Raw genomic sequence first — 57450 nt, forward strand, 5'->3', positions numbered from 1 at the left:
CGTCCGGCAGCGGCCCACTCTCCACGTAGACGACCCGGGCGATCCGGTCCGGGATGCGGTCCACCGCCTGGGCGACCGGCATCCCGCCGCCGGAGTGCCCGACCAGCAGTACGTCGCGCAGGTCCTCGACCTCGATCAGTCGGACGATGTCGGTGGTGTGCGTGTCCAGGCCGACCTCCGGCCCGGCGAGGTGGTCGCGTTCGGCCACCCCGGTGAGCGTCATCGGATAGACCTCGTGCCCCTGCGACCGCAGCGCGGCGGTCACGTCCCGCCACGCCCAGGCACCCAACCAGAATCCCGGCACCAGCACGAATGTCGCCATCTGTGGCTCCTTTCCTCGGTTACCGACAGACCGTACGATCTATTCCGGACAGGATCCGCCCGGTTTGAAGGAGTGGCCCGTGTCACATCCCGCAGCGCGGGTGCTGGCCCTGCTCGAACTGCTGCAGACCCGGCACCGGTCGACGGCCGCCGAACTCGCCGGCCACCTCGGGGTGGACGAGCGGACGGTGCGCCGGTACGCGACCACGCTCGTCGAGCTGGGCATTCCCGTCACCGCCGACCGGGGCCGCCACGGCGGCTACCGGCTGCACCCCGGTTACAAGCTGCCGCCGCTGATGCTCACCGACGACGAGGCGGTGGCCGTGCTGCTCGGCCTCGTCGTCGCCGAACGGGTCGGGCTCGCCACCGAGCAGCCGGCCACCGCCGCCGCGCTGGCGAAGATCCGCCGGGTGTTGCCGGCCGCGCTCGCCGACCGGCTCGCCGCCGTCCAGGAGCACCTGGGCTTCACCCTGCGCCGCCCGGAGGCGGAGCGCGGGCCGGCGTCCGGCACCCTGCTCGCGCTGGCCTCGGCCGCCCGGCACCGGCAGCGGGTGGCGCTGGACTACCGCTCCTGGCGGGGCGAGCGGTCGCAGCGCGAACTCGACCCGTACGGGCTCGTCTTCCACGCCGGCCGTTGGTATGTCACCGGCCACGACCATCGACGCGGGGAGATTCGGACCTTCCGACTGGACCGGATCGGCGCGGTGACGCCCGGCGTGGCGACGTTCACGGTGCCCGACGGCTTCGAGGCGGTGGCCTGGGTGACCCGGTCGCTGGCCGGCGTGCCGTACCGGCATGAGGTGGAGGTCGTGCTGGAGACCGACCTGGTCGCCGCCCGCCGCCGCATCCCGCCCAGCGTGGCCGAGTTGACCGCCACCACCGACGGGGTGCTGCTGCGGGCCCGAGCGCAGAGCCTGCCCGGGATGGCGGCGCTGCTCGCCGGGCTGGGCTGTCCGTTCACCGTGCGGCACCCGGACGCGCTACGCGCCGCGGTGGCCGAGCACGCCCGCCGGTTGGCGGACTGGGCCGCTCGGCCAGCAGGTGGACAGCCGCCCTCCCCGCGCCGCCCGCTGGACTAGGCTGCCGGCGATGGACGAGGTGACCCGAATTCCGGTCGGCGGCGAGCGGCCGTACGACGTCTTGGTGGGACGTGACCTGCTGGGTGCGCTGCCTGGCCTACTGCCCGGCGCGACCCGGGTGGCGGTGTTGCACGCGCCTCCGCTCAAGGCCCTCGCGGACGCGCTCGGCGAACGCCTGCGCGCCGCCGGCGTCGAGCCACTGCCGATCGAGGTGCCCGACGCCGAGTCGGGGAAGCACGTCGAGGTGGCCGCCGCCTGTTGGGACCGGCTCGGAGCGGCGGGCTTCACCCGTACCGACGCGGTGGTCGGGGTGGGCGGCGGCGCGGTGACCGACCTGGCCGGCTTCGTCGCGGCCTGCTGGTTGCGGGGTGTGCGCTGGGTGCCGGTGGCGACCTCGCTGCTGGGCATGGTGGATGCCGCGGTGGGCGGCAAGACGGGCATCAACACGGCCGCCGGCAAGAACCTGGTGGGCGCGTTCCACCCGCCGGTCGGGGTGTTGGCGGACCTGGCCACTCTGGACAGCCTGCCCGCTGTCGACCTGGCGGCCGGGTTGGCCGAGGTCGTCAAGTGCGGGTTCATCGCCGACCCGACGATCCTGGATCTCATCGAAAACGACCCGGAGGCCGCCACCGACCCCCGTGGGCCGGTGAGCCGGGAGCTGATCGAGCGGGCCATCCGGGTCAAGGCCGACGTGGTCGCCGGCGACCTGCGCGAGTCGGGCCTGCGGGAGGTGCTCAACTACGGTCACACCCTTGCCCACGCCATCGAGCAGAACGAGGGTTACCGCTGGCGGCACGGCCACGCCGTCGCTGTCGGTCTGGTGTACGCGGCCACCCTGGCCCGGCTCGCCGGGCGGTTGGACGCGCCGACCGCCGACCGACACCGGATCACGCTGAGCGCGCTGGGCCTGCCGGTGAGCTACCCGGCCGATGCCTGGCCGAAGCTGCTACCCACGATGCGGGTGGACAAGAAGGCCCGGGGCAGTCGACTGCGCTTCGTGGTGCTCGACGGGCTGGCCCGCCCGGCGATGTTGGAGGGCCCCGACGACGCGTTGCTGGAGGCTGCCTACCGGGAGGTGGCAACCCCGTGAGCGCGACTGAGCCGGGTCAGCGGGCCCCACAGACGCGAACGACAGAGAAGGTCTACGTTCTGAACGGGCCGAACCTGGGCCGGCTGGGCACCCGCGAGCCCGACGTGTACGGCGCGACCAGATATGCGGACCTGGTGGCGCTCTGCGAGAGCACGGGTCGGGAGCTGGGGCTGGCGGTGACGGTCCGGCAGACCGACGCGGAGCACGAGCTGCTCGGCTGGCTGCACGCGGCGGCCGACGAGGGCGCCGCTGTGGTGCTCAACCCGGCAGCCTGGTCGCACTACTCGTACGCGGTGCGGGACGCCTGCGCCATGCTGCGCGGGCCGCTGGTGGAGGTGCACATCTCCAACATCCACACCCGTGAGGAGTTCCGGCACCACTCGGTGGTCTCGGCGGTGGCGACCGGGGTGATCTGCGGTCTCGGTATCGACGGCTATCGTCTCGCTCTGCACCATCTGGCCACCCGCTGAGGGCCCTCCGACTGGGCGCTCCGAACGGGGGGCCGTCCGATTCGACGCAGCTTGTAGACTTGCCAGGTCTGTCCGCCAATTGATGATCAAGGCAGGAAATGGCCTCCACCAACGACCTCAAAAACGGCCTGGTACTCAACCTTGACGGCGAGCTCTGGGCCGTCGTCGAGTTCCAGCACGTCAAGCCCGGTAAGGGTGGTGCCTTCGTGCGCACCACGCTGAAGAACGTGCTGTCCGGGAAGGTGGTCGACAAGACCTTCAACGCGGGCACCAAGGTCGAAACCGCGACCGTTGACAAGCGCACGATGCAGTACCTCTACGCCGACGGTGAGGACTTCGTCTTCATGGATCTGGAGACCTTCGACCAGATCACCGTGCCCGGTGGCACCGTCGGTGAGGCAGCCAACTACCTGCTGCCCGAGGCGGAGGCGACCATCGCCCAGCACGAGGGTGTGCCGCTCTACATCGAGCTGCCCACCAGCGTCGTGCTGGAGGTCACCTACACCGAGCCGGGCCTGCAGGGCGACCGTTCGACCGGCGGCACCAAGCCGGCGACCGTGGAGACCGGCGCCACCGTGCCGGTTCCGCTGTTCATCACCACCGGCGAGAAGATCAAGGTCGACACCCGCGACGGCCGTTACCTCGGCCGCGCCTGATGGCTGAGGGTTCCAAGCAGCAGATGCCGGCGCGCCGCAAGGCGCGCAAGCGGGCGCTGGATGTCCTTTACGAGGCCGACCTGCGGGACAAGCCTCCGGTGGAGGTGCTCGCCGGCTACGTGCAGCGGATCGAGCAGCCCCGGCCGGAGCACCTCGGCTACGCGGTGGGTCTGGTCGAGGGGGTTGCCGAGCACCTCAACCGGATCGACGAGCTGATCGCCAGCTACGCCGAGGGTTGGACGCTGGAGCGGATGCCGGTCGTCGACCGTAATCTGGCCCGGATCGCCGTCTACGAGTTGCTCTACGTCGACGAGATCGACGACGCGGTGGCGATCAGCGAGGCCGTCGAGCTGGCTCGGCAGATGTCGACGGACGATTCGCCGCGCTTCCTCAACGGGGTGCTCGGCCGGATCGCCGAGTACGCCACCCGCTGAGCGTCCGCACCGGACACCGCTGATCCGAAAGGGCCCGTGCCAGCCGGCACGGGCCCTTTCGGTGGAGCGGCAGATCAGGTGGAGCGGCAGATCAGGAGGCGAAGAACGCCCGGGGGTCGGCCACCAGCACGCCGTGCTCGGTGAGCCGCTCGATCAGGCCCGACGGTGAGGCGTCATAGACGATCGCGAGGGCCCGCAGGTCGTCGGCGCGGATGGAGAGCACCCGGCCGTTGTAGTCGCCGCGCTGCTGCTGGATGGCGCGGGCGTAGCGGGCGACGTAGGCCAGGTCCTCGGAGGCCTCGTCGTAGAGCCGCTCCAGGTCCAGGACAATCTTGCTGGTGGGCTCGTGGCGGACGCCACTGCCGTCAGGCAGCAGCTCCGAGACGGGTACGCGGTAGAACTCGGCCAACTCGGCCAGACGGGACACCGTCACGGCCCGGTCGCCACGCTCGTAAGAGCCGACCACCACGGCCTTCCACCGCCCGTTCGACTTCTCCTCCACACCCTGCAGGGAGAGACCCTGCTGCTGGCGGATGGAGCGCAGGCGGGCGCCCAGAGACTTGGCGTATTCAGAGGGCATTCGGACACTCCCAGTGCTGCTCGGGGTTCTCCCGTCGATCGCTACGGAGCGTGACGGTACGGGGAATGCGACACGTGGTCAAGTGGTCGTGCCCCTACCGTTGCGGAGCGTCCGGGGAGTTTTCTCCTTTTCCGGTACCTGACCCGGTGGTCAGTGGCCGCCGGCCATCACCCCGGTGACCACTGGTAACGTGGCGGAAGCCCCGGTCCAGGTCCGCTGTGCGGTCCGGCCGGAGGTGCCCGACATCCTTTAACGACCCGTCCCGTGAGGCGGGGAAGGAGGTCCGCCGTGGCGTACCCACCGGCTGCCCGCTCGTCACCACCGCAACAACCCTCGGTGAAGGTGATCCTCGCCAGCGCCGACGTGCAACGCGTGGTCGACCGCATCGCCCACCAGATCCTGGAGAAGACCCAGGGCGCCGCCAACACGGTGCTGCTGGGGATTCCCACCCGGGGTACCCCCCTCGCCCGGCGGCTCGCCGACCGGATCAGCACCTTCGAGGACGTCGCCGTCGGAGTCGGTGTGCTCGACATCACTCTGTACCGCGACGACCTCCGTCGGCACGCCACCCGCGCGGTGGGTCCGACCGAGCTGCCCCCCGGCGGGATCGACGGCAAACGGGTCATCCTGGTCGACGACGTGCTCTTCTCCGGCCGCACCGTCCGGGCCGCGCTCGACGCGCTCAACGACGTGGGCCGCCCCGCCTCGGTCCAGCTCGCCGTCCTGGTCGACCGGGGCCACCGGGAGTTGCCGATCCGCGCCGACTACGTCGGCAAGAACATCCCGACCTCGCTCGCCGAGAGCGTCAAGGTGACGCTCGCCGAGATCGACGGGACGGACGAGGTCAAGCTGTACGGGGGAACTGCCTCATGATCAAGCACCTGCTCTCCGGCGGGGACCTGGACGCCGACACCGCCACCGAGATCCTGGACACCGCCGCCGAGATGGCCACCGTCGCCGGCCGGGAGATCAAGAAGCTTCCCGCGCTGCGCGGACGGACCGTGGTGAACCTCTTCTACGAGGACTCCACGCGTACCCGGATCTCCTTCGAGGCGGCGGCGAAGCGACTCAGCGCCGACGTGATCAACTTTTCCGCGAAGGGGTCCAGCGTCACCAAGGGTGAGAGCCTGAAGGACACCGCGTTGACCCTGCAGGCCATGGGCGCGGACGCCGTCGTCGTCCGACACCCCGCCTCCGGCGCGCCGCACCGCCTGGCCAACTGGGTGGACGGGTCGGTCGTCAACGCCGGCGACGGCACTCACGAGCACCCCACCCAGGCGCTGCTGGACGCGTACACCATGCGGGCCCGGCTGGGCCGGCTCGCCGGCCTGTCGGTCGCGGTGGTCGGGGACGTGCTGCACTCCCGGGTGGCCCGCTCCAACGTGCTGCTGCTCTCCACCCTCGGCGCCAAGGTCACCCTGGTCGGCCCGCCGACCCTCATCCCGGTCGACATCGCGGGCGCCCTCGCGCCCGGCACCAACGTCTCCTACGACCTCGACTCCGTCCTGCCGAACGTGGACGTGGTGATGATGCTGCGCGTGCAGCGGGAGCGGATGAACGACTCCTACTTCCCCTCCGCGCGCGAGTACGCCCGCCGCTACGGTCTGGACGGGCCCCGGATGCGCCGGCTGCCCGAGCACGCGATCGTCATGCACCCCGGCCCGATGAACCGGGGGATGGAGATCACCCCCGAGGTCGCCGACTCACCCCGCTCCACCATCGTCGAACAGGTCACCAACGGGGTCTCCGTGCGGATGGCTGTCCTTTACCTGCTGCTCGGAGGGAACAACCGGTGAGCGCGTACCTGATCACCAGCGTGAGTGTCGTCGGCGCCGCGCCGACCGACCTGCTGATCCGCGACGGCGTGATCGCCGAGGTCGGCCCCGGCCTGACCGCGCCGGACGCCACAGTCGTCGACGGCACCGGCCTGGTCGCCCTGCCCGGCCTCGTCGACCTGCACACCCACCTGCGCGAGCCCGGCCGGGAGGACGCCGAGACCGTCGAGTCCGGTTCCCGGGCGGCGGCGCTGGGCGGCTACACGGCGGTCTGCGCGATGGCCAACACCTCCCCGGTGGCGGACACCGCCGGCGTGGTCGAGCAGGTCTGGCGGCTCGGCCGCGAGGCCGGTCTGGTCGACGTGCAGCCGATCGGCGCGGTCACCGTCGGGCTGGCCGGCGAGCGACTGGCCGAGCTGGGCGCGATGGCGGACTCGGCGGCCCGGGTGCGGATCTTCTCCGACGACGGGCACTGCGTCGCCGACCCGAAGTTGATGCGCCGAGCACTGGAGTACGTCAAGGCGTTCGACGGGATCATCGCCCAGCACGCCGAGGAGCCCCGGCTCACCGAGGGCGCCCAGATGCACGAGGGTGAGGTCTCCACCCGGCTCGGCCTGATCGGTTGGCCGGCGGTCGCCGAGGAGGCGATCATCGCCCGGGACGTGCTGCTCGCCGAGCACGTGGGCAGCCGACTGCACGTCTGCCACGTCTCCACCGCCGGCAGCGTCGAGGTGCTGCGCCAGGCGAAGGCCCGCGGGGTACGCGTGACGGCCGAGGTGACCCCGCACCACCTGCTGCTCACCGACGAACGGGCGGAAAGCTACGACCCGGTCTACAAGGTGAACCCGCCGCTGCGCACCGCCGCTGACATCGCCGCGCTGCGCGCCGCCCTCGCCGACGGGGTTATCGACGTGATCGCCACCGACCACGCGCCGCACGCCGTGGAGGACAAGGAGTGCGAGTGGGCGTACGCCCGACCGGGGATGCTCGGTCTGGAGACGGCCCTCTCCATCGCGCTGGACGTGCTCGGCCCCGAGTGGGACCTGATCGCCGAGCGGATGTCGCGCACCCCCGCACGGATCGCCGGCCTCACCGGGCACGGCGTCGACCCCGCGCCGGGTGTGCCGGCCAACCTGACCCTGATCGACCCGGCCGCCCACCGCACCATCGATCCGGCGGAGCTGGCCAGTCGCAGTCGCAACACCCCGTACGCCCGCATGACGCTGCCAGGTCGCATCGTGGCGACCTTCCTGCGTGGCGAGCCGACGGTCCTGGACGGAAAGGCTGTCAAGTAATGGTCAAGCGCAGACCCGCAATCCTGGTGCTGGAGGACGGGCGTACGTTCCCCGGCGAGGCGTACGGCAGCGTCGGAGAGACCTTCGGCGAGGCGGTCTTCAACACCGGCATGACCGGTTACCAGGAGACCCTCACCGACCCGTCGTACCACCGTCAGGTGGTGGTGCAGACCGCGCCGCACATCGGCAACACCGGCGTCAACGGCGAGGACGACGAGTCCGGTCGGATCTGGGTGGCCGGCTACGTCGTGCGCGACCCGGCCCGGATCGGCTCGAACTGGCGGGCCACCGGTGGTCTCGAGGACCGTCTCGCCACCGAGGGTGTGGTGGGCATCAGTGGCGTGGACACCCGGGCGCTGACCCGGCACCTGCGCGAGCGGGGCGCCATGCGGGTGGGCATCTCCAGCATCGACAACGACCCGCAGAGCCTGCTGGCCCGGGTCCGTCAGGCGCCGGAGATGGTCGGCGCGGACCTGTCCGCCGAGGTGAGCACCGTCGAGCCGTACGTCGTCGAGGCCCTGGGCGAGCACCGGTTCACGGTGGCCGCGCTGGACCTGGGCATCAAGCGCAACGTGCCGCGTCGGCTGGCCACCCGGGGGGTGACCACCCACGTGCTGCCGGCGTCGTCGAGCATCGACCAGATGCTCGCCACCGGCGCCGACGCGATCTTCCTGTCGCCCGGTCCTGGCGACCCGGCCACCGCCGACGCCCCGGTGGAGCTGGCCCGGGAGGCGCTGCGGCGCGAGGTGCCGCTGTTCGGCATCTGCTTCGGCAGCCAGATCCTCGGTCGGGCGCTCGGCTTCGGCACCTACAAGCTGGGCTACGGCCACCGGGGGATCAACCAGCCGGTGCTCGACCGGGTCACCGGCAAGGTCGAGGTGACCAGCCACAATCACGGCTTCGCGGTCAAGGTGCCGGGCGCGGGTGCTGGCGCTGTCGTCCCCGACCAGGTGATCGACACCGACTTCGGCGGCGTACGGGTGTCGCACGTCTGCCTCAATGACAACGTGGTCGAGGGGCTGCGGGCAGTGGACCTGCCCGCGTTCACCGTCCAGTACCACCCGGAGGCGGCGGCCGGTCCGCACGACGCGGACTACCTCTTCGACCGATTCGCCGAACTGATCGAGGGCCGTGCCCTCGACCAGCGGCCCAGTGAAGGCCGGACCCACAGCAAGGGGCGCAGCAATGCCTAAGCGGACCGATCTCCAGCACATCCTCGTGATCGGCTCCGGGCCGATCGTCATCGGGCAGGCCTGCGAGTTCGACTACTCGGGCACCCAGGCGTGCCGGGTGCTGCGCAGCGAGGGGATCCGGGTCAGCCTGGTCAACTCCAACCCGGCCACGATCATGACGGACCCGGAATTCGCCGACGCCACGTACGTCGAGCCGATCACCCCGGAGTTCGTGGAGCTGGTCATCGCCAAGGAGCGCCCGGATGCGATCCTCGCGACCCTCGGCGGGCAGACCGCGCTGAACACGGCCGTCGCCCTGCACGAGGCCGGCGTCCTGGAGAAGTACGGCGTGGAGCTGATCGGCGCGAACATCGACGCCATCAACCGGGGCGAGGACCGGCAGCTGTTCAAGGAGATTGTGGCGAAGGCCGGCGTACGGCTGGGCGTCGACGACCCGACCGCCCTGGTGCCCCGCTCGCGGGTCTGCCACTCGATGGACGAGGTCGAGGCGACAGTCGCCGAGCTGGGCCTGCCGGTGGTGATCCGGCCGTCGTTCACCATGGGTGGCCTGGGTTCCGGCATGGCGCACACCCCGGAGGACCTGGCCCGCATCGCCGGCGACGGCCTGTCCGCCAGCCCGGTGCACGAGGTGCTCATCGAGGAGAGCGTGCTCGGTTGGAAGGAGTACGAGCTCGAGCTGATGCGCGACCGGCACGACAATGTGGTGGTGGTCTGCTCGATCGAGAACATCGACCCGATGGGCGTGCACACCGGCGACAGCGTCACAGTGGCCCCGGCCATGACGCTCACCGACCGGGAGTACCAGCACCTGCGTGACCTGGGCATCGCCGTGCTGCGCGAGGTCGGTGTGGACACCGGCGGCTGCAACATCCAGTTCGCGGTCAACCCGGTCGACGGCCGGATCGTCGTCATCGAGATGAACCCCCGGGTGTCGCGGTCCTCGGCGCTGGCCTCCAAGGCGACCGGTTTCCCGATCGCGAAGATCGCCGCGAAGCTGGCCATCGGCTACACCCTCGACGAGATCCCGAACGACATCACCCTGAAGACCCCGGCGGCGTTCGAGCCGACCCTGGACTACGTGGTGGTGAAGATCCCCCGGTTCGCGTTCGAGAAGTTCCCCGGCGCGGACCCGGAGCTGACCACCACGATGAAGTCGGTGGGCGAGGCGATGAGCCTCGGACGCAACTTCACCGAGGCGCTGAACAAGGCGATGCGCTCGATGGAAACCAAGTCGGCCGGTTTCTGGAGTGTGCCGGACCCTGCCGGCGTCACCCTGGCCGACACCCTCGCGGCGCTGCGGATCCCGCACGACGGCCGGCTGTACACGGTGGAGCGGGCACTGCGGCTCGGGGCGTCGATCGCCGAGGTGGCAGAGGCGTCCGGCGGGATCGACCCGTGGTTCCTGGACCAGATCGCCGCGCTGATCGAGCTGCGCGCCGAGATCGTCGACGCGCCGGTGCTCGACGCCGACCTGCTGCGTCGTGCCAAGCGGGCCGGTCTGTCCGACCGGCAGCTCGCCGCGCTGCGCCCGGAGCTGGCCGCCGAGGACGGCGTGCGGACCCTGCGCCACCGCCTGGACGTGCGCCCGGTCTACAAGACCGTGGACACCTGCGCGGCCGAGTTCGAGGCGACCACGCCGTACCACTACTCGACGTACGACCTGGAGACCGAGGTCGTGCCGTCGGACCGGCCGAAGGTGCTGATCCTGGGCTCCGGCCCGAACCGGATCGGGCAGGGCATCGAGTTCGACTACTCCTGCGTGCACGCCGTGCAGGCTCTGCGGTCGGCCGGTTACGAGACGGTCATGGTCAACTGCAACCCGGAGACGGTCTCCACCGACTACGACACCGCCGACCGGCTCTACTTCGAGCCGTTGACCTTCGAGGACGTCCTGGAGGTCTGGCACGCCGAGGACTCGTCCGGCCGGGCGGCCGGCGGGCCGGGCGTGGTCGGGGTGGTCGTCCAGCTCGGCGGGCAGACCCCGCTGGGGCTGGCGCAGCGGCTCAAGAACGCCGGTGTGCCGATCGTGGGCACCTCCCCGGAGTCGATCCACCTGGCCGAGGAGCGCGGCGCGTTCGGCGCGGTGCTGGCCCGCGCCGGCCTGCGCGCGCCGGCGCACGGCATGGCCACCTCGTACGACGAGGCCAAGACGATCGCCGACGAGATCGGCTACCCGGTGCTGGTCCGGCCGTCGTACGTGCTGGGCGGGCGGGGCATGGAGATCGTCTACGACGACCCGACGCTGCGCGACTACATCGGCCGGGCCACCGACATCTCCCCGGACCACCCGGTGCTGGTGGACAGGTTCCTCGACGACGCCATCGAGATCGACGTGGACGCGCTGTGCGACGCCGACGGCGAGGTCTACATCGGCGGCGTGATGGAGCACATCGAGGAGGCGGGCATCCACTCCGGCGACTCGTCGTGCGCGCTCCCGCCGATCACCCTCGCGGGCTCGCACCTGGCCGAGGTCCGCCGCTACACCGAGGCCATCGCGCGTGGCGTCGGGGTCCGCGGCCTGCTCAACGTGCAGTACGCCCTCAAGGACGACGTGCTGTACGTGCTGGAGGCCAACCCGCGCGCGTCGCGGACCGTCCCGTTCGTCTCCAAGGCAACGGCGGTGCCGCTGGCCAAGGCGGCGGCCCGGATCGCGCTCGGCGCGAGCGTCGCCGACCTGCGCGCCGAGGGCCTGCTGCCGGCGACGGGGGACGGGGGCACGATGCCGGCCGACGCGCCGGTGGCGGTCAAGGAGGCGGTGCTGCCGTTCAAGCGTTTCCGGACCCGCGCGGGCAAGGGGATCGACTCGCTGCTCGGGCCGGAGATGAAGTCGACCGGCGAGGTGATGGGCATCGACACCAACTTCGGGCACGCCTTCGCCAAGAGCCAGTCGGCCGCGTACGGGTCGCTGCCGACCGCTGGGAAGATCTTCGTCTCGGTGGCCAACCGGGACAAGCGCGGCATGATCTTCCCGATCAAGCGGCTGGCCGATCTGGGCTTCGAGATCGTCGCCACCGCCGGCACGGCCGAGGTGCTGCGCCGGCACGGCATCGCCTGTGAGCAGATCCGGAAGCACTACCAGGCCGGTGCGGGCGACGACGCGGTGTCGCTGATCGGCGGCGGCCACGTGGCGCTGGTGATCAACACGCCGCAGGGCTCGGGCGCCAGCGCCCGTTCCGACGGCTACGAGATCCGCAGCGCGGCCGTCACGGCGGACATCCCGTGCATCACCACGGTTCCCGGAGCCGCCGCGGCGGTGATGGGCATCGAGGCGCGGATCCGCGGCGACATGCAGGTCCGCCCCCTGCAGGACCTGCACGCCACTCTGCGGGCGGCCCAGTGACACTGTTCGAGCAGGTCGTACGACCTGGGTTGTTCCGGATCGGCGGCGGGGACGCCGAGGCGGCGCACGAGTGGACGCTGCGGCGGTTGGCGGCCCTGTCGCGGCGGCCGGCCGCGCTCGCCGTGCTGCGGGCCCGCTACGCGGTCGACGCGCCGCGCACCGTGTTCGGGGTGCGGTTCCCCAACCCGGTCGGGTTGGCCGCCGGGATGGACAAGGACGGCGCGGCGCTGCCGGCCTGGCCAGCGCTCGGCTTCGGTTTCGTGGAGGTCGGCACGGTCACCGCGCACGCCCAACCGGGCAACCCCCGGCCGCGGCTGTTCCGGCTGCCGGCCAGCGAGGCGGTGGTCAACCGGATGGGCTTCAACAACGCCGGGGCCGCCGCGCTGGCCGCCCGGTTGTCGGCGCTGCCGCGCCCGCTCGGGGTGCCGCTGGGCATCTCGCTGGGCAAGTCCAAGGTGACAGCGTTGGACGAGGCGGTCGAGGACTACCTCGCCTCGTACCGGGCGCTGCGCGGGCACGGCGACTACTTCGCGGTGAACGTGTCCTCACCGAACACCCCGGGTCTGCGGTCGTTGCAGGACCGTGCCCACCTGGACGCGCTGCTCGGCGCGTTGGTGGGGGAGAAGCCGGTGCTGGTCAAGATCGCGCCAGACCTGACCGAGGCGGCGGTCGCCGAGCTGTTGGAGGTCTGCCTGGCCCGGGGCGCCGCCGGGGTGATCGCCACCAACACCACGCTGTCCCGGGACGGGCTGGCCGACGTCGACGTCGAGCGTGGCGGGCAGGCCGGCGGCCTCTCGGGTCGGCCGCTCACCGGGCGGGCCCGCGACGTGGTCGCCTTCGTCCACTCCGAGACCGGCGGCCGGCTGCCGATCGTCGGCGTCGGGGGTGTGCTGGACCCGGACGACGCGGCGCGGATGTTCGATGCGGGCGCCGACCTGGTGCAGCTCTACACCGGTTTCATCTACCGCGGACCGGCCCTGGTCCGCGCCGCCGCCCGCGCGGCGGCCGCAACGGCGGCACCGGAAGCGGTCGCCGGCCGGTGACCGCCCCCGGTGCGGTGCGGGCCGGGGGCAACGGGGTGCCGGGTCCGCTCCGCGTCGACGACACCACGCCCGTTGTTGCCCCTTTGCTCTGCACCCGTGGGTGCACCACTCGGCGCGCGACACCCGGCCGCCACCGGATGTCGCGTCCGCGGGTGCAGAGCAAAGGCGGCGGAAATGGAAGCGGCGGCCATGGCGGGGGAGGCGGCGGAGAGGTTCGACCCGGCCGCAGGACGTCCGCCGTCCGGACCGCTTGAGGCGCAGAGGAGTACGCGTGACACCCGAGGAGATCCTGGCCGCTGACCGGGCGCACGTCTGGCACCCGTACGCCGCGCTGCCGCCGGCCAACCCGCCGTACGTGGTGCGCGGCGCCGAGGGGGTACGGCTCACCCTGGCCGACGGGCGGGAGCTGGTGGACGGGATGTCGTCCTGGTGGGCGGCGATCCACGGGTACCGGCACCCGGTGCTCGACGCGGCGGTGACCGACCAGCTCGGTCGAATGAGCCACGTGATGTTCGGCGGGCTCACCCACGAACCGGCGGTGCGGCTGGCCCGAACCCTGGTCGAGCTGACCCCGGACGGCCTGGAGCACGTGTTCCTGGCCGACTCCGGCTCGGTCAGCGTCGAGGTGGCGGTGAAGATGTGCCTGCAGTACCAGCGGGCCGTCGGGCGGCCCCAGCGGCGCCGGCTGGCGACCTGGCGGGGCGGCTACCACGGCGACACCTTCCATCCGATGAGCGTCTGTGACCCGGAGGGCGGGATGCACCACCTGTGGGGCGACGTGCTGCCCCGGCAGGTGTTCGCCCCGGTGCCGCCGGGCGGTTTCACCGATCCGCCCGACGACGGTTACGTGGCCGCGCTGGTGGAGACGGTCGAGCGGCATGCCGACGAGTTGGCCGCGGTGATCGTCGAGCCCGTCGTCCAGGGCGCCGGCGGGATGCGCTTCCACCACCCGGGTTACCTGCGGGTGCTGCGCGAGGTGACCCGCGCGCACGGAATTCTGCTGATCTTCGACGAGATCGCCACCGGGTTCGGCCGTACCGGCGAAATGTTCGCCGCCGGGCACGCCGGGGTGACGCCGGACGTGCTCTGTGTGGGCAAGGCGCTGACCGGCGGCTACCTCACGCTCGCGGCCACCCTGTGCACCGCGGAGGTCGCCCGGGGCATCTCGGCGACCGGTGTGCTGGCGCACGGGCCCACGTTCATGGGCAACCCGTTGGCCTGCGCGGTGGCGAACGCCTCCATCGGGCTGCTGCGGGCCGGAGACTGGGCCGGGCAGGTCGCCAGGGTCGGCGCCGGCCTGCGCGCCGGTCTGGAGCCTCTGCGCGGCATGCCGGGCGTGGCCGACGTACGGGTCCTCGGCGCGATCGGCGTGGTCCAGCTCGATCACGAGGTCGACCTCGGCGCGGCGACGGCTGCCGCGGTCGCCCAGGGGGTGTGGCTGCGCCCGTTCCGCGACCTGATCTACACGATGCCGCCGTACGTCACCGACGATGCCGACGTGGCCCGGATCGCGACCGGGGTGGCGGCGGCGGTGGCGGCTGGCTGAGTCGGCCCGGCCACCGGGTCGACGGGTTACCCGGGCGGGTCAGCCGCCCGGACGAGAAGAGGGGAACACTCCGATGGAGAGCTTCGGTACCCGGCTGCACCGGGCGATCACCGAGCGGGGCCCACTCTGTGTGGGCATCGACCCGCATCCGGGTCTGCTGGCTCAGTGGGGCCTCCCGGACGACGTTGAGGGGCTCGACCGGTTCAGCCGAACCGTGGTGGAAGCCCTCGGTGACCGTGTTGCGGTAGTCAAGCCTCAGTCGGCCTTTTTCGAGCGGTTCGGATCCCGAGGTGTGGCGATTCTTGAGTCAACTATCCGACAGTTACGGGATGCCGGCTCGCTCGTTCTGCTCGACGTCAAACGCGGCGACATCGGCTCGACGGTGAGCGCGTACGCCGCCGCGTACCTTGATCCATCCAGCCCCGTGTATGTCGACGCGGTCACCGCGAGCCCTTACCTCGGGGTCGGTTCGCTGGCGCCGATGTTCGAACTGGCTGCCGAGCACGGCGGCGGCGTGTTCGTGCTGGCCCTCACCTCCAACCCCGAGGGTGCCGCCGTGCAGCGGGCCGTCACGGCCGACGGCCGCACCGTGGCGCAAACCGTGATCGACAAGATTTCCCAGCTCAACAGGGGTGCGTCCCCACTCGGGAGCTTCGGTCTGGTGGTCGGCGCGACCATCGGTGACACCGGTCACGACCTCTCCGGTGTGGGCGGCCCACTGCTCGCTCCGGGGCTCGGCGCGCAGGGTGCCGGTGCGGCCGATCTGCGGACCGTCTTCGGTTCGAGCCTCGCCTCGGTGCTCCCGTCGTACTCCCGGGAAGTGCTCTCGGCGGGCCCTGATGTGGTCGCGTTGCGGGCCGCCGCGGACCGCGTTCTGGTCGACTGCCGGGCCGTTCTGCCTGCCCGGTGACTGACTGACGGGTCGGTCACTCTACGGTGATCATGCGGCCCCCACGTTGCCGAAAGCTCCGTTGGCCGCTAGTTTTCCCCGCGCTGGGAACCATGGACCCCTTGGTTCACAGCGACACCACGTTTCACAGATGCGGCGGTGCGCCCCGCCCGCCGCGATAGGGACCTGAGGAGAACTGGTGCCGCTCCCGTCACTGACCCCCGAACAACGCGCTGCCGCGCTCGAGAAGGCCGCGGAGATCCGCAAGGCCCGTGCTCAGCTGAAGGAGCAGCTCAAGCAGGGCAAGACCACCCTCGGTGCTGTCCTCGAGCGGGCCGAGAGCGACGACGTCGTTGGCAAGCTCAAGGTGTCGGCCGTCCTGCAGGCCATGCCGGGCATCGGCAAGATCCGGGCTACCCAGATCATGGAGAAGCTCAAGATCGCCGACAGCCGTCGCCTGCGTGGCCTCGGCGAGCAGCAGCGCAAGGCACTGCTTGGAGAGTTCGCCGCCAACTGAACCTGGCAGCGTGTAGAAACAAGCAGTGAGCACGGATGACGAGGCGCGCCCGGCGGCTCGGCTCACTGTCCTGGCTGGACCTTCGGGTTCCGGCAGGGAGAGTGTCGTCGAGCTTGTCCGGGCGCGTTCTCCGTCCGTGTGGATCCCGGTCGCGGCAACCACCAGGCCGCGCCGGGAGTCGGAGATCGACGGGGTGGACCGCGTCTTCCTCGCCCCCGCCGAGTTCGATCGACGGATCGTCGACGGCGAGCTGCTGGAGTGGTCCCGGATCGGTTCGCACCGCCGGGGCACCCCGTACCCACCGCTGCGCGCCCGGCTCGACGCCGGGCAGCCGGTGCTGCTCCCGCTCGACCTGCGCGGCGTCCCACTGGTCCGGGCGCGCCTGCCCGATGCCCGGCTGGTGTTGCTGAGCCCACCCGGGTACGCGCCCGACGCCACGGTGGCCGCCACCGTCGCGTACGCGCTGACCCACGACCACACCGAACGGGTGGTTGAGGAGCTGGTAGGCTTACTCGGTTCTTCTTATCCGGATCCGGCCTGGTCACGCGTGCGTGGCTGACGGTCGGCCGCCGTTGAGACTCAGCACCGCGTCCGCGCGGCTCGAAAGACGCAGAGGTTAATTCGTGGGATCCATCGCCAACCCCGAAGGCATCACCAACCCGCCGATCGACGAGCTCCTCGAGAAGACGACGTCGAAGTACGCGCTGGTCATCTTCGCCGCCAAGCGCGCGCGCCAGGTCAACGCCTACTACAGCCAGCTCGGTGAGGGTCTGCTGGAGTACGTCGGCCCGCTCGTCGAGACCACCCCGCAGGAGAAGCCCCTCTCCATCGCCATGCGCGAGATCAACTCGGGCCTGCTCACCGCCGAGCCGACCGACCAGCCGTAAGCCCCCGCTGGCCGATGTCCGCCTCGATCGTCCTCGGGGTCGGTGGCGGCATCGCCGCCTACAAGGCGTGCGAGCTGCTGCGACTCTTCACCGAATCGGGTCACCGGGTTCGGGTGGTGCCAACCGCGTCGGCGCTCCGCTTCGTTGGAGCGCCGACCTGGGCCGCGCTCTCCGGTCAACCGGTCGCCGACGACGTCTGGACCGACGTCCACGAGGTGCCCCACGTCCGGCTCGCTAAGCAGGCCGACCTGGTGGTGGTCGCGCCGACCACCACCGACCTGCTCGCCAAGGCCGCCCACGGCCTCGCCGACGACCTGCTGACCAACACCCTGCTGACCGCCCGCTGCCCGGTCCTGCTGGCCCCGGCCATGCACACCGAGATGTGGGAGCACCCCGCCACAGTGGCGAACGTGGCCACGTTGCGCTCGCGCGGGGTCCGGGTCATCGAACCCGCCGTCGGCCGGCTCACCGGCGCCGACACCGGCAAGGGCCGGCTGCCCGACCCGGCGGAGATCTTCGCCGTCGCCGGTCGGCTGCTGGCCCGTGGCGACTCCGCCCCCGCCGACCTGGCCGGTCGCCGGGTGGTGGTCACCGCCGGTGGCACCCGCGAGCCTCTCGACCCGGTGCGTTTCCTGGGCAACCGCTCGTCGGGCAAGCAGGGGTACGCGTTCGCCCGCGCGGCTGTCGCCAGGGGTGCCCGGGTCACCGTGATCTCGGCCAACGTCGGCCTCGCCGACCCGGCCGGGGTCGACCTGATCCGGGTGGGCACCACCGCCGAGTTGCGGGAGGCGACAGTCAAGGCCGCCGTCGAGGCCGACGCGGTGGTGATGGCGGCGGCGCCTGCCGATTTCCGGCCCGCGACGTACGCGACTGGCAAAATCAAGAAGTCGGACGACGGTGTCGCACCCACCATCGAGCTCGTCACGAACCCGGACATCGCGGCGGAGCTCGGCCAGCGCAAACGGCCAGGGCAGGTGCTGGTGGTGTTCGCCGCCGAGACCGGCGATGCCGAGGCCAACGGTAGGGCGAAACTCGCCCGCAAGCGGGCCGACCTGATCGTGGTCAACGAGGTCGGTCCGGACCTGGTCTTCGGCGCCGACACCAACACGGTGACGGTCATCGGCGCGGACGGCTCGGTCAGCCGGCTGCCCGAGCAGGCCAAGGAAGCTGTGGCCGACGCCGTCTGGGATCTCGTCGTGGCGCGGCTGCCTGGCCGCTCCTGACGGGTGGAACAGAGCACAACCGAACCCGACACGGACCGCAGTGGTGATTAAACTTCCGCGGAACGACTTCATACGCTTAGGGAGTGCCGTGACACGCCGTCTCTTCACGTCCGAATCGGTCACGGAAGGCCACCCGGACAAGATCGCTGACCAGATCAGCGATGGCATCCTCGATGCGCTGCTGACCGAGGACCCCCACAGCCGCGTGGCAGTGGAAACCATGATCACCACCGGTCAGGTGCACATCGCCGGTGAGGTGACCACCAAGGCGTACGCCGACATCCCGACGATCGTCCGCCGGACCATCCTCGACATCGGCTACGACTCGTCGAAGAAGGGCTTCGACGGCGCCTCCTGCGGGGTCAGCGTCTCCATCGGTGCGCAGTCCGAGGACATCGCGCAGGGTGTGGACAACGCCTTCGAGTTGCGCACCGGAGCATCGGAGAGCGCGCTGGACGCGCAGGGCGCTGGCGACCAGGGCATGATGTTCGGCTTCGCCTGCTCGGAGACGCCCGAGCTGATGCCGCTGCCGATCGCGCTCGCGCACCGGCTGGCCCGCCGCCTCTCGGCGGTGCGCAAGGACGGCACGATCCCGTACCTGCGGCCGGACGGCAAGACCCAGGTCACCATCGAGTACGAGGGGCTGCGTCCGGTCCGGTTGAACACCGTCGTGGTGTCCAGCCAGCACGCCGCCGACATCTCGCTGGACTCGCTGCTCACCCCGGACGTGCGCGACCACGTGATCGCCCCGGAGCTGGAGAGCCTCGGCCTGGACACCGACGGCTACCGGCTGCTGGTCAACCCGACCGGCCGCTTCGAGATCGGCGGCCCGATGGGCGACGCCGGGCTGACCGGCCGCAAGATCATCGTCGACACCTACGGCGGGTACGCCCGCCACGGTGGCGGCGCGTTCTCCGGCAAGGACCCGTCCAAGGTGGACCGCTCGGCCGCGTACGCGATGCGCTGGGTGGCCAAGAACGTGGTCGCCGCCGGTCTGGCCGAGCGGTGCGAGGCGCAGGTGGCCTACGCCATCGGCAAGGCGCACCCGGTGAGCCTGTTCATCGAGACGTTCGGCACCGAGACCGTGCCCGTCTCCTCGATCGAGAAGGCCGTCACCGAGGTGTTCGACCTGCGGCCGGCCGCGATCATCCGGGACCTCAACCTGCTCCGCCCGATCTACCAGCAGACCGCCGCGTACGGCCACTTCGGCCGGGAGCTGCCGGACCTGACCTGGGAGAGCACCGACCGGGCCGCCGACCTCAAGTCGGCCGCGGGAGCCTGACCGCCACCAAGCGCAGCGACCGGCGACCCGCGGACGGGTCGCCGGTCGCGCGCGTCTGCGTGGACGTCGGGCTGGCGCACCTGGACCGGCCGTTCGACTACCTGGTGCCGGCGGAGCTGGACGAGGTGGCGGTGCCCGGTACGCGGGTGAAGGTGCGCTTCGCCGGGCAACTCGTCGACGGGTGGCTGCTGTCGCGCGCCGACGACTCCGGGCACACCGGCCGTCTCGCGTACCTGGAGAAGGTGGTGTCCCCGGAGCCGGTGCTGGCCCCGGAGGTCGCCCGGCTGGCCCGGGCGGTCGCCGACCGGTACGCGGGCAGCCTCGCCGACGTGCTCCGCCTCGCCGTGCCACCCCGGCACGCGCGGGTGGAGAAGGAGCCCCACGACGAGCCGCCCACCCCGGCGGCCCCCATCGGGCCGGTCGACCCGCGCGGGTGGCGCGACTACCCGACCGGTCCGGCTCTGCTGCGGGCGCTCGCCGACGGCCGGGCGCCCCGCGCGGTCTGGTCGGCGCTGCCCGGTGAGGACTGGGCGGCCCGGTACGCCGACGCGGTGGCGGCCACCGTCGCCGGTGGGCGCGGAGCCGTGGTCGTGGTGCCCGACGCGCGTGACCTCGACCGTCTCGACGCGGCGCTCACCGGCGTCCTCGGCCCGGGGCGGCACGTCAGCCTCTCCGCCGCGCTCGGCCCGGCCCGGCGGTACCGGGCGTTCCTCGCCGCTCGCCGTGGCCAGGTGCCGGTGGTGATCGGCACCCGGGCGGCGATGTTCGCCCCGGTGGCCCAGCTCGGCCTCGTCGCGGTGTGGGACGACGGTGACGACCTGCACTCCGAGCCCCGGGCGCCCTACCCGCACGCCCGCGACGTGCTGCTCACCCGCGCCCACCTCGCCGAGGCCGGCGCGCTCGTCGGCGGGTACGCCCGGACGGCCGAGGCGCAGTTGCTGGTGGAGACCGGTTGGGCTCCGGAGGTGGTCGCCGACCGGGCCACCGTGCGGGCGCGGATTCCGGCCATCGCGCCGACCGGAGACGACCCGCAACTGGCCCGCGACCCCGGGGCCGCCACCGCCCGGCTGCCCAGCCTGGCCTGGACGGCTGCCCGCGACGCGCTCCGCCAGGACCTGCCGGTGCTGGTGCAGGTGCCCCGCCGCGGCTACGTCCCGTCGATCTCCTGCGCCGAGTGCCGCACCCCGGCCCGCTGCGCGCACTGCGCCGGCCCGCTCGCGCTGCCCTCGGCCGGTGGTACCCCGGCCTGCCGGTGGTGCGCTCGGGTGGCGGCCGCGTACGCCTGCCCGGAGTGCGGTGGGCGGCGGCTGCGGGCCGCGGTGACCGGCGCCCGGCGGACCGCCGAGGAGCTGGGCCGGGCGTTTCCCGACGTGCCGGTGCGCACCTCGGGGCGCGAGGAGGTGCTGACCGACGTGCCAGGCGGCGCGGCCCTGGTGGTGGCCACCCCGGGCGCCGAGCCGGTCGCCGAGGGCGGCTACGGCGCGGTGCTGCTGCTCGACTCGTGGGCCCTGCTGACCCGGGCCGACCTGCGCGCCGGTGAGGAGTCGCTGCGCCGCTGGTTGGCGGCGGCGGCGCTGGCCCGCCCGGCGCCGGCCGGTCGGGTGGTGGTGGTCGCCGACGGCGCGCTCGCCCCCGTGCAGGCGTTGCTGCGCTGGGACGCCGGCTGGTTCGCCGGTCGGGAGCTGGCCGAGCGCCGCGAGCTGGGCTTCCCGCCGGCCGTGCGGATGGCGAGCGTCACCGGGGTGGCCGAGGCGGTGGCGGACCTGCTGGCGGCGGCTCGGCTGCCGGACGACGCCGAGGTGCTCGGACCGGTGCCGGCCGAGGAGGGCAGGGAACGGATGTTGGTCCGGGTGCCCCGGGCCCGCGCCGCTGCGCTCGCCGAGGCGTTGCACTCGGCCGCCGGCGTCCGGGCCGCTCGCAAGGCCGCCGATCCGGTTCGTCTCCAGGTCGATCCGCTGAGCCTGTTCTGAGGTGTTTCGGCCGGTGCTGACGGTCGCGGACCTCACCCGCTGCCGGAGGCCCTCGCACACCGCGTCCGGCAAAGCGGTGGCGCCCGAGTGGTAGCATCGCCCGTCATGCCAAGGCGTACGACGGGCTCCAGGTTTCGAGGGGGCGTCAGCCACGCCGAGCTGGGGCCGTCGCGGGATGGCGCGACGATGGCGGGAACGCGTCGGTCGGGCGCGAGGTCGATGATGTCAATGAGCCGGTGATCAGGGGTGGACCAGTCGTGACCGTTGGACAATCGATCGTCTTCAACGGCGACCTCGGCAGCGGCAAGAGCACCGTGTCGGTCGAGATCGCGAAGCGGCTCGGCATGCGCCGGGTCAGCGTGGGGGACCTCTACCGGGAGATGGCGCAGCAGCGGCAGATGACCGCGCTGCAGCTCAACCTGCACGCCGAGCTGGATCAGGCAGTCGACGGCTACGTGGACCAGCTCCAGCGGGACATTGCCGCCTCCGGTGAGCGCCTCATCATGGACTCCCGGCTGGCGTGGCACTTCTTCACCGACGCGCTCAAGGTGCACATGATCACCGAGCCGGGCGAGGCGGCCCGCCGGGTGCTCGCCCGCCCCTCCGGGCCGGCCGAGAGCTACGCCTCGCTGGAGGAGGCCAAGGCCAAGCTTCGGGAGCGCAGCGCCAGCGAGCGCAGTCGGTTCATCATCCGTTACGGGGTGGACAAGGCCCGGCTGCGTAACTATGACCTGATCTGCGACACCACCCGGGCGTCCGCCGCCGAGGTGATCGAGCACATCGTGGCCGCGTACGAGGGCACGCTCGGCGCCGAGGTGCTGCGCGACGGCCCGCCGCTGCTGCTGCTGGACCCGGCCCGGGTCTACCCGACCGAGGACATCGCCACGCTGCGTGGTCTGTGGGACACCGACTTCGTCGGTGGGGTGGCCGAGGCCGGCGACGAGGCCCTCGAACCGCTGAAGATCGGGTTCACCGGCGAGTACTTCTTCGTCGTCGACGGCCATCGCCGCCTCAGCGCCGCTCTGCAGAACGGGTTCTCCCTGGTCCCCGCCCAACTGGTCGCCGAGGTCGACGAGCCGGTGGTGGGCGGGATGACGGCGATCGACTACTTCGCCGCCCAGGTGCGCCCCGGCCTGATCTACGACTGGGAGGCGGCTCACAAGATCCAACTGCCGCTGCCCGAGCCGGCGCTGCTCCGCGGCGACGCGGTGCTCGCGGGGGACCCGGCCGCCGGCGTCTGAGCGAGGCCGGGCCGACGCGCGGGGTACGCGCGCCGGCCCGGCCACCGAGTCGTACGGCGGATAGCTGGTACGGCTCAGCCGAGGACGACACCCGAGGCGCCGACGCCGGCCATGCCGGAGAAGATGTCCTCGTAGTAGAACCGCCAGGCGCAGACCCGGCCGGCGGGGCGGTAGCCGGTACAGGCCGTCGACGTGAAGGTGTCGTCGATGGCGGTGTTGGTGCCGGTGGCCCAGACCTGGAGGGTGTTCGCCGCGTTCACGATCTCCACCGGGCCGCCGCTGTCACCCTGGCCGACGGCGTTGCTGCCGGTGGTGTTCTCCGCCTGGACCTGACCGCAGACCTGGCCGAAGTCGCGCACGTTGATGCACAGGTTGCGGGCCTTCACCTGGATCGAGCAGCGGGTGCCGGAGTACGCGCCGGAGGTGCACACCCAGTTGCCGACCTGGCTGGCCGACGCGCCGATCACCTGGTTGCTGAACTCACTGACCACCCTGCCCTGCGCGTCTGTGCTGTTGTTGAAGACCCGGCCGCCCGAGGCGCCGGAGAGCAGCAGGGTGTCGGTGCCGGCGTTGCGGGTACCGACGATGCCCATCGACTGCCCGGTCGGGTCGGTCGCGGCGTTGTTGATGTTGCCGCAGTGCGCGGCGGAGAGGATCCGCGCGGACCCGCCCTGGAAGACCCCGAAGCCGGTCGAGCAGCCGCCGCCGGTGGTGGCGTTGCGCCAGGCGGCACCGCCCCACCACGGCGCCGTGTCGTCCCATCGGGTCGCCGGCGCGGCGGCGACCTTGGTCTGCACGGTCACCGGCACACCGGCCAGCGCGGTAGCACCGAGCAGCCCGTCCTGCGTGCCGACGAGCAGGCCGGCGCCGTCGGCGCGCGGCCCCACCGTGGTGATCTTGTCACCGGCGGAGGCCCGCAGCCGGTCGGCCGCGGCCATGAGTTCCCGCTGCGAGTACGCGGCGGGCAGCACCTTGGTGGCGACGGTGGCCCGGGCGTTGGCCACCAGGTTGGCCGGCGGCTCACCCTTCCAGTAGACCTGGAGGTGGCGGGTGGTGGGGTCGGCGACGATGCCGGCGAAGCCGGAGTTGGCGCTGCGCTGCGCCGCGTTCGTGATCTGGGCGGCGGCGTTGTTCATGCGCTGCTGCACCCGGAGCAGCTCCGACCAGGAGGCGAAGCCGCCGGGCACCGGCGTGCTGTCGATGAACGATCCGGTGGCAGGGGCCTTGCCCCCGGGTGCGGCGGTGGCCGGTGTGGCGGTCAGGCCGGCGGCGAGCAGCGTGAGACTGATCGCGGTGACGGCGACGCGACGCAGCATCGCCACGGGGCGCCGGGTGGTCGGGTGTGGACGGATCATCGGGTACCTCTTCCCCCAGGGGTCGTGGAGCGGGCCGTGCCCGCACCAGGACGGTGGCAGGGGCGTCGACGCCATGGGGCGGATCCTGGACGGGACTGGACACCGCTGGACACTGTTGGACGAGGCGACAGTCCGTAGTGGAACTGTCATACATTGGCAGCCGTCTATCGACTGGCGTAGGGCCGGAATTACCCTGCCCGTGCGCGTCCGGGGGGCCGGATGACCGGGGTGGGGGTCGTATGTCTGAGCAGTGGATACCGTCCAGCACTCATCAGACGTCACACGGGTCAGCCGAGCTGGTCCGCGTCTGCACCGAGACGCAGACACTGCCCGAGCTGGCCGGATTGCTGCGCCAGCTGCGCCGCCGCGAAGCCCGGCAACAGGGCGAGACCCTGCTGACGTACCGACAGTTGGCCGCGAAGACCGGCTGGTCACGCGGGATCATCGGGGAGTACTTCGCCGGCAACATCCTGCCGCCACCGGAGCGGTTCGACGTCCTCATCCGACTGCTCGGGGCCAGCCCCGCCGAACAGGGGGTGCTGGCCACCGCGCGGGACCGGGTCGAAGAGCGACGCCGACGCCCGAACCGGGAGCACGCGACCAGCGGGCGGGCGGTCGCGCGGGCCGGGGTCGGCGGCCCGCGCGCCGGCACCACGTCCCCCCGGTTCCCGATACCCCGCCAGCTGCCCCCGGCGCTGCCCGGGTTCGTCGGGCGGGCGACCCAACTCGCCCAGCTCGAGGCCGAATGCGCCCGCGCCGTGGCACCCGGGAACGACGGCATGGCGTCGGTCACCGTCATGACGTTGTCCGGTACGGCCGGGGTCGGCAAGACGACCCTCGCTGTCACCTTCGCGCACCGGGTCGCCGACCGCTTCCCGGACGGCCAGCTCTACGTCGACCTGCGCGGGTTCGACGCCACCGGATCGGTGGTGACGGCCGTCGAGGCGGTCCGAGGTTTCCTGGAGGCCCTCGAGGTACCGCCCGAACGCATCCCCACCCACCTGCCCGCGCAGGTGGGCCTCTACCGCAGCCTGCTCGCCGGACGCCGGATGCTGGTGCTGCTGGACAACGCCCGCGACGCCGACCAGATCCGACCCCTGCTGGTCGGCAGCCCGAACTGCCTGGTCCTGGTGACAAGCCGCAACCGGCTCGCCGGGCTGATCGCGGCCGAGGGCGCCCGGCCGATCGGCGTCGACCTGCTCAGCACCGCCGAGGCCTGGCAACTGTTGGCCCGGCGGCTCGGCACTGACCGGTTGGCGGCCGAGCCGCAGGCGGTGGACGAGATCATCGAGCGGTGTGCGCGGCTGCCGCTGGCGCTGGCCGTGCTCGCCGCGAGAGGTGCGGAGAAGCCGACGTTCCCGCTCGCCACCCTCGCCGCCGAACTGCGGGCGGCGCCGCGACCACTCGACTCGTTCGACGGAGGGGACGCCGGCACCGACGTGCAGGCCGTCTTCTCCTGGTCGTACCAGAGCCTGACCCCGGCGGCGGCGCGCCTGTTCCGGCTCTTCGGCTGCCATCCCGGTCCGGACATCGGGTTCGCCGCAGCGGCCAGTCTGGCCGGGCTGCCCCGGGCCCAGGTGCCCCGACTGCTGGCCGAACTGGCCCACGCGCACCTCGTCACCGAGCACGCCCCCGGTCGGTTCGGCGCGCACGACCTGCTCCGGGCGTACGCGGCCGAGCAGGTCGAGCGTCTCGAACCGGAGCAGGCCCGGCGGGCCGCGACCCGGCGTGGGCTGGACCACTACCTGCACACCGCCCACGCGGCGGCACTGCTGCTGCAACCGGGTCGGGACCCGGTCACCCTCACCGCCGCCGCGCCGGGTGTGCTGCCCGAGGAGATCACCGACCTCGGTCAGGCGCTCGCCTGGTTCAGCGTCGAGTATCCGGTGCTGCTCGCGGCGGTCGCCCACGCGAGGCGGACCGGGTTCGACGGTCACGCGTGGCAGCTGGCCTGGACACTGGTGGACTTCCTGCAACGCCGGGGGCGGTGGCCGGACCTGGCCGTGGCCCAGCGCAACGCCCTGGCCGGGGCGCAGCGGGCCGGCGACCGACCCGGGCAGGCGAACGCCCACCGCGACCTCGCCAGGGTGCTGTCCCGGCTGGGCCGGGTGAACGAGGCGGCGAGGAACTACCGGCAGGCCCTGGCGATCTTCGCGGAGCTGACCGACCACACCGGGCAGGCGCGCACCCACCGGGCGTTCGGCGCGATGCTCGACGGGCTCGGCCGGCACGCCGAGTCCCTGGAGCAGAGCGAGCGGGCCCTGGCGCTGTACCGGGCCGCCGGGCACGTCGCCGGGGAGGCCAGCGCCCGCAACGCGGTGGGGTGGGCGTACGCCCAGCTCGGCCGGTACGAGCCGGCGCTCGGGCACTGCCGGGAGGCGTTGGCGCTGCTGCGGACGACAGGGGACCGGCACGGCGAGGCGAACACCTGGGACAGCCTCGGCTTCATCCACGCCCGACTGGCTGACCACCCGGCGGCGATCCGCTGTTTCCAGCGGGCCCTCGGGCTGTACCGGCGGGTCAGCGACCGCTACGACGAGGCGGACACCCTGTCCCGGCTCGGCGAGAGTCGGCAGGCGGTGGGGGACGCGGCCGGTGCCGCGCGTACCTGGCGGCGGGCCCTGGTCATCCTCGACGATCTCGGCCACCCGGACGCCGAGCGGGTGCGGGAGTTGTTGGCCGGGCAGTCCGTCGGTGACGCTGGGCACACCGGCGGTGGTTGAGCGAGGTGCGCCGCCCGGTGTCCGGCCGGGCACTCCGTAGACTGGTACGGCACCGCTCGTCCACCCGAAGAAGGAGCCGTCCCGCGTGACCGTCCAGCCCATCCGTCTGTTTGGGGATCCGGTGCTGCGCACGCCGGCCGATCCGGTGGTCGACTTCGACGCCGAGCTACGTCGGCTCGTCGCCGACCTCACCGACACGATGCGTGAGCAGAACGGCGCCGGCCTGGCCGCGCCGCAGCTCGGTGTGAGCCTGCGGGTGTTCACCTTCGACGTCGACGACGTCCTCGGGCACCTGATCAACCCGGTGCTGGAGTTCCCCGACGAGGAGGAGCAGGACGGCCCTGAGGGCTGTCTGTCCATCCCCGGGCTCTACTTCGACACCAAGCGTCGGCAGAACGTCATCGCCAAGGGCTTCAGCTCGTTCGGCGACCCGATGCAGATCGTCGGCACCGGCCTGATGGCGCGCTGCGTGCAGCACGAGACCGATCACCTCGACGGGGTGCTCTTCCTGGATCGACTGGACCCGGAGGGGCGCAAGGAAGCCATGAAGGCGATCCGCCAGGCCGAGTGGTACGACGCGGCGGCCCCGCCCACGGTCAAGCTCAGCCCGCACATCAGCGACCCGTTCGGTCTGGGGCGCTGACCCGGATGCGCGTGATCTTCGCCGGTACGCCGGCCGTCGCCGTTCCCGCCCTGGCCGCCGTCGCCGCCTCCCGACACGAGCTGGTGGCCGTTGTCACCCGGCCCGACGCGCCCGCCGGGCGTGGACGGGGCCTGTCCCGCTCCCCGGTCGGCGCGTGGGCCGACGAGCACGGCGTCGAGGTGCTCACCCCGGCCCGTCCCCGCGACCCGGAGTTCCTCGACCGGCTTCGCGAGCTGGAGCCGGCCTGCGTGCCGGTGGTCGCCTACGGCGCGCTGGTGCCACCGGCGGCCCTGGAGATCCCCCGGCACGGCTGGATCAACCTGCACTTCTCCCTGTTGCCCGCCTGGCGTGGCGCCGCGCCCGTGCAGCACGCCGTGCTGCACGGTGACGAGCTGACCGGGGCCAGCGTCTTCCAGCTGGAGGAGGGCCTGGACACCGGCCCGGTCTACGGCACGCTGACCGACGAGATCCGCGCCACCGACACCTCCGGCGACCTGCTGGGAAGGCTCGCCGATTCGGGCGCCGGGCTGCTGGTGGCGGTGCTCGACGCGATCGACGACGGCACCGCCCGCGCCGAGCCGCAGCCGGCCGACGGGGTGTCGCTGGCGCCGAAGCTGACAGTGGACGACGCGCGGGTGCGCTGGAGCGACCCGGCCTTCGCCGTGGACCGGCGGATCCGGGCCTGCACGCCCGCGCCGGGCGGCTGGACGACGTTCCGCGACGAGCGGGTGAAGCTCGGCCCGGTCGTCCCGGTGCCCGACGGCCCCGAGCTCAAGCCGGGGGAGTTGCTGGTGGAGAAGTCCCGGGTGCTGGCCGGCACGGCCACAGTGCCGGTACGTCTCGGCGAGGTCCGCGCCGCGGGCAAGCGGGCGATGAACGCGACCGACTGGGCGCGCGGCGTCCGGGTCGGCACTGGAGAGGACTTCGCGTGACGGCACCGGAGGGAACCCGACCGACGCGCTCCGGCCCGTCGACCGGCCGTGGCGGGGACCGCCGCCCGGTCCGGCCACCGATGGACCGACCGCGCCGCGCCGCGTACGAGGCGGTGGCGGCGGTGCACCGGGACGACGCGTTCGCCAACCTGGTGCTGCCCATCATCCTGCGGGAGGAGGGGCTGTTCGGTCGGGACGCGGCCTTCGCCACCGAGCTGACCTACGGCACCCTGCGCCACCTGGGCACGTTGGACGCGATCCTGACCGACGCGGCCGGCCGGGACGTGGCCCGGATCGACCCGCCGGTACGCGACGCGCTGCGGCTCGGGGCATACCAGCTCCTGCACACCCGGGTGCCGCCGCACGCCGCGGTCTCGTCGACTGTGGACCTGGTCCGTTCGGTCGCACCGGGCGCTACCGGTTTCGCCAACGCGGTGCTGCGCGAGGTGTCCAGCCGTGACGCGGACGCCTGGGTGGCGAAGCTCGCACCGCCGAGGGAGACCGACCCGGTCGGGCACCTCGCGTTGGCGTACAGCCACCCGCAGTGGATCGTGCGGGCCTTCTCCGAGGCGCTCGGTGGCGATCTGGGTGAGACGGAGCGCCTCCTGATCGAGGACAATGAGCGCCCGCCGGTGCACCTGGCCGCCCGGCCCGGCCTGATCGACCCGGTCGAGTTGGCCGACCAGGTCGGCGGTGCGCCCGGTGCTTTCTCGCCGTACGCCGTCTATCTTCCCGGCGGCTCGCCCGGCGACATCCCGGCGGTGGTCGACGGCAGGGCCCACGTCCAGGACGAGGGCTCCCAGTTGGTGGCCGCCGCGCTCGCCGACGCGCCGCTGGACGGCCCGGACGGACGTTGGCTGGACCTGTGCGCCGGCCCGGGTGGCAAGGCCGGGTTGCTCGGCGCGCTGGCCGCGCAGCGGGGTGCCCGGGTGACCGCTGTGGAGGTGGCCGAGCACCGCGCTCGGCTGGTCTCCCTGGCGACCCGGGACCTGCCGGTGGCCGTGCTGACCATGGACGGCCGTGAGGTCGGTGGCGACCCGAAACTGCCGGAGCAGCACTTCGACCGGGTGCTGGTCGACGCGCCGTGTACCGGACTGGGGTCGCTGCGTCGTCGGCCGGAGTCACGCTGGCGTCGCCAGCCGTCCGATCTGCCGCCGCTGACCCGGCTGCAACGGGAACTGCTCGGCGCGGCGCTGCGGGCGGTCCGCCCGGGTGGCCTGGTCGCCTATGTGACCTGTTCGCCGCACACCGTCGAGACGCACGTGACGGTGACCGAGGCGGCCCGCCGTAGCGGGGTTCCGGTGGACTTCGTGGACGCCCGCCCGCTGCTGCCGGCCGGCATGCCCGGTCTCGGTGACGGGCCGACAGTGCAGCTCTGGCCACACCGCCACGGCACCGACGCGATGTTCCTCGCCGTCCTGCGCCGAGGCTGATCCGTTCCACGCGTCCGGCCGGTCAGCCGATCGGCCGGACGCGTGCGCTCACGCTCTGCGCGACCGGGCTTCCGCAGGCCTAGGTGACCGGGAGGCCCTTGGTGCCGGCGTTCTTCATCGAGCGGGTCAGGTTCCGGTCGGAGATCCAGAGGAAGCACTGCACGCCCCGGTTCCCGTTGCGCCATTCTTCCTCGTACGGTTGGTAGTAGATCGTGCCGGCGCGGAAGTCGAGCTGGGAGTTGTCCGGGACCTTGGCGTACTTGGCGATCATCGTCTGGCAGGCCCGGTGGGTCCGCTTGGTGCCGCGGGTGAACTCGGCGTAGCTGGTGTCCGGCGCCTGCCACACCCCGACGAACTCGGCGTGGTGCTTGGCCGTGCAGGAAACCGGCAGCATCTCGTCGATGTCGTCCTTGACCAGCTTCGGGTTGAAGCAGCGGTACGCCAGCGGGGCCGCCCCGGACAGTGCGCCCCGGAGGCTGCCGGTGCGCAGGTCGACAGCGGTGTCGTCGATGCTGGCGATCTCGGTGACGTCGCAGCGGTACCAGCGGGCCCCGCCCGACCAGGCCTGCGGCGACGGCAGGACGACGGTCAGGCCGAGCCGCCCGGAACGCCAGTCGGCCCCCACCGCCTTGTTGACCGCCGTGTCGCACCCGGTCTGCGCGGCCCGCATGCCGGCCGAGCCGGGCTGCGGGGGCGTGCCGGCCTCGGCGCCCGGACCGGTGAGGGTGCCCACGTGCATGGTCTCCACCCGGTGCGCCTCGGTGCACGCCGTCGGGTTGTAGCCGGTCAGGAAGCCGACCTGCTGGGAGCTCTGGTGGCAGACGTCGGCGGAGGGGACGAACTGCTGCGCCGCGACGGGCGCCGGCCAGTCGTCGGTGAGGTCACTGTCGACTCCGGCGGGTGCACCGCACCCGGTCAGCGCCAGGGCCAGCGCCCCACCCCCGGCGAACGCCGCCAACCACCGTCGCATCCCGACCTCCCGCCGCTGCTGGCCCCCGACCGGACCCAGCCGGTCGATTGCGCCACGGCGCAGCAGCATACGGCACCGATGCTCAGATCGCGGGCAGTCCCTCCGGGCCGACGTCGCGCATCGAGCGGGTGAGTTTGCGGTCGTCGCTCCACAGGAAACAGCGCACCCCACGGTCGCCCTCCTCCCACTCCCGCTGCGACGGCGGATAGTAGATGGACCCGGCCCGGTACGGCAGCTCGCTGTTGTTGGGTACCGCCGCGTACTCGGCGATCAGCGCCATGCAGCGCCGGTGCGCCTGCTCGGCGGACTTGGCGAACTCCACCCAGCTGATGTCCCGCTCCTCGTAGACGCCCACGAACTCGGCGCGGTGCGGCTCGGTGCAGAGCACCGGCGCCATGTAGTTGAGGTTGTCGCCGATCAGTTTGGGGTCGAAGCAGCGGTGCGTCAGTGGCGTGTCGCCGATCAACGCGCCGCGCAGGCTGCCGGTGCGGTTGACCGGGCGGGTGTTGTCGATGCTGCCGGTCTCGCTGAGGTCGCAGCGGAACCAGCGGGCGCCGCCGACCCAGGCGGGCGCGGACGGCAAGGCGAGGGACAGCGCGAGTCGGGCCGCGTGCCAGTCGCCGCCGAGCACCTCCCGGGCCCGCTGGTCGCATTCGGCGCGAGCCGTGCGCAGCGCCGGCGAGCCGGGTTCCGGTCGGGCCTCGGTCAGCGCGTCGGGCCCGACGAAGGTGCCGACGTGGATGGTCTCGGCCAGGTGGTTGCGCGCGCAGTCCACCGTCTCGTAGGTGCTGGCCTGCACGACAGTGGCGATCCGTGGCAGGCAGGTGTCGGTGGCGGGGGTGAACGGTTTGGGAACCCGCAGCGTCGGCCAGTCGTCGGTGAGATCGCCGTCCGCGCCTCGCGCCGGCGCGCAGCCGGCCAGCAGCATCGTCGTGACGCTGGCCAGCGCCAGCGCTGGAAGCCACCGTCGCATCGTCCGCCCTCCCGGGAGCTGGCGGCCGGTCGCCGCGCCCCGCGGCGAGACCCCGGCGGGCGTGCAGCTTACGGCACCGTCCCGGTTGGAGTGTCGTCGCGTTTCCGTCGATCGGCCAGTGGCTGATGTCTGTTCGTCCGGATTCGGGGGCCCGGAGCGTCCAATTCTGCACCAATGGTCACTGCTGGGTCACAGGGCGTCCCCAAAGGTGCCGCGATGCGGGTGGCGGGTAGCCGCGTTCGTACACTGGCCCCGTGACCGTACCGCCGCCGATCGTCGCGCCGAGCATCCTGGCCGCCGATTTCGCCCGCCTCGCCGAAGAGGTCCGTGCCGTCGAGGACGCCGCGGACTGGTTGCACGTCGACGTGATGGACAACCATTTCGTGCCGAACCTGACCATTGGGCTGCCCGTGGTGCAGAGCCTGCGGGCTGTCACTGCGATGCCCTTCGACGTGCACCTGATGATCGAGGACCCGCGCCGGTGGGCCCCCGGGTACGCCGACGCCGGGGCGTACAACGTCACCTTCCACGCGGAGGCGTCCGACGACCCGGTGGCGCTCGCCAAGGACCTGCGCTCGGCAGGCGCGAAGGCGGGCCTGGCCATCGACCGGGACACCCCGATCGAGCCCTACCTGGACCTGCTGCCCAGCTTCGACACCCTGCTGATCATGACGATCAAGGCGGGCTTCGGTGGGCAGCGGTTCATTCCGCAGCTCCTGGAGAAGGTGCGGACCGCCCGGCGGCACGCGTCGGCCGGGCACCTGGAGCTGCGCATCGAGGTGGACGGCGGGATCGCCGCCGACACCATCGAGCAGGCGGCGGCGGCCGGCGCCGACGCGTTCGTGGCCGGCACCGCCGTGTACGGGGCCGCCGACCCGGCGGAGGCGGTACGGCACCTGCGGGCACTGGCGGAACGCGCGGCGCCCGGGGCCTGAGGTGGAGCCCGAGGCCGACCGCAAGGACATCATTCTCGTCGTGGACGACGACGAGGACATCGCCCGGTTCGTCGAGTTCAACCTGCGGCTGCACGGCTTCGAGGTGATCCACGCCAGCGACGGCCAGGAGGCCCTGGAGGTCATCGAGCGCCAACGGCCGGACCTGGCGGTGGTCGACCTCATGATGCCCCGGATCGACGGGTTGGAGCTGACCCGCCGGTTGCGCGCCGACCCGATGACGTCCGCCCTTCCGGTGATCATGCTGACCGCCAAGGGGATGACCGTCGACAAGGTGCACGGGCTCAGCGCCGGCGCCGACGACTACCTGGTCAAGCCGTTCGACACCGCCGAGCTGGTGGCCCGGGTCTCGTCCACGCTGCGCCGCAACAAGGAGTTCCGGGAGGTTTCCCCGCTGACCGGGCTGCCCGGCAACAGCCGGATCCGTCGGGAGATCAGCGATCGGGTCCGCAACGGCGTGGACTACGCCGTCGGCTACGTCGACATCGACCGGTTCAAGAGCGTGAACGACAGGTACGGCTTCGTGCGCGGCGACGACTTCATCTCCGCGCTGGCCCGCAGCCTGCACCGGGCGGTGGTGGGCGTCGGGCTGCCACCGGCCTTCCTCGGTCACGTCGGTGGCGACGACTTCGTCATCGTCTGCGCCCCGGACCAGGTGCGCCCACTGACGTCCCGGGCGGTCGTCGACTTCGAGAACGCCGCCGACACGCTCTACGACCAGACCGACCGGGAGCGTGGCTTCGTCGAGTTGAAGGATCGACGCGGCAACATCCGGCGGGCGGCCCTGGTCACGCTCTCCATCGGGGTGTCCCTCTCCGACGCCGGCAAGCGGTTCACCGACCCGCTCGAAGCGATCGCGGTGGCCTCGGAGATGAAGACGGTGGCCAAGAGTCAACCGGGCTCGTACGTGGCGGTGGACCGGCGTCGAGGCGTCACCTGAGCGTGATAACGCTGTGAAGTAGCTCGCCTAGGTGGCGACGGAGGCGGATCGGCGTGTAAGACTTTCCGTGTACCCACCACGCGCTGGCGGGACTCGGTGAAATTCCGAACCGGCGGTGATCCACGGTCCGACCGTGGTCAGCCCGCGACCCGGACGGCTCTGCCGTCCGGTGGACCTGGTGAAAATCCGGGGCCGACGGTTGGGGGCGGTTCGTCCGCGCCCAGAAAGTCCGGATGGGAGACAGCGCGCGGGACGGACGGGTCCGAGCCGGCCGCTGGCTTCAGCGTGCCGTGCCGACCCCCCGGGGCGGCTGTGCCGTTCCCGGAATCCGCCACCGCCTGCCCGTGGCCCCATGGCCACCGCCTCCCTGACCGCCAGCGCGCGGACGGCGAGTGAGAGGGCAGGGCAGCGCGATGGCCAGCGTCTCCGTTGATGAGGCGATGCGGCGTGCGATCGAGTTGGCGGCGCGCGGGCTCGGCACCACCAGCCCCAACCCCGTGGTCGGGTGCGTGCTCCTCGACTCCGACGGCGAGGTCGTGGGCGAGGGCTTCCACGCGTACGCCGGGGGCCCGCACGCCGAGATCGTCGCTCTGGCGCAGGCCGGGCGGCGGGCCAAGGGCGGCACCGCGATCGTCACTCTGGAGCCCTGCGACCACACCGGCCGCACCGGTCCCTGTAGTTCCGCGCTCGTCCAGGCCGGGGTGGGCCGGGTGGTCATCGCCGTACCCGACCCGAACCCGGTCGCTTCCGGGGGTGCCGCCACGTTGCGCGCCGCCGGGGTCCGGGTCGATCTGGGGGTACGCGGCGAGGAGGCCGAGGCCGGCAACGTCGCGTGGTTGACCTCGATGCGCCGAGGCTGGCCGTACGTGATCTGGAAGTACGCCGCCACGCTCGACGGTCGCTCCGCCGCGGCGGACGGCACCAGCATGTGGATCACCTCGGAGGCGGCCCGGATCGACGTGCACGCGCTGCGCGGCACCGTCGACGCGGTCATCGCCGGGGTGGGCACCGTGCTCGCCGACGACCCCCGGTTGACCGCCCGTAACCTGCGTGACGGCAGCCTGGCCATCCGGCAGCCGCTGCGGGTGGTGGTGGACAGCTCGGGGCGTACCCCGGCTGACGCCAAGGTCCGCGACGGCGCCGCACGCACCTGGATCGCGACCGCCGACGAGGTCGGCGCCGACCCGGACGGCCGGGTCGACCTGTCGGCGCTGCTCGCGGCGCTGCACCAGCGCGGGGTCCGCGCGGTGCTCCTGGAGGGCGGCCCCCGGCTGGCTGGCGCGTTCCTGGAGGCCGGCCTGATCGACAAGATCGTCGGGTACGTCGCGCCGCGGTTGCTCGGCGCCGGCCCGACGGCTCTGGTCGACGCGGGAGTGACCACCATCGCCGAGGCCATCGATCTGGAGTTCGTCGACGTTACGCAGATCGGTCCGGATCTCCGGATCACTGCTTTGCCCCGGAAAAGGGAGGGCTGAGATGTTCACCGGCATTATTGAGGAACTGGGCGAGATCGTCCGGGTGGCGCCGACGGCAGGCGATTCGGCGCTGCTGGGCGTACGCGGCCCGCTGGTCACGTCCGACGCCCGCCACGGCGACTCGATCGCCGTCAACGGTGTCTGCCTGACCGTCGTGGACGTGGCCGACGGTGTCTTCACCGCCGACGTGATGGGGGAGACGCTGCGCCGCTCCGCGCTGGGCGCGCTGCGCCCCGGCGACCCGGTCAACCTGGAGCGGGCCGCCGCGCTCGGTAGCCGGCTCGGCGGGCACCTGGTGCAGGGCCACGTCGACGGCGTCGGTGAACTGATCTCCCGGGAGCCGGCCGAGCAGTGGGAGACGCTCCGGTTCCGGCTGCCCGCCGCCCTGTCCCGGTACGTGGTGGAGAAGGGCTCGATCACCATCGACGGTGTCTCGTTGACAGTCGCCGCCGTCGGCGCGGACGAGTTCGCCGTCGGGCTGATCCCGACCACGCTCAAGCTGACCACGCTCGGCGCGAAAGGCGTCGGCGACCCGGTCAACCTGGAGGTCGACGTGTTGGCCAAGTACGTCGAGCGGCTGCTCGGCGACCGGCTCACCCACGCCGACGCCCGCGGGCTGACCTCGGACCAGGGCGGGGTGGCCTGATGGGCCCGCTCAGCTGGCTGCTGGACGCCCAGGTGCACGTCGCCGGGTCGCCGGTGCTGGCCAGGGAGATCGTCGGCAACGCGTTCGGGCTGGTCTCGGCGTTGCTCGGGTTGCGCCGGCTGGTCTGGGCGTGGCCGGTCGGCATGGTCGGTAACGCGCTCCTGCTCACCGTCTTCCTCGGCGGGGTGTTCGCCACCCCGCAGGAGCACGACCTGTACGGGCAGGCCGGCCGGCAGGTGTTCTTCTTCGCGGTCAGCGTCTACGGCTGGTGGCGCTGGCAGCGCAACCGTCGCGCCGACTCCGGGCAGGCCGCTGTCGTCCCGCGCTGGGCCACCGGGCGGGAGCGGCTGATGATGCTGCTGGCTGCCGTGGTCGGCACCGCCGCGGCGTACCCGCTGCTCAAGGCCCTCGGTTCGTGGGGCCCGCTGCCCGACGCCTGGATCCTCACCGGCAGCCTGCTGGCCACGTACGGCATGGCCCGCGGCTGGGTCGAGTTCTGGCTGCTCTGGATCGCTGTGGACGCGGTCGGGGTGCCGCTGCTGCTGCGCGGAGGGTTCTACCCCTCGGCCGTCATGTACCTGATCTACGGCGCCCTCTGCGTCTGGGGCTTCGCCGCCTGGTGGCGCACCTCCCGCGCCACCCGACCGGCCGCCGCCCGCCCGCCCGTCTACACGGAGGCCATCGCATGACCAGCTTTGGGGATATCGAGCAGGCGATCGCGGACATCGCGGCCGGCCGGCCGGTCGTCGTGGTCGATGACGCGGACCGGGAGAACGAGGGCGACCTGATCTTCGCGGCCGAGTTGGCCACGCCGGAGCTGATGGCGTTCATGGTGCGCTACACCTCCGGCTACGTCTGCGTGGCGCTCACCGAGAGCGAAGCAGACCGGCTCGACCTGCCGCCGATGCACCACACCAACCAGGACCGGCGTGGCACCGCGTACACGGTGACGGTGGACGCCCGCGAGGGCGTCAGCACCGGCATCTCGGCGGCCGACCGCGCGCACACCAGCCGGCTGCTCGCCGACGCGGCGACCGACCCGACCGATCTGGCCCGCCCCGGCCACGTGGTGCCGCTGCGCGCTCGCGAGGGCGGGGTGCTGCGCCGGCCGGGGCACACCGAGGCGGGGATCGACCTGACCCGGTTGGCCGGGCTGCGTCCGGCCGGCGTGCTCTGCGAGCTGGTCAACGACGACGGCACCATGATGCGCCTGCCGGACCTGGAGAAGTTCTCCGCCGAGCACGGCCTCACGCTCGTCACCATCGCCGACCTGATCGCCTACCGCCGGCGTACCGAGAAGCAGGTCGAGCTGGTCGCCGACGCCCGGATGCCGACGAAGCACGGGGTGTTCCGGGCGCTCGGCTACCGCGCCGAGCACGACCCGGCCGAACATGTCGCGATGGTGCTGGGTGACCTCGGTGACGGCCAGGACGTGCTGGTCCGGGTGCACTCCGAGTGCCTGACCGGGGACGTGTTCGGCTCGCTGCGCTGCGACTGTGGACCGCAGCTGGACGCCGCACTGGCTCGGGTCGGGCAGGAAGGCCGGGGCGTGGTGCTCTACGTCCGTGGGCACGAGGGGCGCGGCATCGGGTTGCTGCACAAGCTGCAGGCGTACCAGTTGCAGGACCTGGGCCGCGACACCGTCGACGCCAACCTCGACCTGGGCCTGCCGGCCGACGCCCGCGACTACGGCACCGGCGCGCAGATCCTCTACGACCTGGGCGTGCGGTCGATGCGGCTGTTGACCAACAACCCGGCCAAGCGGGCCGGCCTGGAGGGGTACGGGTTGACCATCACCGGCCGCGAGGGGCTGCCGGCCGGCGCGCACCCGGAGAACATGCGCTACCTGCGCACCAAGCGGGACCGGATGGGTCACCTGCTGGACGAGTTGGACGAGGTCTCCGAGGCGCCGCTGGGGCGTCCGGTCGCCAACGACGAGATCGGAGCATGACGATGGCGGGTTTCGGTGAGCCGGGAGTCGAGGCGGTCGACGCCGCGGGGCTGACCGTCGGGGTCGTTGCCGCCCGCTGGCACGGCGAGCTGACCGACCACATGCTGGAGCGTGCGGTGGCCGCCGCCGAGGCGTGCGGCGCGCGTTCCGTTGTCGCCCGGGTCGCCGGCTCGGTCGAGCTGCCGGTGGTCGCGCAGGCCCTCGCCCGCCGCTGCGACGTGGTGGTCGCCCTCGGCGTGGTGGTCCGTGGGTCCACCGCCCACTTCGACTACGTCTGCCGTTCGGTCACCGACGGGCTGACCCGGGTGGCGCTGGACGAGGGCAAACCGGTGGCGCACGGCGTGTTGACAGTGGAGACCATCGAGCAGGCCCGCGACCGCGCCGGTCTGCCCGGCTCGGCGGAGGACAAGGGCTGGGCCGCCACGGTGGCGGCGCTCGACGCGGCGCTGGCCGTGCGGACGGTGGCTGCGGGCAACGCCCAACGGGTCGGCTTCGGCGGCTGACGCCTCTGCCGCCTCTGAAGGCCCGCCTTCAGAGGCGGCCGGCCTCGATGATCCGGCGCAGGAACTGCCGGGTACGAGGCTGCGTCGGCTCGCCGAGCACCTGCTCGGGCGGGCCGCTCTCGACCACCCGGCCGGCGTCGAGGAAGCACACCTCGTCGGCGACATCCCGGGCGAAGCCCATCTCGTGGGTGGCCAGCACCATGGTCATGCCGTCGGCCTTCAGGTCGCGGATCATCGCCAGCACCTCGCCGACCAGCTCCGGGTCGAGCGCGGAGGTGACCTCGTCGAGCAGCATCAGTCGAGGTGAGTTGGCCAGCGCCCGGACGATCGCCACCCGCTGTTGCTGCCCGCCGGAGAGCCGGTCCGGGTAGGCGTCCGCCTTGGCGGCGAGCCCCACCCGGTCGAGCAGCTCCCGGGCCTGCGCCTCGGCCTCCGCCCGGCCCTGCCCGTGTACGCGACGCGGCGCGAGGGTGATGTTGTCCAACACGCTCAGGTGCGGAAAGAGGTTGTACGCCTGGAACACCATGCCGATCCGCCGCCGGACCCGGTCCGGGTCCACCCGGGGATCGGAGATGTCCTCCCCGTCCAACTCGATGGTGCCGTCGTCGAGTTCGTCGAGCAGGTTGACGCAGCGCAGCAGGGTCGACTTGCCCGACCCGGACGCGCCGATCAGGGCCACCACCTGATGCTCGGCGACGGTCAGGTCGAGTTGGTCGAGCACGGCGTGCCCGCCGAACTCCTTGCGCAGGCCCCGACAGCGCAGCAACGCCATGGATCAGCCTCCCGACTGTCGGCGGGCCGCGCGCAGCGTCACCCAGTCGGTGACGGCGATCAGTGGGATCGCCAGCAGCACGAAGAGCACCCCCGCCACGATGTACGGCGTGTAGTTGAAGGTCTGGGCGGTGGCGATCTGCGCGGCGCGGACCGCGTCGATCGGCCCGGCCAGCGAGACCAGCCCGACGTCCTTCTGCAACGCCACCACGTCGTTGAGCAGGGGTGGCGCCACCCGGCGGACGGCCTGCGGCAGGACCACGTGCCGCATCGTCTGCCGGTGGGTCAGGCCCAACGAGCGGGCCGCGGCGAGTTGGCTGGAGTGCACCGACTCGATGCCGGCCCGGAACACCTCGGCGAGGTAGCCGCCATAGGTGAGGACCAACGCGATCCCACCCAGCACCAGCACCGGCGGCATGCCCTGCAACCGCAGCCCCGGCACACCGAGGGTGAGCAGGTACAGCACGATGATCAGCGGTAGGCCGCGGAAGGTGTAGGTGTAGCCGGCGGCCAGGGCGCGGACCGGGAAGAAGACCGGCCCGCGCAGCGTCCGCAGCACGGCGAGCACCAGCCCGAGCAGCAGCGCGCCGACCGCACAGCAGACCAGCAGCCGTACGTTGAGCCAGAGCCCGCTCAGCACCGTCGGCAGCGCGTCGCGGGCGATCTCCGGATCCAGGAACGAGCGCCGGACCCGGTCCCAGCCCGGCGCCCCGGTCACCGCGAGCACCAGCAACGTGCCGAGCGCCGCCGTCGAGGACGCCGCGACGAGCACGCTGAGGACGGTCTGCCGACGCCGGTACGCCGACCGCCGCAGCTGCGCCTCCGAGGGCACCCGATCCAGAAGCGTCACCGCAGCTCGGCCGCCCCCGCCACCTGGGCGAGCCACTTCTGTTCCAGCTCCTTCAACGTCCCCGCGGTGGTGAGCTGACCGACCGCCCCGCTCACGCAGGAGGTCAGTGGGGAGTTCTTGTCCAGCAGCAACCCGAACGCCTCGGGCGTACCGACCTGCGGCACCTGCCCGACGATCACGGCGTCGGTGATCTCCGCACCGGTGATGTAGAAGGCGGTCGGAAGATCGACCACGAGACCGTCCAGCTGCCCGTTCTGAAGGGCCTTCTTGGCATCGTCGTTGCTGTTGTAGACCTGCGGCTTGGCGGCCGGCTTGATCACGTCGGTGATCGCCTGGTAGCTGGTGGTGCCGACCTGCGCGCCGAGCCGAGCGTCCCGCAGCTCGGCCAGCGACTTCCGGCCGGCGATCTTCGAGGACTTCAACGCGATGACGGTCTGCCGCACCAGGTAGTACGGCGCGGAGAAGTCGACAGCCTGCTTGCGTTCGTCGGTGATGGAGAACTGGTTGATGTCGAAGTCGAAGTCCTTCGGTCCCGGCGCGATGGCGGTGTCGAACTTGACCCGGGTCCAGGTGACGTCGGCGCGGGCGTAGCCGAGCTTCTCGGCCACCGCGTACGCGACAGCGGATTCGAAGCCCTCACCGCTGTCCGGCTTGTCCTTGGCGAACCACGGCTCGTACGCGGGCTGGTCGGTGGCGATGGTCAGCTTGCCCGGCGTGCGCGTGGGCAGGCTGTCCTTGGCGCAGGACGGCGCTGCGGTGACAGTGGGGGTGGGGTTATCGTCCTGTGGCGCGCACCCGGCGGTGGCTACGACGACGGCACCGGCGAAGGTGAGCGCGAGGAGACGTGAGCGGCTGGCCATGGCGGACAGCGTAGAGCTCCATGGGCATCGATCGACAATTGTCCCACCATGTTGGTAGGGAATTGTCCGCTTACTGGATTTCGGCGGACCCGGACGCGGGGTGCCGCCGGGGTGGCTGGAAGAATCGTTTCCCGTGAAGACGTTCGAGGAGTTGTTCGCCGAGCTGCAGGCCAAGGCCGCCGCCGGCACCCCGGGCTCGGGCACCGTCGCCGCGCTGGACAAGGGCGTGCACTTCATCGGCAAGAAGGTCGTCGAGGAGGCGGCCGAGTCGTGGATGGCCGCCGAGCACGAGGGGCCGGAGCGCACCGCCGAGGAGATCTCCCAGCTGCTCTACCAGGTCCAGGTGCTGATGCTTGCCAGCGGTCTCGAGCTCAAGGACGTCTACCGACATCTGTGAGTGCCCCCACCCCTGTTGATCGCCAACCGGATCGAAGGAGCACTCCGTCATGCTGCGTGTCGCCATTCCCAACAAGGGCACCCTGGCCGAACCGGCCGCCCAGATGCTGCGCGAGGCGGGCTACCGCCAGCGCACCGACCCCAAGGACCTCGTCTGCCGGGACGAGGCCAACGACGTCGAATTCTTCTACCTGCGTCCGAAGGACATCGCCACCTACGTCGGTTCCGGTGACCTCGACCTCGGGATCACCGGCCGGGACCTGCTGATCGACTCGGCCGCGCCGGCCGAGGAGGTCGTCGACCTTGCCTTCGGCCGGGCCACCTTCCGCTTCGCCGCCCGCCCCGACGACATCGCCTCCGTGCAGGAGCTGGGCGGCCACCGCATCGCCACCGCGTACCCGGGGCTGGTCGAACGGCACCTCGGCGAGGTGGGCGTCAAGGCCGACGTGATCCGTCTCGACGGCGCGGTGGAGAACGCCGTACGCCTCGGCGTCGCCGACGTGATCGCGGACGTGGTGGAGACCGGCGCGACCCTGCGCCAGGCGGGCCTGGTGGTCTTCGGTAAGCCGCTGCTGCGCTCGTCGGCGGTGCTGGTCCGGCGTGCCGGCGCACCCGCGCAACCGCAGGCCGAGCAGTTGCTGCGCCGCCTGCACGGTGTGCTGGTGGCCCGCCGCTACGTGATGCTCGCCTACGACGTGCCGGCCGGTCTGCTGGACCGGGCCAGCGGGCTCACCCCGGGCATCGAGTCGCCCACAGTGTCGCCGCTGCACCGCGAGGGCTGGGTGGCGGTGCAGGCCATGGTGCTCCGCGACGACGTGCACCGCATCATGGACGAGCTGTACGAACTGGGCGCCCGCGCCATCCTCGTCACCAACATCCACGCCTGCCGCCTCTAACCCCCCGCGCCCCGCCACCCCGCTCGCCCCGCCACCCCGCTCGCGTCGATCATGGAGTTATGGTGGCCGTTTCAGCTGCCTTCGCTCCTTACGTCCACCACCACAACTCCATGATCGACGCGGCGATGGGTGTGCTGGGGCTGCTGGACGCGGAAGATCGTGCTCGATCATTGACGTAGCGGCCTCGATCTCGACGGAGGCCACTGGATCCTGGATCGAGCACGATCTTGAGGTGGCTGGCCGTCCTGGGCTCGGGGTGGTGGCTCGGCGGGTGGTGCGTTCGATGACCGAGCGCGGATGGCAGACTGGTGGGGTGAGTGAAACCGAACTGGTCCGCCTGAAGCCCCGCCGCATCCGGGTGGTCTGCTGGTCGGCGGCGGCCGCTCTGGTGGTGGTGTTCGCTCTGGTCGCTACCTCGCTGAGTGGCCCGACCGGCGATGGTTACGGCAGCTTCCAGCGCGGCGACCAGATCGCCATGATCGGCCTGGGCATCTTCGGTGCGCTCGGCTTCCTGCTGTTCACCCGTCCCCGGGTGGAGGCCGACGCCCGGAGCATTCGGGTCCGTAACGTCATCAGCTCCTACGAGCTGCCCTGGGAGGTTGTCCGGGGCGTCCGCTTCGACCGGGGCGCGCCGTGGGCCAGCCTGGAGCTGCACGATGACGACCTGCTGCCGATGGTCGCGTTGCAGGCCGCCGACAAGGAGCTGGCCGTCGACGGGGTCCGCGCGCTGCGCCGGCTGCACGAGGCCCACCAGGCTCGCCTCGCCGAACGCGCCGTCGGCCGCTGACCCCGGCCTAACCGCCCACTAGCCGGTCCGCGCCCTAACCGCCCGCCGTCGGTTGGCGCCCTAACCGCCCGCCGTCGGTTGGCGCCCTAACCGCCCACTGCCGGTTCGCGGCCTAACCGCCACTGCCGGTTCGCGGCCGACCGCCCGCGCCGGTTTGCGGCTGGAACCGCCTGCCGTCGACCTCGCGTCGCCGCCCAGCGGCAAGGCCTGCCGCGCACACCTCGCCAAGATCTGGACAACTTCCCTGAAACTGCTGCCTCCCGGCGCCCTGAGGCAGCAGTTTCAGGGAAAATGCGTGGATCCTGAAGCGGCGCCAAGCGCGCCAAGCGCGCCAGGGCGGCGCGGCGCAATGGTCGGCCGCGCTCGTGACTCGCCGCAGGTCGTGCCCGGTTTGGGGGTCGCCGGGGCGCCGGTGTAGTGTTGTCGAGTCGACCAGGCTGTCTCCGCGTGCGAGCAGGCAGCCTTGAAAGCGGAGCGCCTGCTCCCACCCGAGTCGCCGCTACGGTGGCCGGGTCCGGTCACCGGTTCCGGGCATGTCCCGGCGCCGGATGCGCGATCCTTGTGATCGTGCTGACCGGTCGAGCGGGCCCTGGCATGCGCCGGGGCCTTCTGCTTTTCGGGTCGGTTCCCTCCCGGGAGCCGCAGCGGTCGGCGACAGAGCAGAAACGACTCGAGGAGGCCCCATCAGCGTCGAACCACGCGTGAACGAGCAGATCCGGGCACGTGAGGTCCGACTGGTCGGCCCAGAGGGTGAGCAGGTGGGCATCGTCCCGCTGGAGCGCGCTCTTCAGCTGGCCGCGGACGTCGATCTGGACCTGGTCGAGGTTGCGCCGATGGCGCGCCCGCCGGTGTGCAAGCTCATGGACTTCGGCAAGTTCAAGTACGAGAGCGCACTCAAGGCGCGCGAAGCGCGGCGTAACCAGCAGCAGACCGTCATCAAGGAAATGAAGCTTCGGCCGAAGATCGACCCGCACGACTACGAGACCAAGAAGGGTCACGTGGTGCGGTTCCTCAAGGCGGGCGACAAGGTCAAGGTGACGATCATGTTCCGCGGTCGCGAGCAGAGTCGTCCGGAGCTGGGTTACCGGCTTCTGCGTCGACTCGAATCCGAGATCACGGAACTGGGATACGTCGAGGCCGCTCCGAAGCAGGACGGCCGAAACATGATCATGGTTCTCGCTCCGCATCGGGCCGTCAAGGCCTCCGCGGTCGCCGCTACGGCGTCCCGCGGTGGACCTCGGGACCGGGCAGCGGACGAGTCCGCCGCTCCGGAAGCCGATGAGACCGCAGCGGTCAGCGAGACCGCAGCAGCCGGTGACACCGGCCTCGCCGCCGACACCAGCGGCGAGTAACAGGGGAGAGACGTTCCACATGCCGAAGATGAAGAGCCACACGGGTATGGGTAAGCGGGTCAAGGTGACCGGCAAGGGCAAGATCGTTGCCCAGCAGGCCGGCCTCCGCCACAACCTGGAGAAGAAGCCCTCCACCCAGACCCGCCGGCTGACCGGCACGGTCGTGCTGGCCAAGGCCGACGTCAAGCGCATCAAGAAGCTGCTCGGCCGCTGACGCGCGCCACCTTTACGTAATTAGGAGTTGAGATGGCACGCGTCAAGCGGGCTGTAAACGCCCAGAAGAAGCGTCGTACCCTGCTGGAGTCCGCGAGTGGTTACCGCGGTCAGCGCTCCCGCCTGTACCGCAAGGCCAAGGAGCAGGTGCTGCACTCGATGCAGTACGCCTACCGGGACCGTCGCGACCGCAAGGGCGACTTCCGGCAGCTGTGGATTCAGCGGATCAACGCGGGCGCCCGGGCCAACGGGATGACCTACAACCGTCTGATCCAGGGCCTGCGTCTGGCCGGCATCGAGGTCGACCGCAAGATCCTGGCCGACATGGCTGTCAACGACGCCGCCTCTTTCGCGGCGATCGTCGAGCTGGCCCGGGCTGCGGTCACGGCCGAGGGCACCGGCGGCGCGGCGGCTCAGGCCGCCTGATCCCCACGCACCAGAGCGAGGCGTCTCCCGTGTCGGCACCGCCGTTCGGGGGGCGCCTCAATCGTGCCGGAGGAGCGCACACCATGGCTTTCACCCCGCGTACCCCAAGGGTTGTCGCCGCCCGCCGCCTGCAACGCCGCCGGGACCGCGACGCCACCGGCCGTTTCCTGGCCGAGGGCCCGCAGGCGGTCCGCGAGGCCCTCGCGCGGCCGGAGGTGGTCACCGAACTGTTCGGTACGACCACCGCGCTCGACCGGTACCCGGAGTTGGCCGCCACGGCGGCCCGCGCCGACGTGCCGGTCTCCGAGGTGACCGACGACGCCCTCGCGGCGCTGACCGAGACCGTCGCCCCACAGGGGCTGGTGGCCGTCTGCCGGCATCTGGACGTCTCACTGGAACAGGCCCTCGCGGGTGCGCCCCGGCTGGTGGCGGTGCTCGCCGAGATCCGCGACCCGGGTAACGCCGGCACGGTGCTGCGCACCGCCGACGCGGCCGGTGCGGGTGCGGTGATCTTCGCCGGGGACGCCGTCGACCCGTACAACGGCAAGTGTGTGCGGGCCTCGGCCGGCAGCCTCTTCCACGTCGACGTGGTGCGCGCCCCCGACCCGGTCGCGGTGGTCGGCGCGCTGCGCGCCGCCGGGCTGTCGATCTTCGCCACCACCGGGTACGGCGACAACGACCTGGACGACCTGACCGACTACGGTCGGCTCGTCGGGCCCACCGCCTGGTTGTTCGGTTCCGAGGCGCACGGGCTGCCCGAGGAGCTGACCATCGCCGCCGACACCACGGTGCGGGTGCCGCTGTACGGGCGCGCGGAGAGCCTCAACCTGGCTGCCGCCGCAGCGGTCTGCCTGTACGCTTCAGCCAGAGCACAGCGCTGAGGGTGAACGCCTGCGGCGCGACTGACAGCAGGGGAGAGCGTCCGTCCATGAACGCGACACGGCGTTCGTTTAGCCAGCCCGCCGGTGTCGGCGGGCGGCGGGCCTGACCTGCTCCCTGCGCAACTCCTACCGGCGGGCTGCGGCACAGCCGCGCGTCCGTAGACTCGCTTCGCCGCCCCGACGAGGGCAGGCGCCGCCGTGAGGGAGTGCCCGTACGCCATGAGCTACCGCAACGATCCGTACGACCCGAAGCAGGTCGCCCTGCTCGACCCCGCCGCCCTGGACGAGGCCGTGGCGGACGCCACGAAGGCGTTCACGGCGGCGGCCGACCCGGACGCGCTCACCGCGTTGCGCCCGGTGCACCTCGGTGACCGGTCTCCGGTCTCCCTGGCGCGCCGGGAGATCGGCGCGTTGCCGCCGGCCGCGAAGTCGGACGCGGGCAAGCGGGTGAACGAGGCCCGCCGGGCGATCGAGACCGCCTACGCCGACCGCGCCGAGGTGCTGGAGCGTGAGCAGGCCGAGCGGGTGCTGGTCGAGGAGCGGGTGGACGTCACAGTGCCCTACGACCGGCGTCCCCGTGGCGCCCGGCACCCGTTGAGCACCCTGATGGAGTCGATCAGCGACCTCTTCGTCGGGATGGGCTACGAGGTGGCCGAGGGGCCCGAGGTCGACCTGGAGTGGGTCAACTTCGACGCGTTGAACATCCCCGCCGACCACCCGGCGCGCGGGTTGATGGACACCTTCCACATCGCACCGGAGGGCTCCGGCCTGGTGCTGCGTACGCACACCTCGACGGTGCAGACCCGCACAATGCTCAGCCGCAAGCCGCCGATCTACGTGATCGTGCCGGGTCGCGTCTACCGCACGGACGAGATCGACGCCACCCACAGCCCGGTGTTCCACCAGGCCGAGGGCCTGGTGGTCGACAAGGGCATCACCATGGCCCACCTGCGGGGCACGCTGGACCACTTCGCCCGGGCGATGTTCGGCCCGGAGGCGAAGACCCGGTGGCGGCCGCACTACTTCCCGTTCACGGAGCCGTCGGCGGAGTTCGACGTGTGGTTCCCGGAGCACCGCGACGGCCCGCAGTGGGTCGAGTGGGGTGGCTGCGGCATGGTGAACCCTCGGGTGCTGCGCGCCTGCGGCGTCGACCCGGAGGTCTACTCCGGATTCGCCTTCGGCATGGGCATCGACCGGACCCTGATGGTCCGGCACGGGGTCAGCGACATCCGCCATCTCTTCGAGGGCGACGTGCGGTTCAGCCGCGCGCTCGGGACCGGGGCGTAGGCGATGCGGGTACGAGACACGGGAACGGTGGTCTGAAGTCATGCGAGTTTCTGTCAGTTGGCTGCGGGAGTACGTCGACCTCCCCGCCGACCTGCCCACCGGTGACCTGGAGCAGGCTCTGGTCGACCTCGGTATCGAGGTCGAGTCCGTGGTGGACCTTCGCGAGAGCGTCACCGGGCAGCTCGTCGTCGGCGAGGTGCGCGCGATCGAGGAGCTGACCGGCTTCAAGAAGCCGATCCGGTTCTGCCGGGTGGACGTGGGTGCCGCCAACGGCACCGGCGAGCCGCAGGAGATCGTCTGCGGGGCGCGTAACTTCGCCGTCGGTGACCGGGTGGTGGTGATCCTGCCCGGTGGTGTGCTGCCCGGCGGGTTCGCGATCGGCGCCCGTAAGACGTACGGGCACAACTCGGCCGGCATGATCTGCTCCGCCAAGGAGCTGGGCCTGGGCGACGACCACTCGGGCATCATCGTGCTGCCGCCGGACGGCGCGGCCAAGCCGGGCGACGACGCGCGGCCCGTCGTCGGCCTGGACGACGTCGTGTTCGAGCTGGAGATCACCCCGGACCGGGGGTACGCGCTGAGCCTGCGCGGCCTGGCCCGGGAGCTGTCGCACGCGTTCGACGTGCCGCTGCGTGATCCCGCCATGGTGCCCGCCCCGGCGGGCACCGAGACGCCGGCGTACCCGGTGGAGGTGCGCGACACGGTCGGCTGCGACCGGTTCACCGCCCGCCTGGTGCGGGGCGTCGACCCGGGCGCGCCCACGCCGTCGTGGATGGCCCAGCGGCTCGTCACGGCCGGCATCCGCAGCATCTCGCTGCCGGTCGACATCACCAACTACGTGATGTTGGAGCTGGGCCAGCCGATGCACGCCTTCGACGCCGACCGGATCGCCGGGCCGCTGGTGGTCCGTCGCGCCGAGGCGGGGGAGAAGCTGACCACCCTGGACGGGGTCAGCCGGGTGCTCACGGCCGACGACATGGTGATTTGCGACGACACCGGGCCGATCTCCCTCGCCGCGGTGATGGGCGGTGAGACCAGCGAGGTCGTCACCGGGGTCACCACCACTGTGCTCTTCGAGGCGGCGCACTGGGACCCGGCGATGGTCGGGCGCACCGCCCGTCGGCACAAGCTGTTCAGCGAGGCCGCGAAGCGCTGGGAGCGGGGCGTCGACCCGGCCGTGCCGCTGGTCGCGCTGGAGCGTGCCGTGCGGCTGCTCACCGAGCACGGCGGTGGCACCCCGAGCGTGGAGATCCTGGACATCGACCACGTCAGGCCGCGTACCCCGATCAGTCTTCCGGCGGACCTGCCGACCCGGCGGGTCGGTGTCGAGTACCCGCCGGCGCGGGTGGTCGCCCTGCTGGAGCGGGTCGGCTGCACTGTCGCGCAGGGCGCGGACCGGTTGTCCGAGGACCCGGGCGCGGTCGGCGTGGCCAGCGGCGTCGGGACGGTGCTGAGCGTCACCCCGCCGACCTGGCGGCCCGACCTGACCGACCCGGCCGACCTGGTCGAGGAGGTGGTCCGCCTCGACGGGTACGACCGGGTGCCGTCGGTGCTGCCGACCGCGCCCGCGGGGCGCGGTCTGACCCCGCGGCAGCGTCGCCGCCGGGCCGTCGCCGGGTCGCTGGCCGAGCGGGGGTACGTGGAGGTGCTCGCGCACCCGTTCGTGTCACCGGAGCTGGCCGACCAGCTCGGCCTGCCGGCCGACGACCCGCGTCGGCCCGCGGTGCGACTGGCCAACCCGCTGTCCGAAGAGGAGCCGCTGCTGCGCACCACGCTGCTCGGCCCGCTGCTCGGCATCCTCAAGCGCAACCTCGGCCGGGGTCACCGCGACCTCGCCCTCTACGAGATCGGTGCGGTCTTCCACCCGCGCGTCGGTGCCGGCAGCCCGCCGGCGATGGGCGTGGACCGGCGTCCCACCGACGAGGAGTTCGCCGCCGCCGACGCGGTGGTGCCGGCGCAGCCGGTGCACGTCGCGGTGGTGCTCTCCGGCGACCTGGACCCGGCCGGCTGGTGGGGTGCGGGTCGACCGGCCGGCTGGGCGGACGCGATCGAGGCCGGCCGTGACGTGCTGGCCGCCGCCGGGATCCCGGACGAGCGGGTCGAGGTGCGTGCCGCCGAGTACGCCCCGTGGCACCCGGGTCGCTGCGCCGAGCTGCGGGTCGACGGCTCGGTCGTCGGACACGCCGGGGAGTTGCACCCGGTGGTGGTGGCGGCGCTGGAGCTGCCCCGCCGCACCAGCGCGATGGAGCTGAACCTCGACACGCTGCCGCCGACCCCGGTGACGCCGGCGCCGACGGTTTCCGGTTTCCCGCCGGCGTTGATCGACGTGGCTCTGGTGGTGGACGAGTCGGTGCCGGCGGAGCAGGTGCGCCGGGCGCTGGAGGCGGGCGCCGGTGAGCTGCTGGAGGACGTGCGGCTGTTCGACGTGTACTCCGGCGCGCAGCTCGGCGCCGGCCGCCGGTCGCTGGCGTACAAGCTCACCTTCCGGGCACCGGACCGGACGCTCACCGTCGAGGAGGCGGTCGCGGCACGGGACGCGGCGGTCGCCGTCGCGGCGGAGCGCCTCGGCGCCACCCTGCGCGGCGCCTGACGCGACTCTCGACGGCCCCGGTACCCGGCAGCGGGTAGCGGGGCCGTCGTCGTGTCGCCGCCGGCTCCGCCGTGTCGGGCTTCCGACAGGCCGCGCCAGCCTTCGCCGTCGGCGACGGTGTCCCCTGGCAGGTCGCGGTGGCGGGGCACCAGGCATCCGTCGCCAATGGCATGTGTCGACGTCGATACAAGACGGCGTTCGGGTGGCCGGCCGGGGGCTCGGCGTCGACGTTGCCGACCGTCTCGCGAGCCTTTCCGAGGTCCACACGAATCGGTAGCCTTGCCTGGCGAAGGGGTGAGCGCCGACGCCTGTCGCAGGCCTTCAGGTCAAGGAGCAGCGCATGATCGAGGCAATTGTCGCCGGGGCGCTCGTCAAGATCGCCGAGGGGTCCGGGGCGGCTCTCGTCGACATGATCCGGCGGCGATTCGTCCGCGGGGACGAGCCGGCGGGGATGCTCGAATCGCTGGACCGGGTCACGCGGGGCGACGCCTCGGCGGACGACGTGGCTCAGCTCCGTGCGCTTCTGGCCCGTCTCGCGGCCGAGGATCCGGAGTTCCTGCGGGAGCTCCGGCAGGGGGCGACGCCGGCTGGCAACACGAACGTGGTGGCCTCCAGCAACGTGGGCAAGCTGGTGCAGGCCCAGCGCGTCGGCGACATCACGATGTAGCCGGAAGGTGACCGACATGGAGCCCGCCTCCGGAAGCTCGTCGCACAACATCGCCGAGGGCCTGTTGGCGCACCAGGTCCTCCAGGTGGGCACCTCCGGCGCGATCTACGTCGAACAGCCGCGCACGGCCGCGCGCGTGCCCGAGCCACCGCACATGCTCCCGGGCGGCATCGGGAGGATCGTCGGCAGGCACCACCTGCTGCACGAGATGGACGAGGCGATGACGACGCCGGGCTCGCGCTGCTGCATGCTCTGGGGGTTGGCCGGCTCGGGAAAGACCACCCTCGCGGTCGCCTGGGCCAGCTCGCGCATCGCCGAATATCCCGACGGGCAGTTCTTCGTCGACATGCGCGCGTACTCCGGCACACCGCGCATCGAGGCCCGGGACGCCCTGCGTAGCTTCCTGGCCACGCTGGGGATCAACCGGTCCGACCTTCCTGACGACGAGGCGGAGTGGGGCGGCGTCTTCCGCGCCGTCACCGCCGGCCGGCGCTGCCTCGTCATCGTGGACAACGTCGGTTCCTACGAGCAGGTTCGGGACCTGGTGCCGGGCTTCGGGTCGGTGTTGGTGGTGACCAGCCGCCGGGCGATCCCCGAGATGAGCGTTCGTCACGACGCCCGGGTCATCAAACTTCCGTTGCTGACCCTCGACGAGGGGGTGGAGCTCATCGCCGAACGTGTGGGGTTCGTCCGCGTCGAACGGGAGCAGGCCGCCGCCCGGCGCATCGTGCAGCTTCTGGAGGGGCATCCGCTGGCGCTAGCAATCGTCTCGGCGAAGCTCGCCATCCAGACCACCTGGACGATCGACGACGCCGCGAGGGGAATCGAGGAGGAGCAGAGCCCACTTCGCTTCCTCGACGACGCCGGTCTGGGCATCGAGGTCGGACGCGTCATCTCCTGGTCACTGGACGACCTCGACGCGGCGACGACGAAGGTCCTCTACGTCGCGTCCATGCTGCCCAGCAACGAATGCTCGGTCGCGGTGCTGTGCCTCGTCCTCGACCAGCCCAGGCGGGTGTGTGACCGCAGTCTTCAAGCCCTGTGCCTGGCATCCCTGATCGACGAGATCAGCCCTGGCCGTTACCGCTTCCACGACCTGATGAAGGCCTATCTCGCGGAGACGCTCGGGCAGGTGCTGGACCCCGCCGAGCAGGAGCTGACCGCGCGCCGCATCCGCACCGTGTACCTGGCGTTGAGCTACGCCGCCGATCGCGCCATCGATCCGCACCGGGACTCCCTGCCGGTGGACCAGGAGCTGCTGGCGGTCGTCGGATCGGTCAGCCTCACGGTGGCGCAGGCCCTCTCCTGGTTCGAGTCGATCACCGCGTCCATGACCTACCTCATCGAGGAGGCCCGGGCCGACGACGACTTCGCCTTCATCACCCGGTTCGCGCGGGCGGTCAACACGTTCCTCTACTGGCGACAGGACGTCACGAGAACGCTGTCCGTCCAGCGGGAGGCTGTCGCCGCGGCGGCCGCCGGCGACCCGGCGATGGAGGCGCTGTCCCGACGCGCACTGGGACGGGCCCTCGCGGACATCGGCCAGCTTGAGCCGGCGAAGGAGCAGTTGCGCGCCTCGATGGCGCTGGACGCGGCGTCCGGCGACGACTCGGGTCGGGCGTCGTCGCATCACGCCATGTCCGAGCTCTGCCTCCGGTCGGGTGACCACCGGGAGGCGCTCCGCTGGGGGTTGCGCGCGGCCCGGGAATCGAGAAACGGCAACAACGTCGTCCGCGAGGCCCGGGGTCTGTACGACGCGGCCCGAGCCCTGAACGAGACCGGCCACCATTCGTGGGCCCGGGGGCTCGGCCTGCGCAGCCTCGCCATGTGCGAGGAGCGCGGCAACGACTACGGCCGGGCTCTGGCCCTGCGTCTGCTCGGCGCGACCGGCCTGCGGTCGGGCGAGGTCGAAGAGGGCTGCACCTGGTTGGAGCGGGCCTGGCGGGTGGAGGAGTCCCTCGGCAACTTCCGTTCCGTCCGGACGATCCTGGGCCAGCTCGAGCAGGCGTACGGTCAGTGCGGGAACGCGAGCGCCGTGGAAGAGGTCCAACGGGCACTGGCCCGCCTGGAGCACTACCCGGATCTCACCCAGTCGACGTTGGTGGTCGGGAGTCCGGCGACATGAGTCCTCGGTACGCGCCGCTCGTCCCGGCTGACGAGCTCGCCAGCCCCGCGTCCTATCGGCAACTGCGGCGGGAGCGGGAAGCCACGAGGTTCCGCCACGATATCGAAGCGATGGTCGACAGAGCCTGCCGGGCGGAGGCGGACGGCCCGCTCCTGCGGAACACCTTCACGTCGCTGAGCGGGAACCTCGCGGCCGAGGGTGCCCTCAGCGTCGCCGGGCTCGTCCCACCCGAGCGTTTCGACAGCGCGCGGCGGGTGTACGACTCGGCGATCGACACCAGGGGCAGCCGTGGCTCGCTGCACAACTACCTGAACGTCGCCGACGCGGGCTCCCTGGTCGAGCACCCTGACTTCCGGGAGGCGTTCTCCCATCCGCTGCTGGTCGCGCTCGTCGCGCACGCCCTCGGCGGGCCCGTGAAGATCATCGACTTGCGGGCCAAGGACACGCAGCCACTCGACGTCGTGGCGCGGGACAACACCCTGCACGTCGACAACAGCCCCTTCATGGACGAGTTCAAGGTGATCGTCACCTGGACGATGGGCACCGGTCGAGGGCCCTCGGGGCAGGGGCTCACCTACCTGCCCCGCACGAATCGGCTCCTGCGGCAGTGCTACGTGGACGACGACGGCACCGTGTGGAGCGACGAGGACAGCTGCATCTTTCCCTCGCAGGCCCGGGTGGACGAGGCGCTCGCCGCCCAGGCCCGTTTCTTCGACGACGGCCTCCCGCGAGTCGTCCATCTTGAGGACATCCCGGCGCCGTGTCACACGATCTTCGCCGCGAGTCGGCTGGTCCATCACCGGTACCGTACGTCCGCCGGCGGGCCACGCAGCGCGATCATGGCGGCGTTCCACCGGACCGACGAGGGCACCGGCTTCCTCGGCGCCAATGACCTTCCGGGGTCGGCTCTCGACCGGTTCCTGTTGGCGAGCGGGGACGGGCGTTCCTTCCTGGAGCTTCTCGCCGACGAGATGCCGCGGGTCGTCGCGGCGCTCGCGGCCGCCGCTTCCCGGCCCGGTTTCGTCGTCGACCCGGACCGGCATCTCCTGCGCGACGAGGGTTTCCGTGCCTGGTACGAGCGGCAGAGCGCGGGCGTCTCCCTCGACCGACTGCGCCGCGCCACGCTGGCCTCGGCCGTCGACGACGACACGCCCCTCGTGCAGCGCCTCGTCCTGCGCATGCAGTACGACCTGCAGGGCGCTCTCAACATGCCGCTCTACACCGACCTGCGGGAGGAGGTGCGCAAGCGGGCGCGGATCGTGATCCGGGAGATGACGCCGGAGCACATCCGGGACATCGTCACGCGGCACGACCTCGGTGCGGTCCTGCGCGCGGAGTCCGCGGCGCCGGGCCGGCCGGTCAGCGAACTCGCCGATGAGCTGCACGACGCGCTGGTAGCTCTGCGGCAGCTCCTGTCGACGGCGGTGGCGTCCCGGCCCGCCGGCCCGGTCTGGGGTTCGACCGACGGGAACGCGGCCGCGCTGTCCCTGCGACGCTTCATCGTCGATCTGTGCGTCGCGGCCGCTGACATCGCCGACGACGCGTCTCTGGCCACCGGGTGTGTGTTCGGTGCCCTCGGCTCCGTGCTGGCCGACGACCTTTTCGACCTGGGCGCTCCGGGCCGCCAGATCACCGGCGAGTTGTTCGGGATGTACATCCGGTTGGCGGCCCCCTCGCTGGGCGAACGATGCCCGGCACCTCCGGAGAAGGAGAAGCTGGACACCTATCTCGAATCCGTGAACGAGGAGAGGCAGACCGCCAAGCTGGCGTCCGAGGTCTGGTTTCAGGCCGCTTCCGCCGAGGTGACCGCGCGCAACGACGATTTCGTTCGCACGCTGCTGCGGGGTGTGCTGCCGCCGGGGCGACCCTCGCCGGAGTCCGGCGATCTCGGCGCGCTGCTGGCGGATCCCGTCGCGCTCAGCGCGTACTACTGGGAGCGGGTCGTGACCGGGAAATCGGTGGCGGTGCGCTTCGGCGCTGCCGATCTCGACACCCTCGACGGCTACTTCGGGCTGACGGCCGGCCGGAGCCTGCCGGACGCTGTCGCTCGGCTACGCGAGGAGACCACCCCGGGCTCACCGGCCGCGCACCTGCTCCGGGGCATCGAGCGGCTCGCGTCACGACGGGGCCAGTCTCACGCCGAGGCGTGCCGGGATGTCATGAGCCGCTTGTCGACGCACTGGCCGGACCTTGCCCGACGGTGTCGGGGCGGCCCGGACGCCGTACCGCTGCCGGCCGAGCGCATCCTCTCGACGCTTGACGACGCGATCGGCGTCGCGGGCGAGGAGGACCGGCGCCCGCGCCGGTCGTCGCCGAGTTTCCCCGTGCCGGGGGCGGGGGCGGCCGAGGTGTTGTTGACGACCGCCGAGGCGCGGGAGTTGGCCCGCGTGTACATGCTCGCCCGGCTCTGCTTCAGCGCTGAGGAGTTCCGGATCGCGCAGCTGCTGGCCGGTGATCCGCGGGTCCGGTACGCCGTCCTCGCCACCCACCTGTACCTGGTCTCCGAGGTGTCGCGGTCGGCGGCGGAACTGGTCGAAGGTTGGGGCACGGCGAAGGTCCTGCTGCCCTTCACCGAGGCCTTCGTCAACGTCTCCGGCTACTCGTCGTCAGTCGTCGATCTCGCGCCGAACCCGAAACTGATCACGGTCATCAGCAACAACCTGTTGCCGGCCGTGGCCGGCGAGTTGCTGAGGCGGGACGCCACCGTCGACGAGGTGGATGCGGACATTCTGGCCGCAGGTGTCCAGGCAGCCGTGCAACGAGGCGTCTTCGACGTCACCATCGGCCTGTTCAACCAGGCCGAACGGCGGGACGTGGTGTCCCTGTCCGGCCTCAGCCGGCGGGTCTGTCCGGCGGTCCGGCCGTTCGGCGCGTTCTGTCGGCGTTGGCTGCCGTACTTCTTCGACCGTCATCCCAGCACACCCACCGGCTGCACTTTCATGCAGTGCTTCACATAAAATTGCAGTCATCGCGTCCTACTGCTAGCCTTCGCTGCATAGTCATGCGGAGGTGAGTATGGGGATCCGAGTCGCGGTCGCCGGAGCGAGCGGGTACGCCGGGGGCGAGCTGCTGCGCCTGATCGCCGGGCACCCGGAGTTCGACCTGGTCGCCGCCACCGCGCACAGCCAGGCCGGGCACCGCGTCGACGTGGTGCACCCGCAGCTCACCGGGCTCGACCTGGTGCTGGGCGAGACCGATCCGGCGGTCCTGGCCGATGCGGACCTGGTCTTCCTGGCCCTGCCGCACGGACAGTCGGCGGCTCTCGCGGCCCAGCTCCCGGCCGAGGTGCGGATCGTCGACCTGGGTGCCGACCACCGGCTGGCCGACCCGTACGCCTGGGCGCAGTACTACGGCGGCACGCACGCCGGGCAGTGGACCTACGGCCTGCCCGAGTTGCCCGGTCAGCGGGAGCTGATCGCCGGCTCCACCCGGGTGGCGAACACCGGTTGCTACGCCGCGGCGATCACCCTGGCGCTCGCGCCGCTGATCGCCGACGGCGCGGCCAACCCCGCCGACGTGGTGGTGGTCGCCGCCTCCGGCACCTCCGGCGCGGGCCGGGCGGCCAAGGCGCACCTGTTGGCCAGCGAGGTGATGGGCGACCTGTCGCCGTACCGGGTGGGCACCCACCAGCACGTTCCGGAGATCAAGCAGGCCACCGGCGCGACCGGGCTGTCGTTCACCCCGGTTCTGGCGCCGATGCCGCGCGGCATCCTGGCCACCGTCACCGCGGTGCCGGCGCGTGGCGTCGACCCGCAGGAGGTGCTGGCCCGGGCGTACGCTGACGCGTCGTTCGTGCACGTGCTGCCGGAGGGCCGCTGGCCGCACACGGCCGCGACCCTCGGCTCCAACTCGTGTCACCTGCAGGCCACCGTCGACGTCGACTCGGGTCGTCTGATCGTGGTCAGCGCGTTGGACAACCTGGGTAAGGGCGCGGCCGGTCAGGCCGTGCAGAACGCCAACCTGATGCTCGGCCTGCCGGAGACGACGGGCCTGTCGATCTGGGGAGTCACCCCTTGAGTGTCACCGCCCCTCGGGGGTTCCGAGCGGCCGGTGTGGCCGCCGGCCTCAAGACCGGCGGCGGCGCGGACGTGGCCCTGGTGGTGAACGACGGCCCGGACGCCGGTGTAGCCGGTGTCTTCACCACCAACCGGGTCAGGGCGGCGCCGGTGCGCTGGACCCAGCAGGTCGTGCAGGGCGGTGTGGTCCGCGCCGTGGTGCTCAACTCCGGTGGCGCCAACGCCTGCACCGGTCCGGCCGGCTTCCAGGACACGCACGCCACCGCCGAGCACACCGCCGCCGCGCTGACCTCGGTCAGCCCCCGGTTGATCCTCGGCGCCGGTGATGTGGCGGTCTGCTCGACCGGCCTCATCGGTGAGCGGCTGCCGATGCCGAAGCTGCTGCCGGGCGTCCGCTCGGCGATCCGTCGGCTGTCCCGCGACGGTGGCCGGGCCGCCGCCGAGGCGATCATGACCACGGACACCCGGCCGAAGACCACTGTGATCCGGGGGAGCGGCTGGACGGTCGGCGGCATGGCCAAGGGCGCGGGGATGCTCGCGCCCGGGATGGCCACCATGCTCTGCGTGTTGACCACGGACGCGGTGGCCGGGCCGGCGACGTTGGACGAGGCGTTGCGGGCGGCCACCCGGGTCAGCTTCGACCGGGTCGACTCCGACGGCTGCATGTCCACGAACGACACGGTGTTGCTGCTTGCCAGCGGCGCGAGCGGCATCGAGCCGACGCCGGCCGAGCTGGCCGCCGCCGTCACCGCGGCCTGTCACGACCTGGCCCAGCAGTTGGTGGCTGACGCCGAGGGCGCCACCAAGCAGATCGCCATCGACGTGGTCGGCGCGGCGGACGAGGACGAGGCGGTCGAGGTGGGCCGTGCGGTGGCCCGTAACAACCTGGTCAAGACGGCGCTGTTCGGCAACGACCCGAACTGGGGTCGGATCCTCGCCGCCGTCGGTACCACCGCTGCCGCGTTCGAGCCGGACGAGGTGGACGTGGCGGTCAACGGGGTGTGG

53 protein-coding genes and 1 riboswitch (2 of these 54 cut by a window edge) are annotated in these 57450 nt (G+C 72.0%); of the genes, 45 read left to right on the forward strand and 8 right to left on the reverse strand.

The genetic code is table 11. The features are described 5' to 3' along the window. Positions 1 to 322, reverse strand: partial view of an alpha/beta fold hydrolase gene (locus ACGF3C_RS13620; protein WP_393221780.1) — the 5' portion only. It extends 407 nt beyond the left edge of the window; 322 of the gene's 729 nt are visible here — the first part of the coding sequence; it begins with the start codon at positions 320 to 322; the stop codon falls past the left edge of the window. Positions 323 to 401: 79 nt separating this feature from the next. Here ACGF3C_RS13620 and ACGF3C_RS13625 point away from each other — a divergent pair, with 79 nt between their 5' ends. From ACGF3C_RS13625 to nusB, 5 genes are all read left to right on the forward strand, one after another. Next, the gene (locus tag ACGF3C_RS13625; protein ID WP_393221783.1) at positions 402 to 1400 is read left to right on the forward strand and encodes a helix-turn-helix transcriptional regulator; all 999 of its coding nucleotides are present in this window, start codon (positions 402 to 404) and stop codon (positions 1398 to 1400) included. A gap of 10 nt (positions 1401 to 1410) precedes the next feature. Further along, entirely contained in the window at positions 1411 to 2490 is a 1080-nt protein-coding gene (gene aroB / locus ACGF3C_RS13630) for a 3-dehydroquinate synthase (RefSeq protein ID WP_357227356.1), read from the forward strand. Continuing rightward, complete coding sequence (gene aroQ, locus ACGF3C_RS13635) at positions 2487 to 2960, forward strand: type II 3-dehydroquinate dehydratase (protein WP_393221786.1); 474 nt, start codon at positions 2487 to 2489, stop codon at positions 2958 to 2960. Before aroB ends, aroQ begins: the two co-directional genes overlap by 4 nt. Positions 2961 to 3058: 98 nt before the next feature. Next, the gene (efp, locus tag ACGF3C_RS13640; protein WP_355009200.1) at positions 3059 to 3616 is read left to right on the forward strand and encodes an elongation factor P; all 558 of its coding nucleotides are present in this window, start codon (positions 3059 to 3061) and stop codon (positions 3614 to 3616) included. Between the two features lie 23 nt (positions 3617 to 3639). Continuing rightward, the gene (gene nusB, locus ACGF3C_RS13645) at positions 3640 to 4050 is read left to right on the forward strand and encodes a transcription antitermination factor NusB (RefSeq protein WP_184188983.1); all 411 of its coding nucleotides are present in this window, start codon (positions 3640 to 3642) and stop codon (positions 4048 to 4050) included. Positions 4051 to 4141: 91 nt separating this feature from the next. On the opposite strand, the gene ACGF3C_RS13650 is transcribed toward nusB, so the two are convergent. Further along, complete coding sequence (locus ACGF3C_RS13650) at positions 4142 to 4630, reverse strand: transcriptional regulator (protein WP_007458348.1); 489 nt, start codon at positions 4628 to 4630, stop codon at positions 4142 to 4144. A 288-nt stretch (positions 4631 to 4918) separates the two neighbouring features. Between ACGF3C_RS13650 and pyrR the strand changes: the two genes are divergently transcribed. The 15 genes from pyrR to ACGF3C_RS13725 all read left to right on the forward strand — a co-directional run bounded on the left by pyrR (position 4919) and on the right by ACGF3C_RS13725 (position 22831). After that, entirely contained in the window at positions 4919 to 5503 is a 585-nt protein-coding gene (gene pyrR / locus ACGF3C_RS13655) for a bifunctional pyr operon transcriptional regulator/uracil phosphoribosyltransferase PyrR (protein WP_355009199.1), read from the forward strand. Next, positions 5500 to 6426, forward strand: a complete 927-nt coding sequence (locus ACGF3C_RS13660) for an aspartate carbamoyltransferase catalytic subunit (RefSeq protein ID WP_357227364.1) — start codon at positions 5500 to 5502, stop codon at positions 6424 to 6426. The genes pyrR and ACGF3C_RS13660 overlap by 4 nt, the downstream gene beginning before the upstream one ends. Then, positions 6423 to 7700 carry a dihydroorotase gene (locus ACGF3C_RS13665; RefSeq protein WP_357227367.1) on the forward strand — a complete coding sequence of 426 codons (1278 nt, stop codon included), beginning with the start codon at positions 6423 to 6425 and terminating at the stop codon, positions 7698 to 7700. The genes ACGF3C_RS13660 and ACGF3C_RS13665 overlap by 4 nt, the downstream gene beginning before the upstream one ends. After that, positions 7700 to 8893, forward strand: a complete 1194-nt coding sequence (carA, locus tag ACGF3C_RS13670) for a glutamine-hydrolyzing carbamoyl-phosphate synthase small subunit (RefSeq protein WP_393221792.1) — start codon at positions 7700 to 7702, stop codon at positions 8891 to 8893. The genes ACGF3C_RS13665 and carA overlap by 1 nt, the downstream gene beginning before the upstream one ends. After that, positions 8886 to 12233 (forward strand): carbamoyl-phosphate synthase large subunit, encoded by a 3348-nt coding sequence (gene carB / locus ACGF3C_RS13675; protein ID WP_393221795.1) that lies wholly within the window; start codon positions 8886 to 8888, stop codon positions 12231 to 12233. The genes carA and carB overlap by 8 nt, the downstream gene beginning before the upstream one ends. Further along, on the forward strand, positions 12230 to 13276 hold the full coding sequence (locus ACGF3C_RS13680) for a quinone-dependent dihydroorotate dehydrogenase (protein WP_393221798.1): 1047 nt from the start codon (positions 12230 to 12232) through the stop codon (positions 13274 to 13276). Before carB ends, ACGF3C_RS13680 begins: the two co-directional genes overlap by 4 nt. Before the next feature lie 271 nt (positions 13277 to 13547). Beyond that, positions 13548 to 14822 carry an adenosylmethionine--8-amino-7-oxononanoate transaminase gene (locus ACGF3C_RS13685; protein ID WP_357230824.1) on the forward strand — a complete coding sequence of 425 codons (1275 nt, stop codon included), beginning with the start codon at positions 13548 to 13550 and terminating at the stop codon, positions 14820 to 14822. Positions 14823 to 14895: 73 nt separating this feature from the next. Next, positions 14896 to 15732 carry an orotidine-5'-phosphate decarboxylase gene (gene pyrF, locus ACGF3C_RS13690; protein ID WP_393221801.1) on the forward strand — a complete coding sequence of 279 codons (837 nt, stop codon included), beginning with the start codon at positions 14896 to 14898 and terminating at the stop codon, positions 15730 to 15732. Between the two features lie 178 nt (positions 15733 to 15910). Beyond that, positions 15911 to 16228 (forward strand): integration host factor, actinobacterial type, encoded by a 318-nt coding sequence (mihF, locus tag ACGF3C_RS13695; protein WP_030335662.1) that lies wholly within the window; start codon positions 15911 to 15913, stop codon positions 16226 to 16228. 25 nt (positions 16229 to 16253) lie between these two features. Continuing rightward, on the forward strand, positions 16254 to 16787 hold the full coding sequence (locus ACGF3C_RS13700; RefSeq protein WP_355009192.1) for a guanylate kinase: 534 nt from the start codon (positions 16254 to 16256) through the stop codon (positions 16785 to 16787). Positions 16788 to 16851: 64 nt separating this feature from the next. Beyond that, positions 16852 to 17115: a DNA-directed RNA polymerase subunit omega gene (gene rpoZ / locus ACGF3C_RS13705; protein ID WP_030335666.1), complete on the forward strand. Its 264-nt coding sequence runs from the start codon at positions 16852 to 16854 to the stop codon at positions 17113 to 17115. Between the two features lie 14 nt (positions 17116 to 17129). Continuing rightward, the gene (gene coaBC / locus ACGF3C_RS13710; protein ID WP_393221804.1) at positions 17130 to 18338 is read left to right on the forward strand and encodes a bifunctional phosphopantothenoylcysteine decarboxylase/phosphopantothenate--cysteine ligase CoaBC; all 1209 of its coding nucleotides are present in this window, start codon (positions 17130 to 17132) and stop codon (positions 18336 to 18338) included. An 88-nt stretch (positions 18339 to 18426) separates the two neighbouring features. Beyond that, positions 18427 to 19620, forward strand: a complete 1194-nt coding sequence (gene metK, locus ACGF3C_RS13715) for a methionine adenosyltransferase (RefSeq protein ID WP_091401916.1) — start codon at positions 18427 to 18429, stop codon at positions 19618 to 19620. 59 nt (positions 19621 to 19679) lie between these two features. Continuing rightward, positions 19680 to 21590 (forward strand): primosomal protein N', encoded by a 1911-nt coding sequence (locus ACGF3C_RS13720; RefSeq protein ID WP_393221808.1) that lies wholly within the window; start codon positions 19680 to 19682, stop codon positions 21588 to 21590. Positions 21591 to 21847: 257 nt separating this feature from the next. After that, on the forward strand, positions 21848 to 22831 hold the full coding sequence (locus tag ACGF3C_RS13725) for an AAA family ATPase (protein ID WP_357233877.1): 984 nt from the start codon (positions 21848 to 21850) through the stop codon (positions 22829 to 22831). A 74-nt stretch (positions 22832 to 22905) separates the two neighbouring features. On the opposite strand, the gene ACGF3C_RS13730 is transcribed toward ACGF3C_RS13725, so the two are convergent. Beyond that, entirely contained in the window at positions 22906 to 24186 is a 1281-nt protein-coding gene (locus ACGF3C_RS13730; protein ID WP_393221811.1) for a hypothetical protein, read from the reverse strand. Positions 24187 to 24425: 239 nt separating this feature from the next. Between ACGF3C_RS13730 and ACGF3C_RS13735 the strand changes: the two genes are divergently transcribed. From ACGF3C_RS13735 to ACGF3C_RS13750, 4 genes are all read left to right on the forward strand, one after another. Further along, positions 24426 to 26909, forward strand: coding sequence for an ATP-binding protein (locus tag ACGF3C_RS13735; RefSeq protein WP_393221814.1), 2484 nt, complete (start codon positions 24426 to 24428; stop codon positions 26907 to 26909). 85 nt (positions 26910 to 26994) lie between these two features. After that, a complete protein-coding gene (gene def, locus ACGF3C_RS13740; protein WP_357189739.1) occupies positions 26995 to 27552 on the forward strand; it encodes a peptide deformylase in 558 nt (185 codons plus the stop codon). A gap of 5 nt (positions 27553 to 27557) precedes the next feature. Then, positions 27558 to 28484 carry a methionyl-tRNA formyltransferase gene (fmt, locus tag ACGF3C_RS13745; protein ID WP_357232584.1) on the forward strand — a complete coding sequence of 309 codons (927 nt, stop codon included), beginning with the start codon at positions 27558 to 27560 and terminating at the stop codon, positions 28482 to 28484. Next, positions 28439 to 29917, forward strand: a complete 1479-nt coding sequence (locus ACGF3C_RS13750) for an RsmB/NOP family class I SAM-dependent RNA methyltransferase (protein WP_393221946.1) — start codon at positions 28439 to 28441, stop codon at positions 29915 to 29917. Before fmt ends, ACGF3C_RS13750 begins: the two co-directional genes overlap by 46 nt. A 79-nt stretch (positions 29918 to 29996) precedes the next feature. Here the strand turns inward: ACGF3C_RS13750 and ACGF3C_RS13755 are convergent, their stop codons facing one another. Both ACGF3C_RS13755 and ACGF3C_RS13760 read right to left on the reverse strand, forming a co-directional pair. Beyond that, complete coding sequence (locus ACGF3C_RS13755) at positions 29997 to 30887, reverse strand: septum formation family protein (protein WP_357232590.1); 891 nt, start codon at positions 30885 to 30887, stop codon at positions 29997 to 29999. Positions 30888 to 30969: 82 nt separating this feature from the next. Next, positions 30970 to 31860 (reverse strand): septum formation family protein, encoded by an 891-nt coding sequence (locus tag ACGF3C_RS13760; RefSeq protein ID WP_393221819.1) that lies wholly within the window; start codon positions 31858 to 31860, stop codon positions 30970 to 30972. A 254-nt stretch (positions 31861 to 32114) separates the two neighbouring features. Between ACGF3C_RS13760 and rpe the strand changes: the two genes are divergently transcribed. From rpe to ribH, 7 genes are all read left to right on the forward strand, one after another. After that, the gene (rpe, locus tag ACGF3C_RS13765) at positions 32115 to 32795 is read left to right on the forward strand and encodes a ribulose-phosphate 3-epimerase (protein WP_238671589.1); all 681 of its coding nucleotides are present in this window, start codon (positions 32115 to 32117) and stop codon (positions 32793 to 32795) included. 1 nt (position 32796) lies between these two features. Further along, positions 32797 to 33753 carry a response regulator gene (locus ACGF3C_RS13770; protein ID WP_238686775.1) on the forward strand — a complete coding sequence of 319 codons (957 nt, stop codon included), beginning with the start codon at positions 32797 to 32799 and terminating at the stop codon, positions 33751 to 33753. Positions 33754 to 33831: 78 nt separating this feature from the next. Further along, a riboswitch (FMN riboswitch) is annotated at positions 33832 to 34002 on the forward strand. A gap of 164 nt (positions 34003 to 34166) precedes the next feature. Continuing rightward, positions 34167 to 35228 (forward strand): bifunctional diaminohydroxyphosphoribosylaminopyrimidine deaminase/5-amino-6-(5-phosphoribosylamino)uracil reductase RibD, encoded by a 1062-nt coding sequence (gene ribD / locus ACGF3C_RS13775; protein WP_357233913.1) that lies wholly within the window; start codon positions 34167 to 34169, stop codon positions 35226 to 35228. Position 35229: 1 nt separating this feature from the next. Next, a complete protein-coding gene (locus ACGF3C_RS13780) occupies positions 35230 to 35874 on the forward strand; it encodes a riboflavin synthase (RefSeq protein ID WP_357233911.1) in 645 nt (214 codons plus the stop codon). After that, on the forward strand, positions 35874 to 36563 hold the full coding sequence (gene pnuC / locus ACGF3C_RS13785; protein WP_357233909.1) for a nicotinamide riboside transporter PnuC: 690 nt from the start codon (positions 35874 to 35876) through the stop codon (positions 36561 to 36563). The genes ACGF3C_RS13780 and pnuC overlap by 1 nt, the downstream gene beginning before the upstream one ends. Beyond that, positions 36560 to 37825 carry a bifunctional 3,4-dihydroxy-2-butanone-4-phosphate synthase/GTP cyclohydrolase II gene (locus tag ACGF3C_RS13790; protein WP_393221825.1) on the forward strand — a complete coding sequence of 422 codons (1266 nt, stop codon included), beginning with the start codon at positions 36560 to 36562 and terminating at the stop codon, positions 37823 to 37825. Before pnuC ends, ACGF3C_RS13790 begins: the two co-directional genes overlap by 4 nt. A 2-nt stretch (positions 37826 to 37827) precedes the next feature. Then, positions 37828 to 38328, forward strand: a complete 501-nt coding sequence (gene ribH / locus ACGF3C_RS13795; protein WP_091401939.1) for a 6,7-dimethyl-8-ribityllumazine synthase — start codon at positions 37828 to 37830, stop codon at positions 38326 to 38328. Positions 38329 to 38356: 28 nt separating this feature from the next. Here the strand turns inward: ribH and ACGF3C_RS13800 are convergent, their stop codons facing one another. From ACGF3C_RS13800 to ACGF3C_RS13810, 3 genes are read right to left on the reverse strand one after another with little or no spacing between them, the layout of a single operon-like run. Beyond that, positions 38357 to 39100: an amino acid ABC transporter ATP-binding protein gene (locus ACGF3C_RS13800; RefSeq protein WP_393221828.1), complete on the reverse strand. Its 744-nt coding sequence runs from the start codon at positions 39098 to 39100 to the stop codon at positions 38357 to 38359. A 3-nt stretch (positions 39101 to 39103) separates the two neighbouring features. Continuing rightward, positions 39104 to 39949: an amino acid ABC transporter permease gene (locus tag ACGF3C_RS13805; protein ID WP_393221831.1), complete on the reverse strand. Its 846-nt coding sequence runs from the start codon at positions 39947 to 39949 to the stop codon at positions 39104 to 39106. Then, entirely contained in the window at positions 39946 to 40809 is an 864-nt protein-coding gene (locus ACGF3C_RS13810) for an ABC transporter substrate-binding protein (protein ID WP_393221834.1), read from the reverse strand. The genes ACGF3C_RS13805 and ACGF3C_RS13810 overlap by 4 nt, the downstream gene beginning before the upstream one ends. Positions 40810 to 40942: 133 nt before the next feature. Here ACGF3C_RS13810 and ACGF3C_RS13815 point away from each other — a divergent pair, with 133 nt between their 5' ends. From ACGF3C_RS13815 to argJ, 14 genes are all read left to right on the forward strand, one after another. Next, entirely contained in the window at positions 40943 to 41206 is a 264-nt protein-coding gene (locus ACGF3C_RS13815; RefSeq protein ID WP_030335709.1) for a phosphoribosyl-ATP diphosphatase, read from the forward strand. Positions 41207 to 41255: 49 nt separating this feature from the next. Continuing rightward, on the forward strand, positions 41256 to 42101 hold the full coding sequence (hisG, locus tag ACGF3C_RS13820; protein WP_393221837.1) for an ATP phosphoribosyltransferase: 846 nt from the start codon (positions 41256 to 41258) through the stop codon (positions 42099 to 42101). A gap of 313 nt (positions 42102 to 42414) precedes the next feature. After that, positions 42415 to 42888 (forward strand): PH domain-containing protein, encoded by a 474-nt coding sequence (locus tag ACGF3C_RS13825; protein WP_030488426.1) that lies wholly within the window; start codon positions 42415 to 42417, stop codon positions 42886 to 42888. A gap of 701 nt (positions 42889 to 43589) precedes the next feature. After that, entirely contained in the window at positions 43590 to 44240 is a 651-nt protein-coding gene (gene infC / locus ACGF3C_RS13830) for a translation initiation factor IF-3 (protein WP_328655039.1), read from the forward strand. A 19-nt stretch (positions 44241 to 44259) separates the two neighbouring features. Further along, positions 44260 to 44454, forward strand: a complete 195-nt coding sequence (gene rpmI / locus ACGF3C_RS13835; protein WP_007458415.1) for a 50S ribosomal protein L35 — start codon at positions 44260 to 44262, stop codon at positions 44452 to 44454. A 32-nt stretch (positions 44455 to 44486) separates the two neighbouring features. Then, a complete protein-coding gene (rplT, locus tag ACGF3C_RS13840) occupies positions 44487 to 44879 on the forward strand; it encodes a 50S ribosomal protein L20 (RefSeq protein WP_030488429.1) in 393 nt (130 codons plus the stop codon). 83 nt (positions 44880 to 44962) lie between these two features. Beyond that, the gene (locus ACGF3C_RS13845) at positions 44963 to 45760 is read left to right on the forward strand and encodes a TrmH family RNA methyltransferase (protein ID WP_393221842.1); all 798 of its coding nucleotides are present in this window, start codon (positions 44963 to 44965) and stop codon (positions 45758 to 45760) included. A 219-nt stretch (positions 45761 to 45979) separates the two neighbouring features. Next, a complete protein-coding gene (gene pheS, locus ACGF3C_RS13850; protein ID WP_357201339.1) occupies positions 45980 to 47047 on the forward strand; it encodes a phenylalanine--tRNA ligase subunit alpha in 1068 nt (355 codons plus the stop codon). 40 nt (positions 47048 to 47087) lie between these two features. Continuing rightward, positions 47088 to 49637 carry a phenylalanine--tRNA ligase subunit beta gene (gene pheT / locus ACGF3C_RS13855; RefSeq protein ID WP_393221845.1) on the forward strand — a complete coding sequence of 850 codons (2550 nt, stop codon included), beginning with the start codon at positions 47088 to 47090 and terminating at the stop codon, positions 49635 to 49637. A 340-nt stretch (positions 49638 to 49977) separates the two neighbouring features. Continuing rightward, on the forward strand, positions 49978 to 50304 hold the full coding sequence (locus ACGF3C_RS13860) for a hypothetical protein (protein WP_357228808.1): 327 nt from the start codon (positions 49978 to 49980) through the stop codon (positions 50302 to 50304). Positions 50305 to 50320: 16 nt separating this feature from the next. After that, positions 50321 to 52429: an NB-ARC domain-containing protein gene (locus ACGF3C_RS13865; RefSeq protein ID WP_393221848.1), complete on the forward strand. Its 2109-nt coding sequence runs from the start codon at positions 50321 to 50323 to the stop codon at positions 52427 to 52429. 110 nt (positions 52430 to 52539) lie between these two features. Continuing rightward, on the forward strand, positions 52540 to 55386 hold the full coding sequence (locus ACGF3C_RS13870; protein WP_393221851.1) for a hypothetical protein: 2847 nt from the start codon (positions 52540 to 52542) through the stop codon (positions 55384 to 55386). 58 nt (positions 55387 to 55444) lie between these two features. After that, a complete protein-coding gene (argC, locus tag ACGF3C_RS13875) occupies positions 55445 to 56446 on the forward strand; it encodes an N-acetyl-gamma-glutamyl-phosphate reductase (protein WP_393221854.1) in 1002 nt (333 codons plus the stop codon). After that, positions 56443 to 57450 carry the 5' portion of a bifunctional glutamate N-acetyltransferase/amino-acid acetyltransferase ArgJ gene (gene argJ, locus ACGF3C_RS13880; protein WP_393221857.1) on the forward strand. 165 nt of this gene lie beyond the right edge of the window, so 1008 of the gene's 1173 nt are visible here — the first part of the coding sequence; its start codon is at positions 56443 to 56445; the stop codon falls past the right edge of the window. Before argC ends, argJ begins: the two co-directional genes overlap by 4 nt.

The sequence above is a fragment of the Micromonospora sp. NPDC047762 genome (assembly GCF_043204655.1).
GTDB lineage: Bacteria > Actinomycetota > Actinomycetes > Mycobacteriales > Micromonosporaceae > Micromonospora.

Excerpts from the sequence above, each read along its gene's own strand:
- ACGF3C_RS13730 (WP_393221811.1), bottom strand. The coding sequence starts at position 24,186 with ATGATCCGTCCACACCCGACCACCCGGCGCCCCGTGGCGATGCTGCGT.
- hisG (WP_393221837.1), top strand. The coding sequence starts at position 41,256 with ATGCTGCGTGTCGCCATTCCCAACAAGGGCACCCTGGCCGAACCGGCC.
- ACGF3C_RS13790 (WP_393221825.1), top strand. The coding sequence starts at position 36,560 with ATGACCAGCTTTGGGGATATCGAGCAGGCGATCGCGGACATCGCGGCC.
- ACGF3C_RS13650 (WP_007458348.1), bottom strand. The coding sequence starts at position 4,630 with ATGCCCTCTGAATACGCCAAGTCTCTGGGCGCCCGCCTGCGCTCCATC.
- argC (WP_393221854.1), top strand. The coding sequence starts at position 55,445 with ATGGGGATCCGAGTCGCGGTCGCCGGAGCGAGCGGGTACGCCGGGGGC.
- ACGF3C_RS13810 (WP_393221834.1), bottom strand. The coding sequence starts at position 40,809 with ATGGCCAGCCGCTCACGTCTCCTCGCGCTCACCTTCGCCGGTGCCGTC.
- efp (WP_355009200.1), top strand. The coding sequence starts at position 3,059 with ATGGCCTCCACCAACGACCTCAAAAACGGCCTGGTACTCAACCTTGAC.
- ribD (WP_357233913.1), top strand. The coding sequence starts at position 34,167 with ATGGCCAGCGTCTCCGTTGATGAGGCGATGCGGCGTGCGATCGAGTTG.
- ACGF3C_RS13870 (WP_393221851.1), top strand. The coding sequence starts at position 52,540 with ATGGTCGACAGAGCCTGCCGGGCGGAGGCGGACGGCCCGCTCCTGCGG.
- ACGF3C_RS13865 (WP_393221848.1), top strand. The coding sequence starts at position 50,321 with ATGGAGCCCGCCTCCGGAAGCTCGTCGCACAACATCGCCGAGGGCCTG.
- ACGF3C_RS13760 (WP_393221819.1), bottom strand. The coding sequence starts at position 31,860 with ATGCGACGGTGGCTTCCAGCGCTGGCGCTGGCCAGCGTCACGACGATG.
- pheT (WP_393221845.1), top strand. The coding sequence starts at position 47,088 with ATGCGAGTTTCTGTCAGTTGGCTGCGGGAGTACGTCGACCTCCCCGCC.
- ACGF3C_RS13780 (WP_357233911.1), top strand. The coding sequence starts at position 35,230 with ATGTTCACCGGCATTATTGAGGAACTGGGCGAGATCGTCCGGGTGGCG.
- aroB (WP_357227356.1), top strand. The coding sequence starts at position 1,411 with ATGGACGAGGTGACCCGAATTCCGGTCGGCGGCGAGCGGCCGTACGAC.
- rpmI (WP_007458415.1), top strand. The coding sequence starts at position 44,260 with ATGCCGAAGATGAAGAGCCACACGGGTATGGGTAAGCGGGTCAAGGTG.
- pyrF (WP_393221801.1), top strand. The coding sequence starts at position 14,896 with ATGGAGAGCTTCGGTACCCGGCTGCACCGGGCGATCACCGAGCGGGGC.
- ACGF3C_RS13800 (WP_393221828.1), bottom strand. The coding sequence starts at position 39,100 with ATGGCGTTGCTGCGCTGTCGGGGCCTGCGCAAGGAGTTCGGCGGGCAC.
- coaBC (WP_393221804.1), top strand. The coding sequence starts at position 17,130 with ATGTCCGCCTCGATCGTCCTCGGGGTCGGTGGCGGCATCGCCGCCTAC.
- fmt (WP_357232584.1), top strand. The coding sequence starts at position 27,558 with ATGCGCGTGATCTTCGCCGGTACGCCGGCCGTCGCCGTTCCCGCCCTG.
- ACGF3C_RS13735 (WP_393221814.1), top strand. The coding sequence starts at position 24,426 with ATGTCTGAGCAGTGGATACCGTCCAGCACTCATCAGACGTCACACGGG.
- carA (WP_393221792.1), top strand. The coding sequence starts at position 7,700 with ATGGTCAAGCGCAGACCCGCAATCCTGGTGCTGGAGGACGGGCGTACG.
- carB (WP_393221795.1), top strand. The coding sequence starts at position 8,886 with ATGCCTAAGCGGACCGATCTCCAGCACATCCTCGTGATCGGCTCCGGG.
- ACGF3C_RS13860 (WP_357228808.1), top strand. The coding sequence starts at position 49,978 with ATGATCGAGGCAATTGTCGCCGGGGCGCTCGTCAAGATCGCCGAGGGG.
- pnuC (WP_357233909.1), top strand. The coding sequence starts at position 35,874 with ATGGGCCCGCTCAGCTGGCTGCTGGACGCCCAGGTGCACGTCGCCGGG.
- nusB (WP_184188983.1), top strand. The coding sequence starts at position 3,640 with ATGCCGGCGCGCCGCAAGGCGCGCAAGCGGGCGCTGGATGTCCTTTAC.
- ACGF3C_RS13660 (WP_357227364.1), top strand. The coding sequence starts at position 5,500 with ATGATCAAGCACCTGCTCTCCGGCGGGGACCTGGACGCCGACACCGCC.
- rplT (WP_030488429.1), top strand. The coding sequence starts at position 44,487 with ATGGCACGCGTCAAGCGGGCTGTAAACGCCCAGAAGAAGCGTCGTACC.
- ACGF3C_RS13755 (WP_357232590.1), bottom strand. The coding sequence starts at position 30,887 with ATGCGACGGTGGTTGGCGGCGTTCGCCGGGGGTGGGGCGCTGGCCCTG.
- ribH (WP_091401939.1), top strand. The coding sequence starts at position 37,828 with ATGGCGGGTTTCGGTGAGCCGGGAGTCGAGGCGGTCGACGCCGCGGGG.
- ACGF3C_RS13845 (WP_393221842.1), top strand. The coding sequence starts at position 44,963 with ATGGCTTTCACCCCGCGTACCCCAAGGGTTGTCGCCGCCCGCCGCCTG.
- pheS (WP_357201339.1), top strand. The coding sequence starts at position 45,980 with ATGAGCTACCGCAACGATCCGTACGACCCGAAGCAGGTCGCCCTGCTC.